The 55,163-nt window shown below is 64.4% G+C and carries 57 protein-coding genes (2 of these 57 cut by a window edge); 35 read left to right on the top strand and 22 right to left on the bottom strand.

Translation table 11 applies throughout. The features are described from left to right. From tkt to NR187_RS12250, 8 genes are all read left to right on the top strand, one after another. On the top strand, window positions 1–1,625 hold the 3' portion of the coding sequence (gene tkt, locus NR187_RS12285) for a transketolase (RefSeq protein WP_211382451.1). The gene continues 394 nt to the left of window position 1, outside the view; 1,625 of the gene's 2,019 nt are visible here — the last part of the coding sequence; its start codon lies off the left edge, out of view; it ends in the stop codon at window positions 1,623–1,625. 12 nt (window positions 1,626–1,637) lie between these two features. Beyond that, a complete protein-coding gene (fba, locus tag NR187_RS12280; RefSeq protein ID WP_211382452.1) occupies window positions 1,638–2,723 on the top strand; it encodes a class II fructose-bisphosphate aldolase in 1,086 nt (361 codons plus the stop codon). Window positions 2,724–2,764: 41 nt separating this feature from the next. Then, complete coding sequence (locus tag NR187_RS12275; protein WP_211382453.1) at window positions 2,765–4,225, top strand: form I ribulose bisphosphate carboxylase large subunit; 1,461 nt, start codon at window positions 2,765–2,767, stop codon at window positions 4,223–4,225. 11 nt (window positions 4,226–4,236) lie between these two features. After that, a complete protein-coding gene (locus NR187_RS12270; protein ID WP_211382454.1) occupies window positions 4,237–4,644 on the top strand; it encodes a ribulose bisphosphate carboxylase small subunit in 408 nt (135 codons plus the stop codon). Window positions 4,645–4,742: 98 nt separating this feature from the next. Further along, entirely contained in the window at window positions 4,743–5,675 is a 933-nt protein-coding gene (gene cbbX, locus NR187_RS12265; RefSeq protein ID WP_211382455.1) for a CbbX protein, read from the top strand. Continuing rightward, complete coding sequence (gene rpe, locus NR187_RS12260) at window positions 5,672–6,409, top strand: ribulose-phosphate 3-epimerase (protein WP_211382456.1); 738 nt, start codon at window positions 5,672–5,674, stop codon at window positions 6,407–6,409. The genes cbbX and rpe overlap by 4 nt, the downstream gene beginning before the upstream one ends. A gap of 264 nt (window positions 6,410–6,673) precedes the next feature. Further along, window positions 6,674–8,530 (top strand): bifunctional diguanylate cyclase/phosphodiesterase, encoded by a 1,857-nt coding sequence (locus tag NR187_RS12255; protein ID WP_211382457.1) that lies wholly within the window; start codon window positions 6,674–6,676, stop codon window positions 8,528–8,530. 188 nt (window positions 8,531–8,718) lie between these two features. Further along, on the top strand, window positions 8,719–8,931 hold the full coding sequence (locus tag NR187_RS12250) for a hypothetical protein (RefSeq protein WP_211382458.1): 213 nt from the start codon (window positions 8,719–8,721) through the stop codon (window positions 8,929–8,931). 19 nt (window positions 8,932–8,950) lie between these two features. On the opposite strand, the gene NR187_RS12245 is transcribed toward NR187_RS12250, so the two are convergent. Then, window positions 8,951–9,787: a universal stress protein gene (locus NR187_RS12245; protein WP_256806550.1), complete on the bottom strand. Its 837-nt coding sequence runs from the start codon at window positions 9,785–9,787 to the stop codon at window positions 8,951–8,953. 209 nt (window positions 9,788–9,996) lie between these two features. Between NR187_RS12245 and NR187_RS12240 the strand changes: the two genes are divergently transcribed. Both NR187_RS12240 and NR187_RS12235 read left to right on the top strand, forming a co-directional pair. Beyond that, window positions 9,997–11,544, top strand: coding sequence for a Do family serine endopeptidase (locus NR187_RS12240; protein WP_256806548.1), 1,548 nt, complete (start codon window positions 9,997–9,999; stop codon window positions 11,542–11,544). A 269-nt stretch (window positions 11,545–11,813) separates the two neighbouring features. Then, window positions 11,814–12,176 (top strand): hypothetical protein, encoded by a 363-nt coding sequence (locus NR187_RS12235; RefSeq protein ID WP_249128923.1) that lies wholly within the window; start codon window positions 11,814–11,816, stop codon window positions 12,174–12,176. A gap of 5 nt (window positions 12,177–12,181) precedes the next feature. Here the strand turns inward: NR187_RS12235 and NR187_RS12230 are convergent, their stop codons facing one another. Together NR187_RS12230 and NR187_RS12225 are read right to left on the bottom strand one after the other, a co-directional pair. Continuing rightward, window positions 12,182–12,481, bottom strand: coding sequence for a DUF6496 domain-containing protein (locus tag NR187_RS12230; RefSeq protein WP_211382462.1), 300 nt, complete (start codon window positions 12,479–12,481; stop codon window positions 12,182–12,184). A gap of 89 nt (window positions 12,482–12,570) precedes the next feature. Continuing rightward, complete coding sequence (locus tag NR187_RS12225; protein ID WP_211382463.1) at window positions 12,571–12,765, bottom strand: DUF3072 domain-containing protein; 195 nt, start codon at window positions 12,763–12,765, stop codon at window positions 12,571–12,573. Window positions 12,766–12,880: 115 nt separating this feature from the next. On the opposite strand from NR187_RS12225, the gene NR187_RS12220 reads away from it, so the two are divergent. Together NR187_RS12220 and NR187_RS12215 are read left to right on the top strand one after the other, a co-directional pair. Next, complete coding sequence (locus NR187_RS12220; RefSeq protein WP_211382464.1) at window positions 12,881–13,102, top strand: hypothetical protein; 222 nt, start codon at window positions 12,881–12,883, stop codon at window positions 13,100–13,102. Between the two features lie 18 nt (window positions 13,103–13,120). Continuing rightward, the gene (locus NR187_RS12215; protein WP_211382465.1) at window positions 13,121–13,303 is read left to right on the top strand and encodes a hypothetical protein; all 183 of its coding nucleotides are present in this window, start codon (window positions 13,121–13,123) and stop codon (window positions 13,301–13,303) included. 134 nt (window positions 13,304–13,437) lie between these two features. Here the strand turns inward: NR187_RS12215 and NR187_RS12210 are convergent, their stop codons facing one another. Both NR187_RS12210 and NR187_RS12205 read right to left on the bottom strand, forming a co-directional pair. Further along, window positions 13,438–13,674 carry a hypothetical protein gene (locus tag NR187_RS12210; RefSeq protein ID WP_211382466.1) on the bottom strand — a complete coding sequence of 79 codons (237 nt, stop codon included), beginning with the start codon at window positions 13,672–13,674 and terminating at the stop codon, window positions 13,438–13,440. Between the two features lie 95 nt (window positions 13,675–13,769). Further along, a complete protein-coding gene (locus NR187_RS12205) occupies window positions 13,770–14,027 on the bottom strand; it encodes a hypothetical protein (protein ID WP_256806544.1) in 258 nt (85 codons plus the stop codon). 141 nt (window positions 14,028–14,168) lie between these two features. Here NR187_RS12205 and NR187_RS12200 point away from each other — a divergent pair, with 141 nt between their 5' ends. Continuing rightward, a complete protein-coding gene (locus NR187_RS12200; protein WP_211382468.1) occupies window positions 14,169–14,390 on the top strand; it encodes a hypothetical protein in 222 nt (73 codons plus the stop codon). Here the strand turns inward: NR187_RS12200 and NR187_RS12195 are convergent. The 3 genes from NR187_RS12195 to NR187_RS12185 form a co-directional block, all read right to left on the bottom strand. Beyond that, a complete protein-coding gene (locus NR187_RS12195; RefSeq protein ID WP_211382469.1) occupies window positions 14,387–15,877 on the bottom strand; it encodes an HWE histidine kinase domain-containing protein in 1,491 nt (496 codons plus the stop codon). The two genes, NR187_RS12200 and NR187_RS12195, sit on opposite strands and share 4 nt — an antisense overlap. Window positions 15,878–15,891: 14 nt before the next feature. Continuing rightward, window positions 15,892–22,185, bottom strand: a complete 6,294-nt coding sequence (locus NR187_RS12190; RefSeq protein WP_256806543.1) for a HAMP domain-containing protein — start codon at window positions 22,183–22,185, stop codon at window positions 15,892–15,894. 404 nt (window positions 22,186–22,589) lie between these two features. Beyond that, window positions 22,590–23,099 (bottom strand): hypothetical protein, encoded by a 510-nt coding sequence (locus NR187_RS12185; RefSeq protein ID WP_211382471.1) that lies wholly within the window; start codon window positions 23,097–23,099, stop codon window positions 22,590–22,592. Between the two features lie 96 nt (window positions 23,100–23,195). Here NR187_RS12185 and NR187_RS12180 point away from each other — a divergent pair, with 96 nt between their 5' ends. Both NR187_RS12180 and NR187_RS12175 read left to right on the top strand, forming a co-directional pair. Further along, complete coding sequence (locus NR187_RS12180) at window positions 23,196–23,390, top strand: hypothetical protein (protein ID WP_249128924.1); 195 nt, start codon at window positions 23,196–23,198, stop codon at window positions 23,388–23,390. A gap of 320 nt (window positions 23,391–23,710) precedes the next feature. Beyond that, window positions 23,711–23,926 carry a hypothetical protein gene (locus NR187_RS12175; RefSeq protein ID WP_211382472.1) on the top strand — a complete coding sequence of 72 codons (216 nt, stop codon included), beginning with the start codon at window positions 23,711–23,713 and terminating at the stop codon, window positions 23,924–23,926. Window positions 23,927–24,093: 167 nt separating this feature from the next. On the opposite strand, the gene NR187_RS12170 is transcribed toward NR187_RS12175, so the two are convergent. Next, on the bottom strand, window positions 24,094–24,342 hold the full coding sequence (locus NR187_RS12170; RefSeq protein ID WP_211382473.1) for a hypothetical protein: 249 nt from the start codon (window positions 24,340–24,342) through the stop codon (window positions 24,094–24,096). Between the two features lie 176 nt (window positions 24,343–24,518). On the opposite strand from NR187_RS12170, the gene NR187_RS12165 reads away from it, so the two are divergent. Both NR187_RS12165 and NR187_RS12160 read left to right on the top strand, forming a co-directional pair. Then, the gene (locus tag NR187_RS12165; RefSeq protein ID WP_211382474.1) at window positions 24,519–24,686 is read left to right on the top strand and encodes a hypothetical protein; all 168 of its coding nucleotides are present in this window, start codon (window positions 24,519–24,521) and stop codon (window positions 24,684–24,686) included. Window positions 24,687–25,034: 348 nt separating this feature from the next. Next, complete coding sequence (locus NR187_RS12160; protein WP_211382475.1) at window positions 25,035–25,409, top strand: PRC-barrel domain-containing protein; 375 nt, start codon at window positions 25,035–25,037, stop codon at window positions 25,407–25,409. Between the two features lie 1,215 nt (window positions 25,410–26,624). Here the strand turns inward: NR187_RS12160 and NR187_RS12155 are convergent. Next, window positions 26,625–27,092: a helix-turn-helix domain-containing protein gene (locus NR187_RS12155; protein ID WP_211382477.1), complete on the bottom strand. Its 468-nt coding sequence runs from the start codon at window positions 27,090–27,092 to the stop codon at window positions 26,625–26,627. Window positions 27,093–27,255: 163 nt separating this feature from the next. On the opposite strand from NR187_RS12155, the gene NR187_RS12150 reads away from it, so the two are divergent. The 4 genes from NR187_RS12150 to NR187_RS12135 all read left to right on the top strand — a co-directional run bounded on the left by NR187_RS12150 (window position 27,256) and on the right by NR187_RS12135 (window position 31,344). Further along, window positions 27,256–27,993 carry an SDR family oxidoreductase gene (locus NR187_RS12150; RefSeq protein WP_211382478.1) on the top strand — a complete coding sequence of 246 codons (738 nt, stop codon included), beginning with the start codon at window positions 27,256–27,258 and terminating at the stop codon, window positions 27,991–27,993. 63 nt (window positions 27,994–28,056) lie between these two features. Next, window positions 28,057–29,058: a nitronate monooxygenase family protein gene (locus NR187_RS12145; RefSeq protein ID WP_211382479.1), complete on the top strand. Its 1,002-nt coding sequence runs from the start codon at window positions 28,057–28,059 to the stop codon at window positions 29,056–29,058. Between the two features lie 106 nt (window positions 29,059–29,164). Next, window positions 29,165–29,584 carry a hypothetical protein gene (locus NR187_RS12140; protein WP_211382480.1) on the top strand — a complete coding sequence of 140 codons (420 nt, stop codon included), beginning with the start codon at window positions 29,165–29,167 and terminating at the stop codon, window positions 29,582–29,584. Window positions 29,585–29,769: 185 nt separating this feature from the next. After that, window positions 29,770–31,344 carry an alkaline phosphatase gene (locus NR187_RS12135; protein WP_211382481.1) on the top strand — a complete coding sequence of 525 codons (1,575 nt, stop codon included), beginning with the start codon at window positions 29,770–29,772 and terminating at the stop codon, window positions 31,342–31,344. Here the strand turns inward: NR187_RS12135 and NR187_RS12130 are convergent. Continuing rightward, the gene (locus NR187_RS12130) at window positions 31,341–31,562 is read right to left on the bottom strand and encodes a hypothetical protein (RefSeq protein WP_211382482.1); all 222 of its coding nucleotides are present in this window, start codon (window positions 31,560–31,562) and stop codon (window positions 31,341–31,343) included. The two genes, NR187_RS12135 and NR187_RS12130, sit on opposite strands and share 4 nt — an antisense overlap. A gap of 245 nt (window positions 31,563–31,807) precedes the next feature. On the opposite strand from NR187_RS12130, the gene NR187_RS12125 reads away from it, so the two are divergent. Further along, window positions 31,808–32,626 (top strand): aldo/keto reductase, encoded by an 819-nt coding sequence (locus tag NR187_RS12125; protein ID WP_256806538.1) that lies wholly within the window; start codon window positions 31,808–31,810, stop codon window positions 32,624–32,626. 70 nt (window positions 32,627–32,696) lie between these two features. On the opposite strand, the gene NR187_RS12120 is transcribed toward NR187_RS12125, so the two are convergent. Both NR187_RS12120 and NR187_RS12115 read right to left on the bottom strand, forming a co-directional pair. Continuing rightward, the gene (locus NR187_RS12120; protein ID WP_211382484.1) at window positions 32,697–32,915 is read right to left on the bottom strand and encodes a hypothetical protein; all 219 of its coding nucleotides are present in this window, start codon (window positions 32,913–32,915) and stop codon (window positions 32,697–32,699) included. Window positions 32,916–33,010: 95 nt separating this feature from the next. Then, on the bottom strand, window positions 33,011–33,463 hold the full coding sequence (locus tag NR187_RS12115; protein WP_211382485.1) for a hypothetical protein: 453 nt from the start codon (window positions 33,461–33,463) through the stop codon (window positions 33,011–33,013). 157 nt (window positions 33,464–33,620) lie between these two features. On the opposite strand from NR187_RS12115, the gene NR187_RS12110 reads away from it, so the two are divergent. Beyond that, window positions 33,621–33,893, top strand: a complete 273-nt coding sequence (locus tag NR187_RS12110; RefSeq protein WP_211382486.1) for a helix-turn-helix domain-containing protein — start codon at window positions 33,621–33,623, stop codon at window positions 33,891–33,893. Window positions 33,894–33,911: 18 nt separating this feature from the next. Further along, window positions 33,912–34,766 (top strand): 3,4-dihydroxyphenylacetate 2,3-dioxygenase, encoded by an 855-nt coding sequence (gene hpaD, locus NR187_RS12105; RefSeq protein ID WP_211382487.1) that lies wholly within the window; start codon window positions 33,912–33,914, stop codon window positions 34,764–34,766. 10 nt (window positions 34,767–34,776) lie between these two features. On the opposite strand, the gene NR187_RS12100 is transcribed toward hpaD, so the two are convergent. Next, window positions 34,777–36,012 (bottom strand): PLP-dependent aminotransferase family protein, encoded by a 1,236-nt coding sequence (locus NR187_RS12100; protein WP_211382488.1) that lies wholly within the window; start codon window positions 36,010–36,012, stop codon window positions 34,777–34,779. Between the two features lie 79 nt (window positions 36,013–36,091). Continuing rightward, window positions 36,092–36,619: a DUF3124 domain-containing protein gene (locus NR187_RS12095; RefSeq protein ID WP_211383508.1), complete on the bottom strand. Its 528-nt coding sequence runs from the start codon at window positions 36,617–36,619 to the stop codon at window positions 36,092–36,094. 67 nt (window positions 36,620–36,686) lie between these two features. On the opposite strand from NR187_RS12095, the gene NR187_RS12090 reads away from it, so the two are divergent. From NR187_RS12090 to NR187_RS12075, 4 genes are all read left to right on the top strand, one after another. Continuing rightward, a complete protein-coding gene (locus NR187_RS12090; RefSeq protein ID WP_211382489.1) occupies window positions 36,687–38,417 on the top strand; it encodes a cation:proton antiporter in 1,731 nt (576 codons plus the stop codon). Window positions 38,418–38,609: 192 nt separating this feature from the next. Beyond that, a complete protein-coding gene (gene ribB / locus NR187_RS12085; protein ID WP_211382490.1) occupies window positions 38,610–39,686 on the top strand; it encodes a 3,4-dihydroxy-2-butanone-4-phosphate synthase in 1,077 nt (358 codons plus the stop codon). Between the two features lie 135 nt (window positions 39,687–39,821). Beyond that, window positions 39,822–41,036 (top strand): acyl-CoA dehydrogenase, encoded by a 1,215-nt coding sequence (locus NR187_RS12080; protein ID WP_135177394.1) that lies wholly within the window; start codon window positions 39,822–39,824, stop codon window positions 41,034–41,036. 165 nt (window positions 41,037–41,201) lie between these two features. Further along, window positions 41,202–42,125 carry an MBL fold metallo-hydrolase gene (locus tag NR187_RS12075; RefSeq protein WP_211382491.1) on the top strand — a complete coding sequence of 308 codons (924 nt, stop codon included), beginning with the start codon at window positions 41,202–41,204 and terminating at the stop codon, window positions 42,123–42,125. Between the two features lie 7 nt (window positions 42,126–42,132). Here the strand turns inward: NR187_RS12075 and NR187_RS12070 are convergent, their stop codons facing one another. Next, window positions 42,133–42,987: a DUF1499 domain-containing protein gene (locus tag NR187_RS12070; RefSeq protein WP_211382492.1), complete on the bottom strand. Its 855-nt coding sequence runs from the start codon at window positions 42,985–42,987 to the stop codon at window positions 42,133–42,135. A 208-nt stretch (window positions 42,988–43,195) separates the two neighbouring features. Further along, the gene (locus NR187_RS12065) at window positions 43,196–44,824 is read right to left on the bottom strand and encodes a fatty-acid--CoA ligase (RefSeq protein WP_211382493.1); all 1,629 of its coding nucleotides are present in this window, start codon (window positions 44,822–44,824) and stop codon (window positions 43,196–43,198) included. Window positions 44,825–44,888: 64 nt separating this feature from the next. On the opposite strand from NR187_RS12065, the gene NR187_RS12060 reads away from it, so the two are divergent. Continuing rightward, on the top strand, window positions 44,889–46,001 hold the full coding sequence (locus tag NR187_RS12060; RefSeq protein ID WP_211382494.1) for an extensin family protein: 1,113 nt from the start codon (window positions 44,889–44,891) through the stop codon (window positions 45,999–46,001). 37 nt (window positions 46,002–46,038) lie between these two features. Here the strand turns inward: NR187_RS12060 and NR187_RS12055 are convergent, their stop codons facing one another. Next, complete coding sequence (locus NR187_RS12055; RefSeq protein WP_211382495.1) at window positions 46,039–46,722, bottom strand: L,D-transpeptidase; 684 nt, start codon at window positions 46,720–46,722, stop codon at window positions 46,039–46,041. A 338-nt stretch (window positions 46,723–47,060) separates the two neighbouring features. On the opposite strand from NR187_RS12055, the gene NR187_RS12050 reads away from it, so the two are divergent. Beyond that, complete coding sequence (locus NR187_RS12050; protein WP_211382496.1) at window positions 47,061–48,038, top strand: magnesium transporter CorA family protein; 978 nt, start codon at window positions 47,061–47,063, stop codon at window positions 48,036–48,038. A 207-nt stretch (window positions 48,039–48,245) separates the two neighbouring features. Then, entirely contained in the window at window positions 48,246–48,464 is a 219-nt protein-coding gene (locus tag NR187_RS12045) for a hypothetical protein (RefSeq protein ID WP_211382497.1), read from the top strand. A 206-nt stretch (window positions 48,465–48,670) separates the two neighbouring features. On the opposite strand, the gene NR187_RS12040 is transcribed toward NR187_RS12045, so the two are convergent. Continuing rightward, a complete protein-coding gene (locus tag NR187_RS12040; RefSeq protein WP_211383509.1) occupies window positions 48,671–49,423 on the bottom strand; it encodes an SDR family NAD(P)-dependent oxidoreductase in 753 nt (250 codons plus the stop codon). 26 nt (window positions 49,424–49,449) lie between these two features. After that, window positions 49,450–50,091, bottom strand: coding sequence for a pyridoxamine 5'-phosphate oxidase (pdxH, locus tag NR187_RS12035; RefSeq protein WP_211382498.1), 642 nt, complete (start codon window positions 50,089–50,091; stop codon window positions 49,450–49,452). 113 nt (window positions 50,092–50,204) lie between these two features. Here pdxH and NR187_RS12030 point away from each other — a divergent pair, with 113 nt between their 5' ends. Together NR187_RS12030 and NR187_RS12025 are read left to right on the top strand one after the other, a co-directional pair. Next, a complete protein-coding gene (locus NR187_RS12030) occupies window positions 50,205–50,612 on the top strand; it encodes an RT0821/Lpp0805 family surface protein (protein ID WP_211382499.1) in 408 nt (135 codons plus the stop codon). Between the two features lie 187 nt (window positions 50,613–50,799). After that, window positions 50,800–51,762 carry a DnaJ C-terminal domain-containing protein gene (locus tag NR187_RS12025; RefSeq protein WP_211382500.1) on the top strand — a complete coding sequence of 321 codons (963 nt, stop codon included), beginning with the start codon at window positions 50,800–50,802 and terminating at the stop codon, window positions 51,760–51,762. Between the two features lie 401 nt (window positions 51,763–52,163). Here the strand turns inward: NR187_RS12025 and NR187_RS12020 are convergent, their stop codons facing one another. Beyond that, a complete protein-coding gene (locus NR187_RS12020; protein WP_211382501.1) occupies window positions 52,164–52,934 on the bottom strand; it encodes an anti-sigma factor in 771 nt (256 codons plus the stop codon). A gap of 109 nt (window positions 52,935–53,043) precedes the next feature. Beyond that, entirely contained in the window at window positions 53,044–53,532 is a 489-nt protein-coding gene (locus tag NR187_RS12015) for a sigma-70 family RNA polymerase sigma factor (RefSeq protein ID WP_211382502.1), read from the bottom strand. Window positions 53,533–53,702: 170 nt separating this feature from the next. Here NR187_RS12015 and fabI point away from each other — a divergent pair, with 170 nt between their 5' ends. Beyond that, the gene (fabI, locus tag NR187_RS12010; RefSeq protein WP_211382503.1) at window positions 53,703–54,512 is read left to right on the top strand and encodes an enoyl-ACP reductase FabI; all 810 of its coding nucleotides are present in this window, start codon (window positions 53,703–53,705) and stop codon (window positions 54,510–54,512) included. A gap of 75 nt (window positions 54,513–54,587) precedes the next feature. Then, window positions 54,588–55,163 carry the 5' portion of a histidine phosphatase family protein gene (locus NR187_RS12005; RefSeq protein ID WP_211382504.1) on the top strand. The gene runs 24 nt beyond the window's last position, so the window shows 576 of its 600 coding nt (coding positions 1–576); it begins with the start codon at window positions 54,588–54,590; its stop codon lies off the right edge, out of view.

Genomic DNA, 55,163 nt, shown 5'->3' with positions numbered 1-55,163 from the left:
TCGCGACGGCGGTCGGCATGGCGATGGCCGAGCGGATGGGCAATGCGCGTCATGGCGACGGTCTCGTCGATCATTTCACCTACGTGATCGCCGGCGACGGCTGCCTGATGGAGGGCATCAGCCAGGAGGCGATCTCGCTTGCCGGTCATCTTCAACTCGGCCGTCTGATCGTGCTGTTCGACGACAATGGCATCTCGATCGACGGGCCGACCTCGCTGGCAACCTCCGACGACCAGCTCGCGCGTTTCGCCGCTTCCGGCTGGTCGGTGCGCAGCATCGACGGACACGATCCCGAAGCCATCGCAAAGGCGATCGCAGAGGAGCGCGAGACCGCAAAGCCGTCGCTGATCGCCTGCCGCACCATCATCGGCTATGGCGCGCCGGACCGGCAAGGCACCGAGAAGGCGCACGGCGCCCCGCTTGGTACCGAGCAGACGGCAGCCGCGCGCCGGACGCTCGGCTGGGACTATCAGCCCTTCGTGGTTCCTGTCCCGATCATGAAGGCGTGGCGGATGATCGGACAACGCGGGCAAGTCGAGCGCCTCGCCTGGCTCGACCGCTACGAATGCGCGACGCCCGAGCAGCGCGACCTGTTCGTCGAAGGCAAGGCCGTTGCCCTGCCGGCTGCCTATGCGCTGGCCGCGGCGAAATTGCGCGAACGCTTTGCGTCCGAGCGTCCGAAGCTCGCGACGCGGCAAGCTTCGCAACAGGTGCTCGACGGCATCGCCGGGACCATTTCTGGCCTCGTTGGCGGGTCGGCCGATCTGACGCATTCGAACCTGACCCATGCCAAGACGCAGACTCCTGTGAGTCGCGACGCGTTCGCCGGCAATTACATCCATTACGGCATCCGCGAGCACGGCATGGCGGCCGCGATGAACGGCCTGGCACTCCATGGCGGCTTCATTCCCTATGGCGGCACGTTCCTCGCGTTCTCCGACTACAGTCGGCCGGCGATCCGTCTCGCGGCCTTGATGAGGCTGCGCGTCATCCATGTGATGACGCACGATTCCATCGGCCTCGGCGAGGATGGTCCGACGCACCAGCCGGTCGAGCATCTGGCGGCGCTGCGGGTGATCCCGAACCTCCTGGTGTTCCGCCCCGCCGACGCGGTGGAGACGCTGGAAGCTTGGGACTGCGCGCTCAATTCCGAAGACCGCCCCTCCGTGCTGTGCTTCTCGCGTCAGGCGTTGCCGACCTTCCGCAGCGATGCGCGCGGCAAAAACCGTGTCTCCCGCGGCGCCTATCTCGTCGTCTCGCCGGACGGCGGCCGCGACGTGACGCTGATCGCAACCGGCTCGGAGGTGTCGATCGCGATGGAAGCCGCCCGCCTGCTCGCGACCGAGCACATCCGCGCTGCCGTGGTGTCCGCGCCTTGCTTCGCCCTGTTCGAGGAACAGCCAGACGAATACCGCGCCACCGTGCTCGGCACCGCGCCGCGCGTCGGTGTCGAGGCGGCCGTACAGGGCGATTGGTCGCGCTGGATCGGCGCTGACGGTGAGTTCGTCGGCATGCGCGGCTTCGGCGCTTCGGCGCCGGCACCCGTGCTGTACCGCGAATTCGGCATCACACCGCAAAGCATCGCAGAAGCCGCCCGCCGGGCAATCGCCCGCAAGCGACAATAAGGAGAACCACTCGTGGCACGTATCACCCTCAGGCAACTGCTCGACCACGCAGCCGGCCATGGCTACGCGGTGCCGGCGTTCAACATCAACAACATGGAGCAGGGCATCGCGATCATGCAGGCGGCGGCCGAGGTCGATGCGCCCGTGATCATCCAGGCCTCGCGCGGCGCGCGCAGCTATGCCGGCGATCTCATGCTCTCGCACATGATCGATGCGCTGGAGCGGACCTATCCGGACATTCCGCTCTGCATGCATCAGGACCACGGCAACGACGAGGCGACCTGCGCCTCCGCCATCGCCCACGGCTTCACGTCCGTCATGATGGACGGCTCGCTCAAGGCCGATGCCAAGACGGCAGCCGATTACGACTACAATGTCGCGATCACCCGCCGCGTCGTCGATCTCGCTCATTGGGTCGGCGCTTCCGTCGAAGGCGAGCTTGGCGTACTCGGCTCGCTCGAACACGGCGGCGGGGAGCAGGAGGACGGACATGGCGTCGAAGGCACGGTCAGCCACGACCAGCTTTTGACTGATCCCGACCAGGCGGTCGACTTCGTCCGTGCCACCAAGGTCGATGCGCTCGCCATCGCCATGGGTACCTCGCACGGCGCCTACAAGTTCAGCCGCAAGCCGGATGGCAACATCCTGGCGATGCGGGTGGTCGAGGAGATCCACCGCCGGCTGCCGAACACGCATCTGGTGATGCACGGCTCCTCGTCGGTGCCGCAGCCTCTCCAGGACATGTTCAACCAGTATGGCGGCGAGATGCCTCAGACCTGGGGCGTGCCGGTCGAAGAGATCGTTCGCGGCATCAAGAGTGGTGTGCGCAAGGTCAATATCGACACCGATTGCCGCCTCGCAATGACGGCGGTATTCCGCAAGGTCGCCGCGCAAAGTCGCAGTGAGTTCGACCCGCGCAAGTTCCTCAAGCCCGCGATGGATGCGATGCGCGAGCTCTGCCGCGAGCGTTTCGAGCAGTTCGGCACCGCCGGCCATGCCAGCGAGATCAAGGTCGTCCCGATGAGCGAGATGGCGCGGCGGTACCGCGCCGGCGAGCTCGATCCGCGCGTCGATGCCCGTGAGCCCGTCGCAGCCTGAGCAGATTCAGAGATTAGAAGAGAGAAACGAGGGAGAAAGCCATGAACGCACATACAGGAACCGTCCGCGGCAAGGAGCGCTATCGCTCGGGCGTCATGGAATACGCCCGCATGGGCTATTGGGAGCCCGACTATGTCCCGAAGGACACCGACGTGATCGCACTGTTCCGCGTCACGCCGCAGGAAGGCGTCGACCCGATCGAGGCGTCGGCCGCGGTCGCCGGCGAATCCTCGACCGCGACCTGGACGGTGGTATGGACCGATCGGTTGACGGCTGCGGAAAAATATCGCGCGAAATGCTACCGCGTCGATCCGGTGCCGGGCACGCCGGGCTCGTACTTTGCCTACATCGCCTATGACCTCGACCTGTTCGAGCCGGGCTCGATCGCCAACCTTTCGGCCTCGATCATCGGCAACGTGTTCGGCTTCAAGCCGCTGAAAGCGCTGCGTCTGGAAGACATGCGCTTTCCGGTTGCCTACGTTAAGACCTTCCAGGGACCCGCGACCGGCATCGTGGTCGAGCGCGAGCGGCTTGACAAGTTCGGCCGGCCGCTGCTGGGCGCGACGGTGAAGCCGAAGCTTGGGCTGTCGGGCCGCAACTACGGCCGCGTGGTCTACGAGGCGCTGAAGGGCGGGCTCGATTTCACCAAGGACGACGAGAACATCAACTCGCAGCCCTTCATGCACTGGCGCGACCGCTTCCTCTACTGCATGGAGGCCGTGAACCGGGCACAGGCCGCCTCGGGTGAGGTGAAGGGTACCTACCTGAACGTCACCGCGGGCACGATGGAGGACATGTACGAGCGAGCGGAGTTCGCCAAGGAACTCGGTTCGGTCATCGTCATGATCGACCTCGTCATCGGCTACACCGCGATCCAGTCGATGGCGAAATGGGCACGGCGCAACGACATGATCCTGCATCTGCATCGCGCCGGCCACTCGACCTATACGCGGCAGAAGAGTCATGGCGTGTCGTTCCGCGTCATCGCCAAATGGATGCGGCTCGCCGGCGTCGACCACATCCATGCCGGAACGGTGGTCGGCAAGCTCGAGGGCGATCCCAACACCACGCGCGGCTATTACGACGTCTGCCGTGAGGACTTCAATCCGACGAGGCTCGAGCACGGCCTGTTCTTCGACCAGCCATGGGCCAGTCTCAACAAGATGATGCCGGTCGCATCGGGCGGCATCCATGCCGGCCAGATGCACCAGCTGCTCGACCTGCTCGGTGAGGATGTCGTGTTGCAGTTCGGCGGCGGCACCATTGGACATCCCATGGGGATTGCGGCCGGCGCGATCGCCAATCGCGTGGCGCTGGAAGCGATGATCCTCGCCCGTAACGAGGGCCGCGACTACGTCCACGAGGGTCCGGAGATCCTGGCCAGAGCGGCCGAGACCTGCACGCCGCTGAAGGCGGCGCTCGAAGTCTGGAAGGACGTCACCTTCAACTATCAATCCACCGACACGCCGGACTTCGTTCCGACCGCGCTGGAAACCGTTTGAGGAGATTTGACATGAAGCTGACCCAAGGCTGCTTTTCGTTCCTGCCCGATCTGACAGACGATCAGATCACCAAGCAGGTGCAATATTGCCTGACCAATGGCTGGGCGGTGAACATCGAGTTCACCGACGATCCGCATCCCCGCAACACCTATTGGGAGATGTGGGGCCTGCCGATGTTCGATCTCCAAGACGCCGCCGGCGTGATGATGGAACTCGCCGAATGCCGCAGGGTGTATGGCGACCGCTACATCCGCATCAGCGGCTTCGATTCGAGCCATGGCTGGGAATCGGTGCGGATCTCGTTCCTCGTCAACCGGCCGCCGCAGGAAGCCGAGTTCGACCTCGTGCGGCAGGAAGTCGGCGGGCGCGCGATTCGCTACTCCACGGTGCGCAAGCCAGCCGCGGCAGCGTCGCCATAAGCCATTGCTCTCCGCGTGGAGCACTCCCTGCTCCAGATCCTTGGCGGACAACTGCTCCGCCGCCGCCCCGCGGCGGGGCTTTTTTGTTCGAGGTGCCCATGCTCGACATTGCCCGTGCCACGCCCGCTGAAGGCGGTGAGACTACGTTCGATCTCCGCAAGGAAGCCGAAGCGGCGGGGATCACCGAGACGTTGCAACAGCTCGAGCGGGAGTTGATCGGCCTTCGGCCGGTCAAAGACCGCGTGCGCCAGATCGCATCGCTCCTGCTGATCGAGCGCATCAGGCAGCGTGCGGGTCTCGCCTCGGCGCCGCCCACACTGCACATGTCGTTCACCGGCAACCCCGGCACCGGCAAGACGACCGTCGCGCTGCGCATGGCGAAGATCCTGCACGGCCTCGGCTTCGTGCGGCGCGGGCAGGTCATCTCGGTGACGCGCGACGATCTCGTCGGGCAATATATCGGCCACACGGCGCCGAAAACGAAAGAGATATTGAAGAAGGCAATGGGCGGCGTGCTGTTCATCGACGAGGCCTACTATCTGCACCGGCCCGACAACGAGCGCGACTACGGCCAGGAGGCGATCGAAATCCTGCTCCAGGTGATGGAGAACCAGCGGGAGGACCTCGTTGTGATCCTCGCCGGCTATGGCGAGCGCATGACCAGCTTCTTCGCCTCCAATCCCGGCTTCCGCTCGCGCATCGCCCACCACATCGACTTTCCGGATTATGCGGAAGCCGAACTTCTCGTCATCGCCGAGCTGATGCTGAAGGAACGGGGCTATCGCTTCTCGGCGGCGGCGCGCGAGGCCTTCGAGAAGTATATCGCGCTACGCCGGACCCAGCCGTTCTTCTCCAACGCGCGCTCGATCCGCAACGCCGTCGACCGCATTCGCCTGCGGCAGGCCGATCGGCTGGTGTCGGATCTCGACCGCATGCTCGATGTCGCCGACCTCGAAACGATCGATCCCATGGACGTCCTGGCGAGCCGCGTCTTCAGCGGCGGAGCCGATGTGAGGAGTGCAAAGCCATGACCGCAGAGATCATCATCGCTCCCTCGATCCTGGCGGCAGACTTCGCGCGCCTTGGTGAGGAGGTCGCGGCGATCGACGCGGCCGGCGCCGACTGGATCCATTGCGACGTGATGGACGGCCATTTCGTGCCGAACATCAGTTATGGTGCCGACGTTATCAAGGCGATCCGACCGCTGACGAAGCGGGTCTTCGACGTGCATCTCATGATCGCGCCGACCGATCCCCATCTGGAGGCGTTCGCAAAGGCGGGCGCCGATGTCATCACCGTCCATGCCGAAGCTGGGCCGCATCTCGACCGCTCGCTCCAGGCGATCCGCGCGCTTGGCAAGAAGGCCGGTGTCAGCCTGTGCCCGGCAACGCCGGAAGCCGCGATCGAATACGTGCTTGATCGTCTCGATCTGGTGCTGGTGATGACGGTCAACCCCGGCTTCGGTGGTCAGTCCTTCCTCGACTCCCAGGTCGAGAAGATCAGGCGCATTCGCAGCATGATCGGCGACAGGCCGATCAGGCTCGAGGTCGATGGCGGCATTACGCGCGACAATGCCGCTGCCGTGGCCGCGGCGGGTGCCGATACGCTCGTGGCGGGTTCGGCCGTCTTTCGCGGCAAGAGCGCTGCCGACTATGCCGCCAATATCGCAGCGATTCGCGTCGCTGCCGAGTCAGGCCGGGTTGTGAAGTTCCAGGATAATTCCGCACGGGCGATGCGGACCGCAGAGAGTGCGCTCATCCGGTAGACTACGGGTGGGACGCGAGCCGCTGCGCTGTGGTGGCGGTTGTCCCACGGCGGGCCAGTTTTCTCCGGGGTTCCATGGAGGATGCCGCACAAAACGATGAGCCGTTTCAGGGCGGGGTAACCACGCGCGTCAGACGAAAGTTCGATTAACGACCGCGCAATGCTATGTGTCTCAATCTGCGATTAAGGAACGCTGAGAGAGCGCGGGAATGCGGATCGAGGACATCTGCAGGCATGAGGCCTGCACACGGCGCGGAGCGACGGCATGAGCATGCATCGCTTGTTCGCCGAACAGATTCGCTGCGCCACCGACGCGGCCGGACAGGTCGATCTCGTCAAGCTGGGCGAGCTCGTCAGTGCGGCCTACGAGGCAGGCGACCGCGACCGCCAGCGTATGACGGATATGCGCGCGCACACGCACGATGAGGTCGAGCAAGACCTGCTGCGAACCCAGGAGTTCCTCGACACCATCGTCGAGAACATACCGATTGCCGTGTTCGCCAAATGCGCGAAGGATTCCCGCTACATTTTGCTCAATCGCGCCGGCGAGGACTATTATGGCCTGCCGCGCGAGCAGATGCTGGGCAGGACGCCCGAGGAGATCTTCCCGGCCGACGTCGCCCGCGTGGTCAACGAGCAGGATCGTCGCGTCGTCGCCAGCGGCATGCCGATGTTTCTCGAGGAGCACCTGCTTGAAGTTGGCGTGAAAGGCCACGACCGGGTCGTCAATTCGCGCAAGATGCTGATCACCGATGATGCCGGCGATCCGCAATATCTGGTCGGTGTGATCGAGGACGTCACCGAGCGCGTCGCGACCCAGGAACGCATCAGACATCTCGCCCATCATGACGTGCTGACCGACTTGCCGAACCGCAGCGCCTTCAACGCAGTGTTGGACGAACGGCTGGAGCGGGCGCTGGAAGCGGCGACCAGTTTTGCAGTGCTCAGCCTCGATCTCGACCGCTTCAAGGAAGTCAACGACGTGTTCGGTCATCCCGTCGGCGACATGCTGATGCGGGCCGCGGCCGATCGCCTTGCCGCGGAGGCTGACGGCGCCTTTATCGCCCGCATCGGCGGCGACGAATTCATGATCCTGATGCCCGACGACGTCCGCCGGGAGAACGTTCTGGCGCTCGCCGAACGCCTGGTCGAAACGATAGGCAAGGAGCTAGAGGTCGACGACTATCTCTCCCATGTGGGCCTTAGCGTCGGCATCGCGTTCTATCCAGATGACGGCGTGGATGCCGCCACATTGCTCGCCAATGCCGATTCCGCGCTTTATCGTGCCAAGCGCGAGGGCAGGGGCACGGTCCGCTTCTTCGAACCCGAGATGGACCAGGAACTGCGCGACCGCAGGCTGCTGCAACACGATCTGAGGCAGGCGCTGGAGCTGAACCAATTCCTGGTCTACTTCCAGCCGCAGGCGCGGATTGATGGCGAAGTCATCGGCTTCGAGGCGCTGCTGCGCTGGAACCATCCGACGCGGGGCTTCGTGCCGCCCGACGAGTTCATTCCGCTCGCTGAGGAGAACGGGCTGATTATCCAGATCGGCGAGTGGGTCCTTGGCGAAGCGTGCCGCGAGGCGGCGTCCTGGCCGCGGCCGTTGCAGGTGGCGGTCAATCTGTCGCCGGTCCAGTTCCTGGCCGGCGACCTCGAACGCGCGATCCACCGGATCCTGCTGGAGACGGGACTTGCGCCGACCCGACTCGAGGTCGAGATCACCGAGGGCGTGCTGATCGGCGACTTCACCCGCGCGCTCAATCTGCTGCGGCGGCTGAAGGCGCTCGGCATCCGCATTGCGATGGACGATTTCGGCACCGGCTATTCCTCGCTGTCCTATCTGCAGTCGTTTCCGTTCGACAAGATCAAGATCGATCGCAGCTTCATCTCCAATCTCGAGACGACGCCGCAATCAGCCGAGATCGTCCGCGCGGTCCTGAGCCTCGCGCACGCCTTGAATATCCCGGTCGTCGCCGAGGGGGTGGAAACCGAGGCGCAGCGCGCCTTCCTGGCGCGCGAGGCCTGCGAGGAGATGCAAGGCTATCTCGTCGGCCGGCCCGACCTGATCGAGCGGTATCTCGATCTGATTGGCGTGGCCGTGGAGCAGCGCCTTTACGCCTAGACCCCAAGTTTTCCAAACCGGCGGGTTCCACGTGCAAACTTGCGCGTTTGGAACTAAAATATGTGCGCGCATTTCTCAAAAGTTAACTGCGATCAGTCGCGCTGTGCACGCAGCAAATGTTTTGCACAACTGCCATCGCCCTGACGCAAATAAGGGCAATAAGCCCTGTGAATGCGAGGGAGGGTCTCATGGAGAACGTACGTCGCTACCGGGCGCTAGCGTCACTCTGCCGCCAGCAGGCGGCCTACCGGCCGCTCCAGACTTGGGAATTGCTGGGCCAAGCCGAGCATTTCGAGCATCTCGCCGAAGTCGAGCTCAAGGCGCATTTCGACGCGTGCAATGCGAAAGGCGAGGATGACGCCGTCGCCGCCGCCGCGTGGGAGGAGCCCGTCGCGGCGTGAGAGCATCCGGGCGGCTTCGCTAATGCGACATCAGCGTCGGCACCGTCATGGCTTCCAGCATGGCGCGGGTGACGCCGCCGAGAAAGCGCTCGTGCAATCGTGAATGGCCGTAGCCGCCCATCACCAGGAGATCGAGGCTCTCGTCGGCCGCCAGCGACAGGATGGTCGGCTGAATCTCGGAGCGGGTCGCCGACAGGCCGACAGTGCGGGTCGACAATCCGCGCCGGCCGAGATGTCTTGTCAGATTGCGCGCCGAGACGTCGTCGGAAACGGCGTCTGCCTCGTTGATCGTGATGATCACGATCTCTTCGGCGCGGGCCAGGAACGGGGCGGCATCGCGCATCGCGCGGGCGGCGAGGCGGCTTCCGTCCCAGCAGATGCCGATCCGGTTCGCCCTGAATGCTCCACGGAAGTTATACGGCAGGAAGAGCACAGGGCCGCCCGCCTGGAACAGGATCTCGCTCGGTATGTCGTTGTCGAACGAGCCTTGCGCTGGATCGGGCTGCAGCACGATGCTGAGATCGTGTAGCCGCGCCATCCCGCCGAGCGAGCCGGCTGCATCCGCCGGGATCGCGCCGAGCGGGTGGCATGTAAAGGAAAGACCGGCGTTCGCCGCTTCGCTTTTGAACACTGTCAGCGCCGCCTCGGCCCGCTCCACCGCGCGTTCACGTTCCATCTCGAACACGGCTGCCACTGCGGCGCCGCCTTCCATCACGTAGGCCGCGCTGGTTGCGACATAGCCGACGGCGACCGCGTCGATGTGGGCGTTGAGGTGCGCGGCCAGCGAAATCGATCCGTCGATCACGGGGCGCATAGGACGTTCGGTCGGGACGTGAACGAGAATGTCTTTGTACATGGCGCGCCTCCTATGGACATCATCCGTTGGCCCCAGTCTTTCACTGCGCAGGGGGGCCGTGTTGAGCTGCATCAAACGTGCAACCGCGATTTGGGCCGCGGCGCTGGCCGCATCAACTTTGCCAAGATTTAATCGCGTGGACGGGACGCTGTAAGGTGGTCACCGCCATGTTGGGTACAAGGCGACTCACCCAACATGGACATTTCGACATGAACGATCGCGTCAATTCCGAAACCCCCACGTTTCGCAAGATCCTGAGGCCGCGCCGGCTTGCGCTGCTCGGCACCGTCGCCGCGCTTGGCGTGGCCGTGCTGGCGACCGCTCCCGGCTCTTCGCCGTTCAGCGTGAGCTCCTTCATCGCACCCGCTCAGGCCGCGGAGGCCGCCGCGACACCTCCGGGCTTCGGCGATCTCGTCAGCAAGGTCAAACCGGCCGTCATCTCGGTGCGGGTCAGAATCGACCAGGACAACGACAAGAGCGCGATGCTGCAACAGAACCGGATGGATTCGGACGAGGACTCGCCGTTCGACCAGTTCTCGCGGCAATTCGGCTTCCGCGGTCCGGGCGGCATGAACGGCATGCCGCGCCAGCGCCACCAGGTGATCACGGGCGAAGGCTCCGGCTTCTTCATCTCGGCCGACGGCTATGCCGTGACCAACAACCACGTCGTCGATCACGCCGAGTCCGTACAGGTGACCATGGACGACGGCACGATCTACACCGCGAAGGTGGTCGGTACCGATCCGAAGACCGATCTCGCTCTGATCAAGGTCGATGGCAATAAGGATTTTCCGTTCGTCAAATTCTCCGACCAGAAGCCGCGCATCGGTGACTGGGTGGTGGCGGTCGGCAATCCCTTCGGCCTCGGCGGCACCGTGACGGCCGGCATCGTTTCGGCCAGCGGCCGCGATATCGGCAACGGGCCTTATGACGATTTCATCCAGATCGATGCGCCGATCAACAAGGGCAATTCCGGCGGCCCGGCCTTTGACATGAACGGTAATGTGATCGGCGTGAACACCGCGATCTTCTCGCCCTCCGGCGGCTCGGTCGGCATCGGCTTCGACATTCCGGCCTCGACCGCAAAGCTCGTGATCGCACAGCTGAAGGACAAGGGCGCGGTTACCCGCGGCTGGCTCGGGGTGCAGGTGCAACCGGTGACGTCGGATATCGCCGACAGCCTCGGCCTCAAGGAGGCGCGCGGCGCGATCGTCGACAACCCGCAGGACGGCAGCCCGGCGGCGAAGGCGGGCATCGAGGCCGGCGATGTCATCACCGCGGTGAACGGCACCGCGATCAAGGACTCCCGCGATCTCGCCCGCACCATCGCCGGCCTGGTGCCGGGCACGTCCGTGAAGCTCGATGTCCTCCACAACGGCGGAAGCAAGACGGTGACGCTCGCGCTCGGCGAGTTGCCGAACGATCGGCAGGCCCAGGGAAGCGGCAAGGCCGATGACGGCAAGACGCAGCCAGGCGCCGGCACGCCGCGCCTCGGGCTCAGTCTGGCTCCGGCCGGCGACGTGCAGGGCGCCGGTCCGAAAGGCGTGGTCGTCACCGAAGTCGATCCGGAAGGGCCGGCCGCGCAGCGCGGCATCCAGACCGGCGACGTCATCCTCAATGTCGGCGGCAAGGCCGTCGCCAATATCGGTGATGTCCGCTCGGAGCTGGCGCAGGCGAAATCATCCGGCAAGCGCAGCGTGCTGCTGCAGGTGAGGAGCGCGGAGGCGACCCGGTTCGTCGCGGTGCCGCTCGCGTAAGTCGAATTTCGATCGGCGCAAATCAAAAAGGCGGCCCTCGGGCCGCCTTTCTCTCGTTCGCCTTCAGGATGACCGGGCGCCCGCAGATAACATTCTCGTTAACGGCAGCGATGATGACCCGGTTCGTCCGAAAAAGCCGTGTTCGCACACCACAGTTTCGAGATGGTGCAAGGACTCGGCGGCAACGAAGCCGCCGAGCGGTTGCAAAGCGTGGAACCTCCCGCCGCCTCGTGGAGCCGGCCGGTGGTTCGCATTTGATCGGTGCCGACATGGATCGATTGAAGGTCTCGCTGAGGAGTGCGCTGCTCGTGGCGCCGTTCGTGCTGTGGGGCGGAAACGCGCTCGGGCGTGACGACGGCCGCTACGCGGACTCACCCCTCAAGCCGTGGTTCGACAGCCTGCGCAGCCATCTCGGTCCGTGCTGCTCGGACGCGGATGGATTTGCCGTCGCCGATCCCGACTGGGAATCGCACAACGGGCACTATCGCGTGCGGCTCGACGGCGAGTGGGTGGAGGTACCGGACGAAGCCGTGATCACTGAGCCGAACCGGGCCGGCCGCACAATGGTGTGGCCGGTGAAAACCGCGTTCGGCATTGCGATCCGCTGCTTCATGCCTGGCAGCATGATCTGACAGAGTCAGCGCGACCGTTTGGAGGATTTGCGCTTCGGCTTCGAAGTATTCTTCGAAGTCTTATTGGATGTCTTCTTGGCAGTTTTCCTGGCAGTCTTCTGCTTCGAGGCCTTCTTCGGGACCTTCTTGCCTTTCTTGCGCGCCTTCGACAGTCCGATCGCGATCGCCTGCTTGCGGTTCTTCACGCGTCCGCCACGACCGCCGGGCCCGCTCTTTGCGGTGCCCTTCTTGTAGCGTCGCATCTCGCTTTCGACATCGCTGCCGGAGCTACGTGAGTAGCGGCGTTTCTTTGCCTTGCGCGCCATGCATTGTTCTCCCTTTGGCCGAGGAGAACCATCCGGGAATGGCATGGTTCCGAAACCGGGCAGGCAGCGTTCCGGATGCGCGATGCAGCCTAGAAGGAATTCGCCAATTCGATCTCGGCTTCCAGCACCTGGATGCGCCGTGCCGCCTCGCCGAAGGACAGACCCCGCGCATATTGCGCGGGTTGATACGCCTCCTCGCTCAGCCGTTTCAGCCTGAGGCCTTGCGCCCTGGTCATCTGCTCGGCGAGGAAAGCCCTGGCGTCGTATTTACCCTGAACCTGCATGTCGCGTCTCCGTCCTGAAATCGTGGCTTGACTATATGTTCTTATTTTGTTCTAACAAGCCATGGACAACAGAATTAATGAAATTCGACGCAAAATCAGCGCCTTGAGGCTAGAGATGGCCGATGTCGAGGCGTCCGTGCGCGAGCTGGTCGACCGCGATCGCGACTGCGCAGAGAAGGCCTCGGCGCAGATGGATCTGCGCCGGAAAATCAACCTGCTGATTGGCGAATGGAAGGCTGCAGGTGGCGGCGATGTCCTGCCGAATGTCCGCGACAGGGTACGCGTTCGTTCCGCGAAGACATCAGGCAACCCCCTGCGCGTAATCGCGCGCCGCTGAGAATTTTGGGAGCGCGCGGTGGAGGAAGACCCGGACGCCTACCGGATTCTGAAATTACGCGCCGAAATTCTCGAACTGGGCTCCGCGATCCGGCAGTTGCGGCGCGAGGCGCTCGACGATGCTGCGGCCCAATTGTTGATCGCGCGCAAGCGGGCCAGGCTCGAACACCTCGTCAAGGCATGTTCTTCGGACGCTCCCTGACATCCGACGCAGCAAAAGCGTGCGCACGCTCGATTCGCGTGGCGATCATCGATGTCGGATGCCGACAGGAACGCCGTGCTTCACGGTGACAAGAAAGCCCCGCCGTGGCGGGGCCTTCTCGGTTGCGAATCCACTTATTTCGAGCTGCTCGGCGTGTTCACACTGCCGGCCTGATTGGTGCCCGGGCCGACATTGCCTTGGCTCGAGGGATTGGCAGCACCGCTGGATTTCGTGTTGGCGCCCGTGGTCTGCGACGACGATGACATCGAGGATCCATGTTTCGCCTTGTGCGATTTGGCCTGCACTGCGAACGGCGCCGCGGCGAGGCCGGTTGCCAACATCATTGCGAGGGCGAGCTTGGTCGACTTCATGCGCGGGAACTCCCTGAGTTAAATTGACGCAGGCAGCCAACCGCCATTCGGCGCGGGAGTTCCGGACAAAGAGAATTTCGCCCCTCACGCGTGCTTCAAGATTGCTTGTTCTCTACGAGGATGAATACGGCGCCGGTGAGCGTCGCGCCGATCGCGAACGTCGTCACCAGGGTGAGGGCGAACACTACGACGGCCTGGGTTCCGCCATGACTCAGCAGGTTGGCGACGGCCGGATTGGAGAGAATGAGCGCGAGGCCGAAAACAAGGCCGAGCGCTGCCCCCATCAGCGCATGTGTCATCAGCTTGATGAGCCCGGTGGGAGAGATCAGGTCCGACGACTTTTTCGCGCGCATGGGAACTGCATCCCGATCTGGCATACGAACGCAGACGATATCCGCTGGTTCCATCCGGATGGAGGAATTGTCATTGCCCGCTTCATCCGACGTTCATGCCGGGCCTGCGAGGATGAACGCCACAACACGGGAACATCCGATATGGGCAAGGTAGTCTTTCTTTACCGCTCGCTGGCCTATCGAAACGCCGCTGCGGACATCCTTCGCAAGGCACGCAAGCTGCCGCGCGGAGCCGAGCGCAGCGCGGCTCGCCGCTATGCACATGCGCTGCGCGATCTCGCCCGGACAGAAGCCTGGCTCGAAGGGCGCGTCGCGCGCGACCGGCGGACGGCGCAGCGCATGACGAGTGCGGCGTCCGGCTAACCGGATGCGCGCTGCAATTCGGCGGAGCCTGCGGCTTCGAATTTGCCGGGTGCGGTTGTCGCGGCAGTCTTGCGTGTCAACGGCACCTCCAGGCGGCACAACAGGCCTTCGGCGCGCCAATCGAATTGCGCCTGCCCGCCGAGCTGGGACTCGACGCTCGCAAGCAGGCTCCGCGTACCGAAGCCGCGGGATTTCGGAATCCCGACCAGCGGGCCGCCGGATTCCTCCCAGGTCAGCGTGAGCAGCTCGTCCTCGACCTGCCAGCCGATCCCGAGGCGTCCCGACCGCGTCGAGAGCGCGCCATACTTCGCCGAATTGGTGAAAAGCTCATGCAGCGCCAGCGCCAGCGTCTGCGCGGTCGCCGGCAGCAACTGAACTTCGGGACCTGCCAATTTGATCTGTCCGCCGAGGGAATAGGGCGCAAGCTCCTCGTCGATCAGCTTCGAGAGTTCGGCGCCCTGCCAGCTCGACAGCGACAGGATCGTATGCACGCGCGCCAGCGCATTGATGCGTCCCTCGACGGCGCTGACATAGGCCTTGACCTCGTCGGCGCGGGTGAGGCGCACGATCGATTGCGCGAGCGCCAGCGCATTCTTGGCCCGATGATCGACTTCGCGTGCCAGCAGGTTCTGCCGCTCCTCGGCGCGCTTGCGTTCGGTGATGTCGACCGTCACGCCGCTGACGCGCACGACCCTACCGCTGTCGTCGACCGTGGCGGCCGCCGTGCCGACACACCAGCGCACGTCGCCATCCGGCCGCACAATGCGGAACTCCGTTTCGTAGGCGCGCGTGCCCTTGTTGAATTCGGCGATCGCCTTGCGCAGCTGATCGACGTCGTCGGGATGCAGCAGTGCCTGAACGTTGGCCGGGTTGACCTCGAAGCTGTCGGGGCCGACACCAAAGATACGATATTGCCCCTCGTCCCACATCCAGTCGCCGGTGATCCAGTCCCAGTCCCAGGACCCCATCTTGCCTGCGGCGATCGCCATGCTGCGCCGCTCTTCGCTCTCGCGCAGCTTCGCGGTGGAATTCTCCAGCTCGGCGGTGCGCGCACGCACGCGGTCCTCGAGATCCTGGTTCAGCCGCTCGAGTTCGCGCGTCTTGCGATAGAGCTCGGCAAACACCTTGACCTTGGCGCGCAGCACCTCCGGCACGACAGGCACCGGCACGTAATCGACCGCGCCCATTTCATAGCCGCGCAACCGGTCGATGTCGCTGACCTGAATCGCCGAGATGAAGATCATCGCCGTCTTCTGGAAGCGCGGATGCTCGCGGATCATCGCGGCGAGCTCGAAGCCGTCGAGCTCGGGCATGCAGACGTCGACAAGAATCACCGCGATCTCGGTCTTGAGCAGTAACTCCAGCGCCTCGCGGCCCGACGAGGCGACCACGAGGTTCTCGCCGAGCTCCTTCAGGATCACCTCGTAGGCGAGCAGCTTGGCCGGCTGGTCGTCGACGAGGAGGATGTTGACCTTTTCGTGGTCCATTCGCAGATCCAAACTCAACGGTGCAGCCACATGCGGATCGCAAGCAGCAATTGATCGGTGTTGACGGGTTTGGCGAGGTAGTCGGACGCGCCGGCCTCCAGGCATTTCTCGCGGTCGCCCTTCATCGCCTTGGCGGTCAGCGCGATGATCGGAAGGCGGGCGAAGGCCGGATTTTCACGGATGACGCCGATGGTCTGGTAGCCATCCATCTGCGGCATCATGATGTCCATCAGCACGATGGCGATTTCCGGATTGGATTCGACCAGGGTCACCGCCTCGCTGCCGGTCGTGGCCGTCAGCACCTTCATGCCACGCCGTTCCAGCACGCTCGACAGCGCGAAGATGTTGCGGGCATCGTCGTCGACGAGCAGCGCGGTCCTGCCGATCAGGTCTTCGTCGGAACTGTTCAGCTTCTCCAGCATGCGCTGCTTCTCGACGGGAAGTTCCGTGATCACGCGGTGCAGGAACAACGCGGTCTCGTCGAGCAGGCGCTCCGGAGATTCCACACCCTTGACCACGATGCTGCGCGCCATGGTGTGGAGTTCCGCATCTTCCTCGGCCGACAGCTCGCGGCCGGTGAAGACCACGACCGGAACGTTCGACAGCGCGTCGTCGTTGCGAATCTGGTCCAGTACATCGAAGCCGCTCATGTCGGGCAGCCGCAGGTCGAGCACGACGCAATCACAAGGCGACTCGCGCAGCATCGAGAGTGCGTCGGCGCCGGTGCCGGTCGTCACGATCTCGATGTCGTCGTGATGCAGCAGTTCGCGGATCGAGAGCTGCTCGGCCTCGTTGTCCTCGACGATAAGCAGCCGCTTGCGCCGCGGTCGCGCATATTCCTTGATCTGCGTCAGCGCGGCCGAGACGCCCTCGGTCGTCGTCGGCTTGTTGACGAAGGAGAAGGCCCCGCGCGCCAGCGCATGCTGGCGGTCCTCGTCGAGCGTGATGATCTGCACGGGGATGTGGCGGGTCAGCGGATTGTGCTTGAGCTGGCTCAGCACGGTCCAGCCGAGCATGTCGGGCAGGAACACGTCGAGCGAGACCGCTCTCGGCTGATACTGCTTCGCAAGCTCCAGCGCCTCCGCGCCGCGGGCGGCGACCAGGACCTTGAAGCCCTTGTCGCGCGCGAGGTCGACCAGAACGCGCGCGTAATGCGGGTCGTCCTCGACGATCAGGAGGATGCTGTCGCCGGGTTCGAGGTTGAGCCGGTCGTCGGAAAGCTGCTCGATGACGCGTTGCTGTTCGGGCATGGTGGGCTGCAGCGCCGGCGGCTGGCTGTATTGAGACGAAGGTGCGGCGCGCGGCGCGAGCGTCGGGCCGGAGTATTTCAGCGGCAGATAGAGCGTGAAGCACGACCCCTTGCCCGGCGAGCTGCGCAGGTGGATTTCGCCGCCGAGCAGGCTTGCGAGCTCGCGGCTGATCGCAAGGCCGAGGCCGGTGCCGCCATATTTGCGGCTGGTGCCGGCATCCGCTTGCTGGAACGCCTCGAAGATCAGCTTCTGCTTCTCAAGGGGAATGCCGATGCCGGTGTCGGACACTTCGAACGCGATCACGGCCGGTGCCGAGTTCAGCACCGGGTGATCCGTCCCCCAGCCGCCGACCGCGCCGGCGACCGTCAGGCGCACTTCGCCTTCGGCGGTGAACTTGAAGGCGTTGGAGAGCAGGTTCTTCAAAACCTGCTGCAGGCGCTTGGAGTCGGTGACGATGCTGCGCGCGAGATTCGGATCGACGTCGATCTTGAACGACAAATTGCGGTTTTCCGCCTCGTGACGGAACGGTCGCCCGACGGTCTCGAGTAGGTTCGCGGTCAGGATTTCCTCGGCGTCGACCGTCACCGTGCCGGACTCGATCTTGGAGAGATCGAGAATGTCGCTGATGAGATTGAGCAGGTCGGTGCCGGCGCCGTGGATGGTGCGGGCGAATTCGACCTGCTTGCTAGTGAGGTTGCCGTCCGGATTGTCGGTGAGCTGCTGTCCCAGGATCAGGATCGAGTTCAGCGGCGTGCGCAGCTCGTGGCTCATATTGGCGAGGAATTCGGACTTGTACTTCGAGGTAAGCGCAAGCTCGGTCGCCTTTTCCTCCAGCGCGCGGCGGGCCTGCTCGATCTCCTGGTTCTTGCGCTCGACCTCGACGTTGCGCTCGGCGAGCTGCTGCGCCTTTTGTTCGAGCTGGTCGTTGGTCTGCTGCAATTCGCGCTGCTGGGTCTGGAGCTCGCCGGCGAGCTGCTGCGACTGCTTGAGCAGGCCTTCGGTCTGCATCGTCGCCTCGATCGAGTTGAGCACGATGCCGATCGAGTCCGTGAGCTGCTCCAGGAATGTCATCTGCGAGGTCGTGAACGAGGTCAGCGAGGCGAGCTCGATCACCGCCTTGACCTGGCCCTCGAACAGCACCGGCAGTACGACCAGGTTCTTCGGTGCGACGCGGAACAGTGCCGAATTGATCGGCACCACGTCGGCCGGAATGTCGGCGATGACGCGCGGCCGTCGGTCGAGGGCGCATTGGCCGATCAAGCCGTCGCCGAGCGGCAGCACGCGCTGATACGGATAGACGCCGTCGCCGGCGTAGGAGGCGAGCAGCAGAAGCTGCGGACTGTCCTCGCTCTCGACCTGGTAGATCACGCCGGTATGCGCGTTCACCAGCGGCGACAGCTCGGTGAGCAGCAGCCGGCCGACGGTGGCGAGGTCGCGCTGGCCCTGGAGCATGTTGGTGAATTTGGCGAGGTTGGTCTTCAGCCAGTCCTGCTCGGTGTTCACGTCCGTCGTCAGACGGAGGTTCGTGATCATCGTGTTGATGTTGTCCTTCAACTCCGCGACTTCGCCGCGGGCATCGACCTGGATCGACCGTGTCAGGTCGCCCTTGGTCACGGCGGTCGCGACTTCCGCGATCGCGCGCACCTGCGAGGTGAGGTTGGCCGCCAGCAGGTTGACGTTGCCGGTGAGGTCCTTCCAGGTGCCGGCTGCGCCGGGCACGTTGGCCTGGCCGCCGAGCCGACCCTCGACGCCGACCTCGCGCGCCACCGACGTCACCTGGTCGGCGAAGATCGCCAGCGTCTCTGTCATGTTGTTGATGGTGTCGGCGAGCGCCGCAACCTCGCCCTTCGATTTCACGGTGAGGTTCTGCTTGAGGTCGCCGTTGGCGACCGCGGTCACGACCTTGACGATGCCGCGGACCTGCTCGGTCAGGTTCGCCGCCATGAAATTCACGGTGTCGGTGAGGTCCTTCCAGGTACCGGCGACGCCCGGCACCGCGGCCTGACCGCCGAGCTTGCCCTCGGTGCCGACCTCGCGCGCGACGCGCGTGACTTCGCCGGCGAAGGCGTTGAGCTGGTCCACCATGGTGTTGATGGTATTCTTCAGCTCGAGGATTTCACCCTTCACGTCGACGGTGATCTTGCGGGACAAGTCACCGCGCGCCACAGCGGTGGTCACTTCGGCGATGTTGCGGACCTGCGTGGTGAGGTTCGCCGCGAGCAGGTTGACGTTGTCGGTGAGGTCCTTCCAGGTGCCGCCGACGCCGGGCACGACCGCCTGACCGCCGAGCCGTCCCTCGGTGCCGACCTCGCGCGCCACGCGCGTCACTTCGGCGGCGAAGGAGCGGAGCTGCTCGACCATCGTGTTAAGCGTGTCCTTCAACAGAAGGATTTCGCCGCGCACGTCCACGGTGATCTTCTTCGACAGGTCGCCGCCGGCGATCGCGGTCGCGACCTCGGCGATGTTGCGGACCTGTGCCGTCAGGTTCGAGGCCATGAAGTTGACGTTGTCGGTCAGGTCCTTCCAGGTGCCGGCAACGCCGGGCACCTCGGCCTGACCGCCGAGCTTGCCCTCGGTGCCGACCTCGCGCGCGACGCGCGTCACTTCGCCGGCAAAGCCGTTGAGCTGGTCCACCATGGTGTTGATGGTGTTCTTCAGCTCGAGGATCTCGCCCTTCACGTCCACGGTGATCTTGCGCGACAAGTCCCCGCGTGCCACGGCGGTGGTCACTTCGGCGATGTTGCGGACCTGGGCGGTCAGGTTGCCCGCCATCGAGTTGACGCTGTCGGTGAGGTCTTTCCAGGTGCCTGCGACGCCGGGCACGTTGGCCTGACCGCCGAGGCGGCCTTCGGTGCCGACCTCGCGCGCGACGCGCGTCACCTCGCCGGCGAAGCGGTTGAGCTGGTCGACCATCGTGTTCAGCGTGTCCTTGAGCTGAAGGATCTCGCCGCGGACGTCCACCGTGATCTTGCGCGACAGGTCGCCGCCGGCGATGGCGGTAGCGACCTCGGCGATGTTGCGGACCTGGGCGGTGAGGTTGCCCGCCATCGAGTTGACGTTGTCGGTGAGGTCTTTCCAGGTGCCGGCGACGCCGGTCACCTGCGCCTGACCGCCAAGCTTGCCCTCGGTGCCGACCTCGCGTGCGACGCGCGTGACTTCGCCGGCGAAGGCGTTGAGCTGGTCCACCATGGTGTTGAGCGTTTCCTTCAACTGAAGGATTTCGCCCGACACGTTCACGGTGATCTTCTTCGACAAATCGCCCTTGGCCACCGCGGTCGCCACTTCGGCGATGTTGCGGACCTGGCCAGTTAGGTTCGAGGCCATCGAGTTGACGCTGTCGGTGAGGTCCTTCCAGGTGCCGGCGACGCCGCGCACCTGGGCCTGGCCGCCGAGCTTGCCTTCGGTGCCGACCTCGCGCGCGACGCGCGTGACTTCGCCCGCGAAGGCGTTGAGCTGGTCCACCATCGTGTTGATGGTGTCCTTCAGCTCCAGGATTTCGCCGCGAACGTCCACGGTGATTTTCTTGGAGAGGTCGCCGCCCGCGACCGCGGTCGTCACCTCGGCGATGTTACGGACCTGTGCCGTCAGGTTCGAGGCCATCGAGTTGACGCTCTCGGTGAGGTCCTTCCAGGTGCCGGCGACGCCGAGCACGTTGGCCTGGCCACCGAGCCGTCCCTCGGTGCCGACCTCGCGTGCGACGCGCGTGACTTCGCCGGCGAAGGCGTTGAGCTGGTCCACCATCGTATTCAGCGTTTCCTTCAGCTGAAGGATTTCGCCGGACACGTTCACCGTGATCTTCTTGGAGAGGTCGCCGCCGGCGATGGCGGTGGCGACATCGGCGATGTTGCGGACCTGTGCCGTCAGATTCGACGCCATGAAGTTGACGTTGTCGGTGAGGTCCTTCCAGGTACCGGCGACGCCCGGCACCTGGGCCTGGCCGCCGAGCTTGCCTTCGGTGCCGACCTCGCGCGCGACGCGCGTCACTTCCGAGGCGAAGGAGTTGAGCTGGTCCACCATCGTGTTGATGGTGTCCTTCAGCTCCAGAATCTCGCCGCGCACGTCCACGGTGATTTTGCGCGAGAGGTCGCCGCGCGCCACGGCGGTGGTGACGTTGGCGATGTTGCGGACCTGCGCGGTGAGGTTGCCGCACATCGCGTTGACGGAGTCGGTCAGGTCCTTCCAGGTGCCGGCGACGCCGGGCACGATCGCCTGGCCGCCGAGCTTTCCGTCGGTGCCGACCTCGCGCGCCACGCGCGTCACTTCCGAGGCGAAGGAGCGGAGCTGGTCCACCATCGTGTTGATGGCTTCCTTGAGCTGAAGGATCTCGCCGCGGACGTCGACCGTGATCTTCTTGGAGAGGTCGCCATTGGCGACCGCGATCGTCACCTCGGCGATGTTGCGAACCTGGTTGGTCAGGTTGTTCGCCATCGAGTTGACGCTCTCGGTCAGATCCTTCCAGACGCCGGTCACTTCCGGCACCTGGGCCTGGCCGCCGAGCTTGCCTTCGGTGCCGACCTCGCGCGCGACGCGCGTCACCTCGGAGGTGAACACGCCGAGCTGCTTGATCATGGTGTTGACGATGTTCGCCGACTGCAAAAACTCGCCGCGTAGCGGGCGGCCGTCGACGTCGAGCTTTACGGTCTCGAGCAGGTCGCCCTGCGCCACGGCTGCGACCGCGCGCGTCACCTCGCGCGTCGGCCACAACAAATCGTCGATCAGCGTGTTGACGGAGCCTTCCATGTCGGCCCAGGAGCCGCTGGCGAGGCCGAACTTCACACGCTGGCGCGTCTTGCCTTCGCGGCCCACCACCTGGCCGACAAGCTCGAGTTGCTGAGCCATGCGCTGGTTGGCGGCGATGATTTCGTTGAAAGTGTCGGCGAGCTTGCCGTCGATGCCGAGATAGTCGCCGCTCATGCGCACGGAAAAATCGCCGCTGCGCATGGCCTGCAGGGCGAGCAGCAATTCCGCCCGGGAATCCGGCTCCGACATGCTGTTGGTTTTTGGCTTTGGGACGCGACGACCGGAGCGTGATCCAGTTCCGGGATCGAGGTCGCTCATACTGATTCCCCCGCAGGCGTCGGCCGAATCCAAGGCAAGACGCGATTATCAAAATAGAGCGTCAGCCAAATTCGAAATCAAGCACCAACGTGGCGGCGCCGGGAATTGGAACCTGCTTTGCTCAGCCCAACGGAGATAATCCCCATGGGACGGAATGGTTCCATCGCGGCCTCCAGGATTTTCGGGCCGGAGGTGCTTGTCCCCTGTGCCTGTTTGGGGCTCGGGGCCATCGGCTTTCCGGAACGGAGAGTCGGCCCTGCCGTTAGGCCGCCAACACAGGGAGAGCGTCCATGAGAGCAGGATTAATTGTCGTCGGGGATGCAGGCCGGGACAGGATGCCGGAAAGCGATCGCACCGTTTGGCCGGAGAGCCAGCAACATCATCCGGGTAACAAATGATAAAGGTTACTTGTCCGCCATGGTGCGTTCGGCGTCCTTGACCTGTGAGCGCAACAGCGGGAGCTGCTCGCGCGCGAACGCTGCAAGGGCGGCGTTGTCGGGGGCCTTGAGGTAACGTTCGAGCAGGTCGATGACCGATTCGTATTCGGGAATCTGCGCGGCATAGAAGCTTCTTACGTAACTTGGTCCGTCCGAGGTTTCGGGCTGGACCAGGGCGCTTGCGCGGGCTGTCTTGGCGACGCGCGGTTCGGTGCCGATCGCTTCCTGAATCTGTTTCAGTACCTTGTCGCGCCAGTCTGCTTCTTCGGCGCGCAGGGCGGCGAGGTTGTTGACCTCCGCATTGCCCTTGAGGTCGGTGCTTTCCAGCAGGCCCTGCTGGAAGCGGCTGAACGCGTAGAGGCCGCTGACGACCTCGGTCGCGGTCGGCGGGGGATCGCCAAGGCGCCGCTCCCCGGTGCTGTCGGCGAGCGCCGCAGTGCTGACGAACGTCAGGACTATCGCGACAAGAATCTTCATGGGCATTCAACGGCGGACGGTGGGGCGAAGTTCCGCCCGTGTTACGATCCCGTAAGGGCGCTTGCGACGCGAAGGTTCCGTCCCCAATTTGAGTTCATGAAACAGTCTGATATCTTCAGGGACAACGCCGACAACTGCCTTCAGCTCGCAGAGCGGGCCGAAGGACAACCGGCGCACAAACGCTTTTCACGGATGGCGGACGCGTGGACGGCACTCGCGCACGAGCAGGAATGGCTCGACGGCGAGGTCCCGCCCGTCGTGGTCCGCATCCCTCGACAGCGGGACGCGTGACGCTCTCGTTTTCGTGAATCTGCGTGTGAGACTGCTCACGGAGTGCAAGCGACCAATTTGGGATCATTCGGGAACAGTCGATCGCGCTGATTTTCGATTCCAGAAGGAGGTTTTTGCAATGGCTCCACGTCTGGCTCTTCTCTCACTCATTCTCGCCTTTGGCGTCTCAGTCGCGTTCGCGACGGTGACGACCGTGCGGCAGGTGCATCATGAAAATGCATCGCCTGCCTTCCACGCGGCGCATATCTAGCGTCTTTCCGGAACATTCGACGCGGCCGGGCGCAAGCGCTTCGATGGATCAAGAGAGGCGAACGAACATCATGGCGAATTCGCATCAAGGCATCGTCAAGGACCAGCGCGGCGAGGAGCAGCCGCGTGACAAGCAGCGGGCACAGACCGTCCACAAGACGGATCCGCAAGCAAGCCGCAAAGGCTCGCCCTCGCGAGAGGCGACGCGCGATCCGAAGCTGAATGACGAGAGCAAGACGCCGGGCTCAGGGGCGATGCCGGACGGTTCAAACGACGCGACGGGCTAGTTCCCACGAGGAACGGATCCGCTCGCAAAAAATCGACGGATTGTTTCCGGTAGTCATGCCCCCGGTGCGCCGGAAGCAATCTCCAAGGACGGCCCTGGAACCCTCGGTGCCGGGGCGGGTCGTTTGCTTGTGCGGGTCGTTTGCTTGTGGATGTCTCGTAAGACAGGTCAATCCTCTGCGTCGCGGTCGCCACCGATCGGCGCGTGCCCGTCCGGGCCGCGCGCGAAGACGCCGTAATTGCTCGACTTGACGCCGCTGCCCGCATCGTCTCCCACAGCGGCTAGGCCGAGCCTGAGCAGCTCGCGAACGGCTGCCGCCCGCGTCGGCATGCGATGCTTGAACCGGAAATCGTCGAGAGCAGACAGTTCTTCCGGCGAGAGCATCACCTGAAGCCGCTCGGCGCGGAGGTCATTCATTGGAAATCACTCCAAATGAGCTGTTTGAGTAGTTTACTCAACAATCCAATTTGGCAAGAGTTCCGCAAGCTGAGCCACAGGCGTCAAATGAGTAAAAAAATAAAATGAAATCAATAAGTTAAGTTGTTTTATCGGGTCCCGGAAAGGCGTATCCTTGGCCAAAAGGGAGAGACGTCATGACGGAAGAAGTCAGATTGCCCCGCAAGCTTTCCGAAGAGACCGAAGCAGCCAAACCGGTGCGCCCGAGCCACCAAAAGGTCATCGACCAGGCGGAGCGCTGGGCCAACAGTCCGGGCCTTCAACCGCCGAAGTCGCAGCCTTCGCCCAGCGCGAAAGCGGTCTAAGGTTTCAAGAAGGGAGAGCCCTTTAACGAGGGCGAACAGGCCGATCGGTGCGCGGTCCGTAGGAGGCGATGCGAAGCCTGCGCCTGAGCAACCAGGCCGATACGGAAATGACGGCCCAAACCGTCGATGCCGCGATGAAGGCGAGTGCGACGCTGGCCCCGACAGCGACATGAAACACACCTCCGAAACCGGCGCGCAGACCGAAGGCGACCACAAGCCAGGCGCCGAAGGCGAGGATCGTGGCGGAGCGCGCCGAGACGAAGCCTCATCAGCACGTGACGCGGAGCACACCGGAACGATCGCTCGTCTATCCGGGTTGCCTCCACACTGGCTGAGTGGAGAATTGAAATGCTGAATCAAGTCGAACTGGACCAAAGCGAGATGGGCAAGTTGATCGGCAGCGACAAGGTCGAGGGAACATCGGTCTATGGCGCCGATCGCAACAAGATCGGCTCGATCGAACGCGTGATGATCGACAAGGTCAGCGGCAGGGTGTCCTACGCCGTGCTCGGCTTCGGCGGCTTTTTGGGCCTCGGCAACGACCACTATCCGCTGCCCTGGCAGTCGCTGAAGTACGATACGGAGCTTGGCGGTTATGTTACCGGCATCACCACCAAGGAACTGGAAGGCGCGCCGAAATACCGCGAACGGAATGATTGGAACTGGAGCGATGACGCCGCGGTCCGCGGCATCAACTCCTACTACGGCGTCCCATTCGCGTAGGTCAGACCGACTGGGGTTCGCACGGACAGACGGACAAGCCCTGGAAGGGATCTCCGGAGAAGGAGCAGGGATCGGACGAGGTGAAGCCCGACCTCGAGAAATGGCACGTGACGAAGACGCACTGACACACCGGTGCGTCTCGTTCCGATACCCCCGCTGGCGCGCAGCCCCTGCAATGTTGAAGCTGTCATTGGACAGTTCCACTCGGCGACGCTTCTGGCAAGGCTCGTAAAGCTCGAACTGGGAGAGCGTAGCCACTAGCGCGAGCGTTCCAGCGCCACGACGATCAGGGCCCGGATGCCGTTCTGATCGGCCGCGCCGTTGATCCAGGTCAACGTGCGCCGACCGAGACAGGCATGTCTGGTCGTGGGGCTAAACCATGGAGAGCACGCATGATCAGGTTGTTTGCCGCCGCTGCGTTTGCCGTAGCCATTGCAACGTCGGCGCAGGCGATGTCGCCCGCGCCGCTTCATCAGCCGGACGGCATGGCCACACGGGTCGCCTTCCTTTGCGGGCCGGGTCGGACGTTGGTCGGCGGCGTCTGCATCTCCAGAGTCGCCAAACGGCAAATCCGCAGATGTGCGGTGTGGGGCGCGGGCCATGTCTGCCGTCAGTGGCACTGATGCCGGACGAAAGTGACGGACAATGAGAGCTCGCCGCTGTTGTCAGTGCAGGGAGCGGCGAGCCTCACGCGGACCTTAATAACAGGGTGGATACGGATAGTAACCACAGGCCCTGCGGTAGCGATAAGCGCCATAGGCCGCGGCGCCTCCCACCGCGGCCGCACCGTAATAGGCGCGCCGGTGCACTCTGCGGTTGACGCCTGCCACGCTCATCGGTGTAAGCGGTCGCCCAACTCTCGCCTCGGCGCGATCAAGCGATACGGATGGCCCGTTCGCCGGCGAGTAATCCGGCGACAGCGGAACTGCGGTCAAGAGCCCAGCCATCACGATCAGTCCAAGAAGCTTGGCGGTTCTTGTCATGTGTTCTCTCCCTGAGATGCGATCATCAGAGGGAACGTGTCATGGCGTTCGGGCTCACCCTTGACCAATATCAATGGAACCCAACTCCAATGCGCCGCAGAAAATCGAGCTGGTCGCGAGCCGTATCGTGCATCTTCGCGCAGTCGTGGGCACGATAGCGTGCACAATGACGTGGCTGTCGAGTTCGCCAGCGCGGGCTGAGCGGCGATCGCCGTAGCGACCTCGCGTCCGTTCACCCCGCCACCGCCTCCTTACGCCCCGGTCCCGGATGCACATGCACCTGCTTCGCATGCAGCACCTCGCCGCATTCCGAGCACACCATCACCGGGTCGAACTGCTTGCCGCAGGTCTTGTGCTCGTGCAGCAGCGGGCGGCCGCGTTCGTCGCCCATGTGGGCGTCGCCCCAATGCACCATCGCCATGATGATCGGGTAGAGGTCGAGGCCCTTCTGGGTGAGGATATATTCATAGCGTTTGGGCGCCTCTGAATAGGGGACGCGGCGCAGGATGCCGAAGCGGACCAGCTTCTTCAGCCGCTCCGAGAGCAGGTGCCGCGTGATCTGAAGCGAGGATTGAAAACCCTCGAAGCGCCGCACCCGCAAAAAGCATTCGCGCAGGATCAGCAGCGTCCAGCGGTCACCGACCACCGCGACGGTGCGGGAGAGCGAGCAGGGCTCTTCGTCCAGCGTGTCCCATTTCATGATGCCGTCTCCCGGCCGAGCCTAGTAAGTCAGAAAAAGGAACTGACTTGAATGATCAGCGCTATTTGCAAAGAAGCCTAACAGTCCGTCGCGAAGTTTGACAGTTCTATTTTAGAACTATAGCCTTCGGCCCAATTACACGCTCTCACCGGAGGAGGCGACTTTGCCCAAGCGAAACGCGACAGCTGCCGTGATCGGGGCCGGCGATTTCATCGGCTCGGAGATTGCCAAGAAGTTTGCCGCCGAAGGTTTCGCGGTCTTCGCCGGCCGCCGCAACGGCGACAAGCTCGCGCCGCTGGTGCGGGACATCGAGGCCGCGGGCGGCGAGATCCATGCGCGTTCGCTCGATGCGCGGAAAGAGGAGGAGGTCATCTCCTTCCTCAACGACGCCGACAAGCACGCGCCGCTGGACGTCTGCATCTTCAACGTCGGCGCCAACGTCAATTTTCCGATCCTCGACACCAGCGAGCGCGTGTTCCGCAAGGTCTGGGAGATGGCCTGCTATTCCGGCTTCCTCGCGGGGCGCGAAGCGGCGCGGCTGATGCTGGCGCGCGGCGGCGGCAAGATCTTCTTCACCGGTGCGACCGCGTCCCTGCGCGGCGGCAGCGGCTTTGCCGCCTTCGCCAGTGCCAAGTTCGGCCTGCGCGCGGTGGCGCAGGCGATGGCGCGCGAGCTTGGGCCGAAGAACATCCACGTCGCCCATCTCATCATCGATTCCGGCGTCGACACCGAATGGGTGCGGCAGCGCCGGCTCGAAGCCCTCGGGCCCAATGCGCTCGACAATCCCGACCTCCTGATGCCGCCATCGGCTGTGGCCGATTCCTATTGGCAGCTCTATCAGCAGCCCAAGAGTGCCTGGACCTTCGAGATGGAGATCAGGCCGTTCGGAGAGAAATGGTGACCGCCGCGCAAAAGTCCGGCTAGACTGATCCAAACACAAATCGAAACTTCGGGAGGCCCAAACGTGAAGACCGCGATCACCGAACTGTTCGGCATCGAGCACCCCATCATCCAGGGCGGCATGCATTTCGTCGGTTTTGCCGAACTGGCTGCCGCCGTCTCCAATGCCGGCGGGCTCGGCATCATCACCGGTCTCACGCAGAAGACGCCGGAATTGCTCGCCAAGGAGATCGCGCGCTGCCGCGGCATGACCGACAAGCCGTTCGGCGTGAACCTCACCTTCCTGCCGACCTTCGCGGCGCCGCCCTATCCGGAATACATCGCGGCCATCGTCGAGGGCGGCATCAAGGCGGTGGAGACCGCGGGTCGCAGCCCGGAAGCCTACATGCCGGCGCTGAAGGCCGCTGGCATCAAGGTCATCCACAAATGCACGTCGGTCCGGCATTCACTGAAAGCCGAACGCATCGGCTGCGACGCCGTCAGCGTCGATGGCTTCGAGTGCGGCGGTCATCCCGGTGAGGACGACATCCCCAACATGATCCTGCTGCCCCGTGCGGCGGAGGAGCTGAAGATTCCGTTCGTCGCCTCCGGCGGCATGGCGGACGGCCGCAGCCTCGTTGCGGCGCTCTCGCTGGGCGCGGCCGGCATGAACATGGGCACGCGCTTCATCGCCACCAAGGAAGCGCCGGTGCATCAGAACGTGAAGAACGCGCTGGTCGCGGCCACCGAGCTCGACACCCGCCTGATCATGCGGAGCTTGCGCAACACCGAGCGCGTGCTCAAGAACGCCAACGTCGATCGCCTGCTCGAGATCGAGCGCGAGAAGGGCGACAAGCTCAAGATCGACGACATCCACGACCAGGTCGCGGGCGTCTATCCCAGGATCATGCTGGAGGGCCAGATGGATGCGGGCGCCTGGAGCTGCGGAATGGTGGCCGGCCTCATCCACGACATCCCCTCATGCAAGGAACTGGTGGATCGCATCATGGGCGAAGCGGAAACCATCATCCGGAGCCGCCTGATGGGGTTCCTGGACGGGACGGGTGCAGCGCGAAAGGTCGCCTGACACCGCAAACTTCTTAACCACGGCGGCATTTGGCCGCTGGAATTGCGCGCGACGCCTCCTAGATAGAAGTAAATTACCCCTTAACAATCAATTTCAGGAGGCGTCCGTGGTCCTGAAGAGCGTATCTTTTGTCGTTGCCCTCGGCGTCGTGCTCGCATGGGGCGGCCTCGCGCGCGCTGATGATTACAAGCCCGGTGAATATCTCGGCCTTGACCTGTCCAAGGCAGTCCTGTCGCCGAAGCGGCTCGGGCCCGAGACGCAATTCGCTCCTGTTGCGCTGGAGGCGCGCGGCGGCAACGAAGCGCAGGCGCGGGCCGAACCGGTAGATGTGCCGAAGAAGGTCGCGGCTGAACGTGTGCATGTGTCCGAGCCGAAGGTCGCGCACGCCAGGCCCGCGCAGCCGCGCGGCGCCGCTCGCACCAGACTCGCGCATCGTCACGGCAATCCTCTGGATGCGCAGGCGATGGACACCCGAATCCAGACCTGGCCGTGCCGCAGCGGCGGCATCTGCAACTGGAAGCATTAGCTGGCGAGACAGCCGGACCCAACGCTCTCCCCGTAAGAACGGGGCGAACGAGTGCACCGTCGCGCAGGTGTAGCCCGATCCGTCATCTGTCCGTCGCAAAACGGTAGGCATGGAGTCAAGAAACCGTAAGCCGGGAGTCAAACGGCGCAGGCACCTTCCGTCGCGATTCGACGAAGGTTCCCTGAATGGCAACGCTCCGCGCCGCGCGCGCCTGGACCCGGCGGCAGTTCCTGGTCCGCTCCACCTCAAGCCTCGCCGTCGCCTCGCTCGGCACACTCGCCAAGCCGCACCTCGGCCGCGCCGCGGATCGTCCGCAGATCGCAGGCGGCATCCAGTCCGGCGATATCTCGGACGGCTCGGCTGTGATCTGGGCGCGCGCTGACCGGCCTGCGCGCATGCAGGTGGAGTGCTCGACCGTCGAGAGCTTCAAGACCGTCATCGCGTCAGCTTCGCGCGATGCGTTGCCGGACGCCGACTTCACGTCAAAAGTCCTTCTGAACGATCTGCCACCGGGGCAAGACATCTTCTATCGAGTCCGCTTCGACGACATCGCGACCGGCGTTGCCGGCGAAACCCGCGTCGGCCATTTCCGCACCGCGCCGTCTGCCGGCCGGTCGATCTCGTTCCTGTGGTCGGGTGATGTCGCGGGGCAGGGCTGGGGCATCGACATCTCGCGCGGCGGCTATCGCAGCTATCGCACGATGCTCGACAACCGCCCGGACTTCTTCATCCACTCCGGCGACCACATCTACGCCGACTGCACGATTCCCTCCCAGCAGAAGCTGCCGAACGGAGAGACCTGGCGCAATCTGGTGACCGAGGAGAAATCCGAGGTCGCGCACACGCTGGCGCAGTTCCGCGGCAACTACAAATACAACCACCTCGACGAGCATTTCCGCGCTTTCCACGCCGAGGTGCCGATGTTCGCGCAGTGGGACGACCACGAGGTCACCAACGACTGGTCGCCGACCGGCAGCTATGACGACGCCGGCCACGAGGACGACGGCACGCCGCGTTTGGTCGCGCGCGCCCGCCGCGCCTTCTTCGACTTCATGCCGATCCGCGACATCGGCGCGCGGAAGGGGCGGGTCTATCGCAAGATCGCCTATGGTCCGCGGCTCGATGTCTTCATGATCGACATGCGCAGCTATCGCGACGACAGCTGGAACAAGGGCGATGACCATCGCGGCTGGATCCTGGGCGCCGAGCAGCTCGCCTGGCTGAAGCGCGAGCTCGCCGCCTCGCGCGCTACCTGGAAGGTGATCGCCGCCGACCTGCCGATCGGCCTCGTCAGCCCGGATGCGGTTGCGCTCGGCGACGGGCCGCCCGACCGGCGCGAGCACGAAATCGCCGATCTGCTGGCCTCGATCAAGCGCACCGGTGTTCGCAACATCGTCTGGCTCACCGCCGACATGCACTACACCGCTGCGCATTATTACGATCCAAACAAGGCGCAGTTCAGGGATTTCGAGCCGTTCTGGGAATTCGTCTCCGGTCCCCTGCATGCCGGCACCTGGGGGCCGGGCGAACTGGACGACACGTTTGGTCCGGTCGCGATGTACCAGAACGGATGCAGCGAAGCGCAGGGCGAGAATCTGGCGCCCTGCTTCGGCTTGCAGTTCTTCGGCCGCGTCGATATCGACGGCCGCAACGGCGTGATGACCGTGACGCTGAAAGACGTCGACGACCGCGACCTCTGGTCGGTCGACATCGAGCCGCAGCCGCAGGCACGCCCGGCCGTGGTGGCGCAGCATTCCTAAGGCATGCGCAGGCCGATGCCGCCGCGCACGGGCCGGGTCACGGGCTGCGGGGCTTCTGCGCGCGCATTCATCCAGGCCGGCAGCTGCGGGGCCGTGGATTGCCGGACGAAAAACTCGCCCTGCTTGGGTGAGCCCATATAGGCGAAGCCGTCGGCATAGGTCGGCGTGGCACCGGCAAGGGCGGCCGCCAGGATGGCCATCGTCAGAATCGTCTGCATGATCGTCTCCGTGTCGCGTGCGGCCGGAATGACCGCCATGGTCTGATGCTGACAGGAGAGGGGCATAAGCTGAAATGCCGTTTGGCTGTCGCGGCGATGCCCGCCGGCTATTTTGCTAACCCGATCTTGATTGGTCCAGGGGTGCCATCCGCGCTAAAGTGCCCGCTCCCGCCGCCTCTTTTCCATCACCGAAGAGTCCGTTCCCGCGGACCCACCGCGCGCTGAAATACGTCAGGAGTTAACTCATGGGCAATCTGAAGACACAGGGCATCAGCATGCCCAAGCTCGGCCTCGGCACATTCCGCATGCAGGGCGATGCCTGCCGCGACGCGGTCGAGAGCGCGCTGTCGATCGGGTATCGCCACATCGACACGGCCGAGATGTACGGCAACGAGGAACCGATCGGCGCGGCTCTCGCCGCGGCGCGGCTGCCGCGCAGCGAGCTGCATGTCACGACGAAGGTCTGGCACGAGAATCTGGCGCCGGACGCGATCCGACGGGCCTTCGACGCCAGCCTGAACAAGCTGCGACTCGACCATGTCGATCTCTATCTCGTGCATTGGCCGTCGAAAGCCGCGAACTGGGGCGCGGTTTTCGACACCTTGATGAAGCTGAAGGAGGAGGGGCGCACGCGGGCGATCGGCGTTGCCAATTTCACCACGGCGCTGCTCAAGATCGCGGTCGAGGACATCAAGGCGCCGATCGCCTGCAACCAGATCGAATATCACGCCATGCTCGATCAATCGAAGGTGCTGGCCTATCTCCATGCCAGGTCGATTCCGCTGGTCGCCTATTGCCCGCTGGCACAGGGACGCATCGCCTCGGATCCGGTGCTGGCGGAGATCGGCACCAGGCACAATGCGACGGCTGCGCAGGTTGCGCTGAAATGGCTGCTCGATCAGGACGGCGTCGCGGCGATCCCGAAGGCCGCGCGCCGCGAGAGCCAGCAGGCCAATCTCGACGCAATGAAGATCACGCTCGACGATGCCGACCGCAAGAAGATCGCTGCGTTGCCCAAGGACAGTCGCTGCGTCAATCCCGGCTTTGCGCCGGCGTGGGATTAGCTTTGCCAGCACAGTTTTGAGACGCAAAGAAATGGCCCCGCGAGGGGCCATTTCCATGATGCGTTAGGCATTAATCCCAGTGGTGACGGTGACCACGCTTGACCACCACGACCCGGTCGCGATGGTGCCAGCCGCGATGCCAGCCATGGTCGCGATGCTCGCGCATTTCGGCGCGGGCGCCGTAGCCGTGATGGCCGCTCTTGATCACCACCGTTTCGGCATTCGCCATCGTCGGTGCAACGATCGCGAGCGCGCCGAGAGCCGCAACCACAAAACCAAGCTTCTTCATGATGTCCTCCTCCAATTCAATGCCAATGAGAACTGCGCATGCGCGCGAACGTTCCGGAGGAACGGGAAGAGAATTCTGAACACTTGTTCAGGTAGTTAATCGCAGCGTTGCTGCGCGGGTGTCGGCGCGCCGGTGGCGACGTATTTGCCGTCCCTGATCGTGTACTGGCCGCGCTCGCTGCGATTGTAGATCGCACGCAGCCTTCCTTGCTTTGACACCAGCAGGCCGAACTCTCGCGTCTGCTGGAGCGAGGGGAAGTACACCATCAGATTGAGCAGGCCCTCGGCGTTGACCGTTGCGGACACCACTTCGTTCTCGTCCCTGGCCTCGCCGAAATCACGCCGGTACATCACCCGGCCGTCCTTCCGGATCTCGTAGGTCAAGAGGGCGCCCTTGTCGCGGTCGGGCCGAGCTGCGCAGTCGACCGCCCATGAGCCGAGCAGGCCCCATTGCTCGACCGTTGCCGCAAGCGACCCGGCGCCGGCTGCGGCGGTGAACGCGACCCACAGCACCGCTGCCGCGATCAAGCGGCTCAAACCACGCGTCATGTCCTGAAGATCCCCGCCTCGAAGAATTCCAAAGTGTAGCAGCCTGCTCGCAGCCGTCCATGGCAGCAGCCGATCGCGCGCGAATTTGATCCGCGTCAATGAGGCGGCCTGATTGCCCTGTAGGATGGTGCTTCCGGTAGGCGAATTGGATAGATCGATGCTGAATCAAGTCGTGGATTTTGCGGGCGAAGTGCTGCCGGGGAGCCGTGCCGCGCCGCCTTACTCCGAGACCGCGTTTCTGGCCGAGCTGGGCGACCGCCTGAGGTCCTCGCGCATGCGCTGCGACCTGTCGCGCCGCGAACTCGCCCGCCGCTCCGGGATTTCCGAGCGCTACATCGCCCAGATCGAGGCCGGTAAGGGCAACGTCTCGATCGTGCTGCTGCTGCGGCTGGCCTCCGCGATCCACGGCAGCCAGCCCCAGGCGGCCTGACGCTTTGAGGTGACCGCGATGGGGCAGCTCGTACTGGCAGCGAAGGTCACCCATGTTCCATCCTTGATGTTGTCGGAGCAGCCAGGAAGCTCCTTGCGCGCCGCGCGCGAAGCGGCCGTCCAATCCCTGCGCGAGCTTGGACGGCGGGCGAAACAGCGTGGCGTCACCAGCTTCGTGGTGTTTGACACCCATTGGCTCTCCAATTTCGGCTATCACATCAACGCCAATGCCCGGCATCGCGGCTCGTTCACCAGCCACGAGGCGCCGCAGATGATTCAGGATCTGCGCTACGACCTGCCGGGCGACACGCGGCTCGCCGAGGCAATCGCCAGCGGGGCCGGCGATGCAGGCCTCAATGTCATCGCGCACCAGGTGGCGAGCCTCGGGCTCGAGTACGGCACCATCGTGCCGATGCACTACATGAACCCGGATGGCTTCGCGAAGGTGATCTCGGTCGCCTCGCCGCTGTTCACGTCCTTCGAGGAAAGCCGTACCCTCGGCGAAGCGACGCGCCGTGCGATCGAGAAATCCGGCGAGCAGGTCGCGATCGTTGCCAGCGGCTCGCTCTCGCATCGGCTCTGGCCCAACAAGAAGCTGGGCCCTGAGGCGTGGACGAGTGTTGCCAGCGAGTTCAACCGCCAGGTCGATCTCCGCGTGCTCGAGCTTTGGCAAAGCCGCCGCTACCGCGAATTCCTCGACATGCTCCCGGACTATGCCACCAAGTGCAATGGCGAAGGCGGCATGGCTGACACCATCATGCTATTCGCCGCGCTTGGCTGGTACGAGTACCATGGCAGAGCCGAGCAGCTCTGCGAGTACTTTCCGTCATCCGGCAGCGGCCAGGTGAACGTGGAGTTTCACGTCGAGGCGTGAGGCATAGCCTTCACGCTCGCGCCTTCTCGACATTGGCGCTGCGGGCTGGCACGCCGAACTCCCGGCGGCAGACCTCGGCCAGCACGGCGACGCCGTCGCGGATCTGCTGATGCGAGGGGCTTGCAAAGCACAGCCTGAGGCGCGAGCTGGAATGGCTCTTGTCGGTCGACCATTCCGGCCCCGGGTTGATCGAGACGCCGGCCGCGAGTGCAGCCTGGTACAGCTTCAGCGTGTCGACCTGATCGGGCAGCTTCACCCACAGGAAGATGCCGCCCTTGGGCTCCTCGAACTCGGCCGCGGTGCCGAATTGCTCGTTGAGGGCTTCCATCAGCGTATCGAGCTTGGTGCGCAGCGCCTTGGTCAGCGCCGGCACGTGGCTTGCGAAGTGCGGCTTGCAATAGGCGGCGAGCACCATCTGCTCCAGCGCGCCGGAGCCGGCGTCCGTCTTCAGTGCCAGCATCCGCGACATCACATCCCAGGGCGCGACGATGAAGCCGACACGCAGCGCCGGCGCGATCGATTTCGAGAACGAGCCGATATGGATCACGCCGCCGTTCGGGCTCATCGCGTAAATTGCCGGCGGCCGCTGGCCGGACCAGACGAGGTCGGCATAGCAATCGTCCTCGAAAACAGGCACGCCATATTCGGCGGCCAGCCGCACCAGTTCGGCGCGGCGGCTCTCCGGCATGATGCTGCCGGTCGGGTTCTGCACGGTCGGAATGGTGTAGATGTATTTCGGCCGGATGCCGCGGCTCTTCAGGTCGGCCAGCGTCGAGGCCAGCGCGTCCATGCGCATGCCGTCCTCGTCGAGCGGGATGCCCACCACGTTGACCCCGAGCCGTGCCAGGCGGGTCAAGGAGCCCTGATAGCTCTCCTGCTCGAAGATCACGGTGTCGCCGCGGCTCAGCAGCGTCGAGTTGACGAGGTCAAGCGCCTGCAGCGAGCCGGAGACGATCAGCAGATCGTCCACGGTGCAGTTGATGCCGGCATCGCGCTTGAGTTTTGTCACCAGGAATTCGCGCAATGGCAGGTAACCTTGCGGACCATGTGCCAACCCGTAAGTGGCAAGCGATCGGCCCTCACGTTGCAAGGCCGTGCTGGCGGCCTCGATCAGCTCATCCAGTGGCAGCTGCCCGGAATCGTTGTTGCCGCCGACAAAACTGTATTTGGCAAGGCCCGTCCAGCGCGCGGAAGGGGCCGGTAGCCCTGCGGGAAACAGGGGCGCGAAATCGAAGCTGGACGTCATGGGGGCGTTCCTCTTTTCTGTTTCTTGTTGAGCGGCCGGCGTTGCGCCGGTCAGCCTTGCTTCTGTCGTGCCGGCCGCCTCACTTCTTGCCGGCCGTCCGGGTCGGACGGCCTTGGCTGATGAAAGCGTAATGTGCATTGGCGACGCCGCCAACCATCAAGGCCTCGACAACAGGCTCGGCGATCTCGCCCGCGGCGGCCCAGTCGACGAGGAAATTGGCTCCGGTCCCGCCGCGAACGTCGTCGGTCGGAATGAAGATCGAGACGGTGGCCAGAGGCTTCAGCGCCACCTGACCCTTCAGGTAGGTCTCCACCTGCTTGCCTGCCGTGTCGAAATAGGCGATGCGTTTGACCACCAGCGGCTGGGTCTCGGAGGCGTTGTGCACGCTCAAGGTCACCGAGAAGTCGACACGCAGCTTGCCCTGGCTCATCGCGACGCTGGAATAGGCCGGCACGTAGAACCCGCCGGAGACCGTGAGTTCCTCCTTCGGCAGTGCGGTGAGCGAATCGGCAAAGTTTTGTTCGATATTGACCTTGGACTGCGCGGCCGCAGGCAAGACGGATGCGAGCGTGCCTATCAACACGGCGGCAGCGAACGCCAAACGCATGTGACGAATTGCTCGCTTGCCGCGCCGCACTCGATCACTAGGGTGCGGCAAAACGGACCGATCTGGCATGCACGAGCTCATTCGCGACATCACTCTCTGTATTCTGTTTGCCTGGATGCTGGGCTTGCTCGCCCATTTCTCCCGGCAGCCGCTGATCCTGGCCTATCTTATCGCCGGCTTCTGCATTGGTCCATTCGGCGCCGGCTGGGTCAAGTCGCAGGAATCGATCAGCGTCATCTCCGAGCTCGGCCTGATCTTCATGCTGTTCATGATCGGCCTGGAGATCGACCTGAAGAAGATCGTGCGGGCCGGAAAGGTGATCCTGTTCGCGGCGGGCGGCCAGCTCCTCGGCGGCTGCCTGCTCGGGGTGCTGTTCTTCGCCGGCATCGGTCTGTCGCTCGGCGGGGGGCAGTTCGACGCGGTCTATCTCTGCGTCGCCTGCGCGCTGTCGAGCACGGTCATCATCGTCAAGGTGCTGTACGAGAAGCGCGAGCTCGATACGCTGCCCGGCCGTATCACGCTCGGCGTACTGGTGCTCCAGGACATCTTCGCCATTCTCTTCCTGGCGGTGCAGCCGAGCCTTGCCAATCTCGAGATCAGCGTCATCCTGCTCTCGATCGCCCGGGTCGCGGTGCTGGTGGCCGCCGCGCTGTTGGTCAGCCGCTACGTGCTGCCGCGCCTGTTTCACCAGATCGCCCGCCGCCCCGAACTGATCCTGCTCGGCGCGCTCGCCTGGTGCTTCCTGGTCGCCGAGACGGCCGAGCGGCTGTCGCTGTCGCGCGAGATGGGCGCCCTGATCGCCGGCGTCTCGCTCTCGACCTTTCCCTATGCGCTCGACGTCACCGCCAAGGTCACGACGCTGCGCGACTTCTTCATCACGCTGTTCTTCGTCGCGCTCGGCATGACCATTCCCGTGCCAGGCCTCTCCGTGATCGGACTTGCCTTGATGATCGCGGCGTTCACGGTGCTGAGCCGCCTCGTCACCACCTTCGCCCCGCTCTATCTGATGAAGCAGGGCCTGCGCGCCAGCCTGTTGCCGGCCCTGAACCTCGCGCAGATATCCGAGTTCTCGCTGGTGGTGATCCAGACCGGCGTTGCCGACAACCACATCGCAGCCGAGACGGCGAATGCGGCCTCCTTCGCCTTCGTGGTGCTGGCCGTGCTCTCGACCTTCGTGATGACCCGCAGTGACGAGATCACCCGCTGGGCGATCGGCCCCTTGAAGCGCATCGGTCTGAAGGACCTCGACGACGGCCACGCGCACGGTGAGGACGGCCACGAGGGCGGCCACGGCGAGGCCCGCCGGATCGTCATCCTCGGCTTTTTCCGTGCGGCGAGCGCGCTGCTGGCCGAGATCGAACGGCAAGCACCGGTGCTGCTCGAGCAGATCACCGTGATCGACTTCAATCCCAATGTGTTCCAGACGCTGCTTTCGCGCGGCCTGCACGTGATCTATGGCGACATCAGCAGCGCCGACACGCTGCTCCATGCCGGCGTCGGCAAGTCCGAGATGATCATCCTCAGCGTGCCGGATGCGCTTCTGAAGGGCGCCAGCAACGAGAAGCTGGTCCGCCACGTCCGCACCCTCAACCCGACCGCCATGATCGTTGCCACCGCCGATCTCTTGTCGGATGTGGACGAACTCTACGCGGCCGGCGCCAGCTATGTCACCGTGACCCGGCTCAGCGACGCCCATGAGTTGTTCACGGTGATCGAGGCGGCCCAGGCCGGCCTGCTGGCCGACAAGCGCGCCGAGCTCGATCAGCGGCTCGGCGAGCGGCGCGAAGTGCTGCCCTGACGGTGTCCGGCGGCCTTCCTCCCGGGCTATTTGCTCCCAAATCCCTGGTATCTTCGGTGCAAGCCTTCAGCGGTGCACGCCTGAAACCTTCTGACCGGGCCGCCATCGGGCATATGCGGTTGCGTCCAGGACACTAGCGCCCCGGCCCAAGTCCGGCTAAGCCTCCGGGCCATAACCGATAGAGATTGGGAAATGCCCGATAGCGTTCAGGAAGTCTTGCAGGCCTTTGCCCGGGGTGAGCTCGTGGTCGTCACTGACGACGAGGACCGCGAGGGCGAGGGCGATCTGATCGTCGCCGCGTCGCTCTGCACCGCCGAGAAGATGGCGTTCATCATCCGCCACACCTCCGGCATCGTCTGCGCCCCTGTGACCACCGAGGACGCGCGCCGGCTGCGGCTCGATCCGATGGTCGCCCACAACGATTCCGCGCACACCACCGCGTTCACGGTCTCGATCGACTACAAGCCCGACGGCGGCACCGGTATCTCCGCCGAGGAGCGCGCCTCGTGCTGCCGCGCGCTGTCCAATCCCAATGCCGGCGCCAACGACTTCGCCCGTCCCGGCCACATCTTCCCGTTGATCGCCAAGGACGGTGGCGTGCTCCTGCGCTCCGGCCATACCGAGGCCGCGGTCGACCTGTGCAAGCTCTCCGGCCTGCCGCCGGTCGGCGTCATCAGCGAACTGATGAACGACGACGGCAGCGTGATGAAGGGCGAGCAGGTCGCCCGCTTCGCCGCCCAGCACAAGCTCAAGCACGTCACCATCGCCGACATGATCGCCTACCGCCAGGCGCGCGAGAAGCTGATCGAGCGGGTGGCGACCTTCGTCACCGAGAGCCCGATCGGCCCGCTGCAGGGCTATGCCTACCGTTCGCCGTTCGATTCCATCGCCCACGTCGCCTTCGTCTATAACGGCGTCGGAGACGGCAAGAACGTGCTGACGCGCTTCCACAAGCCCAACATCGTCAAGGACACGTTTACCGGCCACAAGCGCATGGCGGCGGTGCTCGAGCAATTCAAGAAATCCGGCCGTGGCGTGCTGGTTTACCTGCGCGACGGCGCAGCCGGCGTCCCCGTGGCGCCGCTGCCCGATGAGAGCGCGACCGAGGCCGACCGCAACCGCCAGTGGCGCGAGGTCGGTGTGGGCGCGCAGATCCTGCGCGATCTCGGCGTCACCTCGATCCGGCATCTCACCTCATCGGTGCACGACTACAAGGGCCTGTCGGGCTTCGGCATCGAGATCGTCGCCAACGAGCAGCTCGAAAGCTAGCGCTGTCATGCTCCGGCGCGACCTGCGTCCCCGGGATTCACGCAGACCCATCCATCTGCAACGCAATTGCACTTGTTGCCGCGGCGCTTTACTTTGTCGGGCAAATTTCGACGGAACCAGACGAAAGGACGTTTCATGAGCGTGCGCCCTCAGGCCAAGGACAAGCCGGCTGCGGCTTCTTTTCAATGGGACGATCCGTTCCTGCTCGACGAGCAGCTCACCGAAGACGAGCGCATGGTGCGCGACACCGCTCGCGCCTATGCCCAGGACAAGCTGATGCCGCGCGTCGCCAAGGCCTATCTCGAAGAGACGACCGATCGCGAGATCTTCAACGAGATGGGTGAGCTCGGCCTGATCGGCATCACCCTGCCTGAGGAGTATGGCTGCGCCAATGCGAGCTACGTCGCCTATGGCCTCGTCGCGCGCGAGATCGAGCGGGTCGATTCCGGCTATCGTTCGATGAACTCGGTGCAGTCCTCGCTGGTGATGTACCCGATCTACGCCTATGGCGACGAGAACCAGCGCAAGAAGTACCTGCCCAAGCTCGCCAGCGGCGAATGGGTCGGCTGCTTCGGCCTGACCGAGCCTGACGCCGGCTCCGATCCGGCCGGCATGAAAACCCGCGCCGAGAAGGTTTCCGACGGCTATCGCCTGACCGGCAGCAAGATGTGGATCTCGAATGCGCCGATCGCCGACGTGTTCGTGGTCTGGGCCAAGTCGGCCGCCCACGACAACCAGATCCGCGGCTTCGTGCTGGAGAAGGGCATGAAGGGCCTGTCCGCGCCGAAGATCGGCGGCAAGCTCAGCTTGCGCGCCTCCATCACCGGCGAAGTCGTGATGGACGGCGTCGTGGTCCCCGAGGACGCGCTGCTGCCCAACGTCTCCGGCCTCAAGGGTCCGTTCGGCTGCCTCAACCGCGCCCGCTACGGCATCTCCTGGGGCGCGCTCGGCGCGGCCGAGGACTGCATGCACCGCGCCCGCCAGTACACGCTCGATCGCAAGCAGTTCGGCAAGCCGCTCGCCGCGACCCAGCTCGTGCAGAAGAAGCTCGCCGACATGGAGACCGAGATCGCGCTGGGGCTCCAGGGCTCGCTTCGCGTCGGCCGCCTGATGGACGAGGGCAAGTTCGCCCCCGAGATGATCTCGATCATGAAGCGCAACAATTGCGGCAAGGCGCTCGACATCGCCCGCGTCGCGCGCGACATGCACGGCGGCAACGGCATCTCGATCGAATACCACGTGATGCGCCACGTCCATAACCTCGAGACGGTCAACACCTATGAGGGCACCCACGACGTCCACGCCCTGATCCTGGGCCGCGCGATAACGGGTATTCAGGCGTTTTTCTGATTGCTCAGCTGTCATCGCCCGCCTTGTGCGCAGTTGCGCACCGGAGCGGGCGATCCAGCATCCCAGAGACCTCGCCTTCGCCACCGGCGCCGCGGCGTAATGGATACCCCGCCTTCGCGGGGGGTATGACGGCGAGGGGTGGGACCGTAGTGCACAGGAAGTCCCATGTCCGACAACGACGACGTCCCGTTCAACCGCAACTTTCCACTCAAAGCCGGAAGCGTCGAGGAAGTCCGACCCGGCGTGCGGCGCGTGCTCTGTAACAATCCGAGCCCGTTCACCTTCACCGGCACGGTCAGCTACATCGTAGGCCAGGGCAACGTCGCGATCATCGATCCCGGTCCGAACGACGAGGCGCATGCCGCGGCGCTGCTCGATGCCGTGCGCGGCGAGACGGTGAGCCATATCTTCGTCACCCACACCCACCGCGACCATTCGCCGAACACCGCGCGGATCAAGCAGGCGACCGGCGCGCCGGTTTATGCCGAAGGCCCGCACCGCGCCTCGCGCCCGCGCTTCGAGAGCGAGAAGCACAATCCGGAATCCGGCGTCGACCGCGACTTCGCGCCCGATATCAGGATCGCCGATGGCGACGTCGTTGAAGGCGACGGCTGGCGTCTGGAGGCCGTGGCAACGCCCGGCCACACCGCCAACCATCTTGCATTCGCCTGGCCCGAGCGAAAGTTCAACTTCGTCGGCGATCACGTGATGGGCTGGTCGACTTCGATCGTGGCGCCTCCCGACGGCTCGATGATCGACTACATGGCCTCGCTCGACCGCCTGGCCGCACGCGAGGAGGATCTGTATTTCTCCGGCCACGGCCCCGAGATCCCGGACGGGCCGCGTTTCGTGCGCTTCCTGATCCGTCACCGCAAGGCGCGCGAATCCTCGATCCTGCATCGCCTTGCCAAGGGTGAGACCGACATCCCGACCATGGTCCGCGCGATCTATATCGGCATCGATCCCAGGCTGACGACCGCCGCCGGCTATTCCGTGCTGGCGCATCTGGAGGATCTCGTCGCCCGCGGCGTGGTGGCGACGGATGGCGATCCCGTGATTGGCGGGACGTACCGGATGGCGAACGCCTAGCTCACGGTCACTTCTTGACCGTCTTCGCCGGCGCCTTCGGCGGGATCACCGGCGTCTTCTTCACCGGCTTGAGCGCGTCGGCATCGGCTGCGGTGTTGAGATCGTCGATGAATTTTTTCACGCGCGCGGCGTTGCTGCCGAGGTCGCTCTCGAAATAGCGCGAGGCGGAGCGGATATCGACGCGGGAATCGTCGCCGTCGGGCACGACGCGGATCGCGATGTCCTCGCGGAATCCCATGATCGGCGAGCGCGCCACCGCCTCGATGCGGCCGATGCGGCGCGGCGGCTGCGGCGCGCGCTCGTCGATGACAAGCCATTTGCGCTTGTTGACGAGCTGAAGTGCGATCGCATAGGCGCGGTCGACGGAAATCTCGAGCTCAATCGGCTCGATATCAGGATAGAACTGGCGCTGCTGCTCGGCCGAATAGAGGCCGGCATAGACGGCCGTGTTGGTGCCGTCGCCGGTACGCAGACGCGCCAGCGCATCGAACCGCGGCGGGTCGATCGGGTCCGTGGTGATGTCGTGGATCGCCGGCAGCTTGCGGTATTGCAGGCCGAGATAAGCGGGATAGCCGAGGATCGCTGCGTCGATAAGGAAGGCAAGCAGGATGCGCGCCATGCCGCGCGAGCCGTTCTGCCAGATTGCGGCAAAACCGGCGAGCCCGAACAGGATCGAGAGCGCGGCGATCCCAAGCCCGCCGAAGAAGGTCGCGAGCGCCGGCTTCATCTCCAGGAAGCCGAAGCGGAGGATGAGGATAGAGACCACCACCGCCACGACTGCGAACACGGCCAGATTGCGCGCCCAACTTGCGAGGCTGGACACGGGCTCCGACTGATAGGGAGCGGAAAACCTGCGGGCCATCGGGTGAGCTCTGCCGAAGTCTTGGGGCGCGGTGCCGGCCGATCTGGCGCGACGATGGGCCGTTGAGACCACGCCCCGGCCGTAAATTCAAGCGTTCCGCAGGCGTCCGGACCGTCATGGCCGGGCTTGGCCCGGCCTTCCACGCCTTTCTGCAGCCGAGACGCGGATGCCCGGGACGAGCCCGGGCATGGCGCCTGTGACGGCCTACCTATGCCGCCGCGTTGGGAAAGCGATAATCCTTGAACTGGTCGCGCAGCGCCGTCTTCAGGATCTTGCCGGTGGCGGTGTGCGGGATGCCGTCGACGAAGGCGACGTCGTCCGGCATCCACCATTTGGCGATCTTGCCGTCCATGAACTTCAGGATGTCCTCGCGGCTGGCCTGCTGGCCCTGCTTGAGCTGCACGATCAGGAGCGGCCGCTCGTCCCATTTGGGATGGAACACGCCGATCACGGCGGCCTCCGCCACGGCGGGGTGGCCGACTGCGAGGTTTTCGAGGTCGATCGAGGAAATCCACTCGCCGCCGGACTTGATGACGTCCTTGGAGCGGTCGGTGATCCGCATGTAGCCGGCCTCGTCGATGGTCGAGACGTCGCCGGTGTCGAAGAAGCCGTCCTCGTCGAGAATGTTGGTGTCAACGCGGTAATAGGCCTTGGCGACGGCCGGGCCGGAGACCTTGAGACGGCCAAAGGTCTTGCCGTCCCACGGCAGCTCCTTGCCGGCATCGTCGGTGATTTTCATCTCCACCGCGAACGGCGCGTAGCCCTGCATCTGCAGCACGTCCAGCCGCGCCTCGCCGGTGGCATTCTGGAACGGCGGCTTCAGCGCCGCCACGCTGCCGATTGGGCTCATCTCGGTCATGCCCCAGGCGTGGCGCACGTTCGCGCCCATGTCGAGGAAGGCCTTGATCATCGAGCGCGGCATCGCCGAGCCGCCGCAGATCACCATCTTCAGGTCCGGCAGCTTCAGATTGTTGGCGGTCATGTGCTGGAGCAGCATCAGCCACACCGTCGGAACGCCGGCGGTGTGCGTCACCTTCTCGGTCGAGAGCAGCTCATAGACCGAGGCGCCGTCGAGCTTGGCGCCGGGCATCACCAGCTTGGTGCCCTGCGACGGCGCGGAGAAGGCGATGCCCCAGCTGTTGGCGTGGAACAGCGGCACCACCGGCAGCATGGTCTCGGAGGCGCTGGTGCCGAGCGCGTCGACATTGTTCGCCATCAGCGCGTGCAGCACGTTGGAGCGATGCGAATACAGCACGCCCTTCGGATCGCCCGTGGTGCCGGACGTGTAGCACATCGCGGCTGCCGTGTTCTCGTCAAAATCCTTCCATTTGAATTGGCCGTCGGCCTCCGCAATCCAGTCCTCGTAGGCGACCACATTCTTCAGCGTCGTCTGCGGCATGTGCGCCTTGTCGGTGAGCACGACGTAGCGTTCCACGCTTCCCAGCTTGTCGGCGATCTTCTCAAGGACCGGAACGAAGGTGATGTCGGTCATCACGATGCGGTCCTGCGCATGGTTGATGATCCAGGCGATCTGCTCGGGGAAAAGGCGGGGATTGACGGTATGGCAGATGGCGCCGATCCCCATGATGCCGTACCACGCCTCGAGATGGCGCCAGGTGTTCCAGGCGATCGTTGCGACACGGTCGCCGAGCTTGATGCCGTCGCGCTCCAGCATCTGCGAGACCTTGAGCGCGCGCTTGTGGATGTCGCCATAGGTGGTGCGATGGATCGGCCCCTCGACCGATCGCGTGACGACCTCCTGCTTGCCATGAATCCTGGCGGCGTGTTCGATGATACGGTGGCAGAGCAGGGGCCAATCTTGCATCAAACCAAGCATTCCGTCGTTCCTCCGAGAATTCGCTGGGCGGTTGTCGCTCTCAGCGCTGGGCCAAAGAATTGTCATGAGTTTTAGCCTGCCGGACTTTCGCCGCAAATGGTCTTGTCGCGGCTATATGTCCGCCGGCGCGGCAATGGTTACCGTCGCGCTGGGGCTGTCGCTCGTGCTCGCCGAGAGGGCGGAGGCGCGAAAATATGCTGGTCCGCTGGATATCTTCGGTCTTGGTACACCACGGCCGCGCGCGACGCATCATTCCGCCAAGATCCCGCTACCGAAACCGCGCCCTGAGGAAGCCCCCAAAGCATCGGACGAGGCCGCGCCGGAGGCCGAAGGCAAGCCTTCCCCGGACAGGCCTTCCCCGGACAAGCCTTCTCCCGACAGGCCCAACGCCAGCAAGCCCGCCGAGGCCGCGGCGCCGCCCGAGAAGCAGGTCTCGGCCTGCCGCCTTGCGCTGACCGAGGACATCGCAGTCGCGCCCTCGATCCCGGATATCCGCGGTCCAGGCGCCTGCGGCGGCGAGGATCTGGTGCGGCTGGAGGCCATCGTGCTGCCGGACAAGCGCAAGGTGGCGGTCAAGCCGGCGGCGATTCTCCGCTGCACCATGGCGTCAGCGATCGCCGATTGGGTGCGCAAGGACATGGTGCCGCTGGCCGCGAGCCTCGGCTCGACCATCAGCGATCTCGACAATTTCGACAGCTTCGAGTGCCGCGGCCGCAACCGCGTCGCCGGTGCGATACTGTCCGAGCACGGCAAGGCCAACGCCATCGACGTCCGCGCCATCAAGCTCGTCAACGGGCAGTCGATCGGTCTGACCGACCGCACCTTGTCGCGCGACGTGCGCGAGCGCGTGCTGCATTCGGTCTGCTCGCGTTTTACGACCGTGCTCGGCCCCGGCTCGGACTGGTACCACGAGGATCACATCCATCTCGATCTGGCCCAGCGGCGCAACGACTACCGGATCTGCCAGTGGAACGTCTGGGACCCCCTGCCGCAGGTCGCCCCGCTGCTGCCGGCGGAACGGCCGGAAGAGGCCCCGCCGCGCGAGGTCGCGGCCAAGGCGGACGGTAAATCCGAGGCTGCCAAAGACCAGGCGGATGAGGCCGAAGAGCCCGAGAAGCCCGCGCCTCCCGCACCGAACCCGGCATCCAAGAAGCCCGCAACAAAAAAGCGCCGGTAGAACCGGCGCTTTTTCAATTCAGGAGATCGGGAGACGATCAGTATTGGCTCGTTTGGCTGGCGCCGCCCTGCAGCGCTAGCCGCGAGTTGTACGGGGAGTCACCGTGCTTCGGCTCGAGCACGACCACGATCGTGCCGACCTTGACGCGGCTATAGAGGTCGATTGCGTCCTCGTTGGTCAGGCGGATGCAGCCCGACGAGATCGAGGCGCCGATATATTCCGGCTGGTTGGTGCCGTGAATGCGGAACAGCGTGTCCTTGCCGCCCGAGTAGAGATACATGGCGCGCGAGCCCATCGGATTGTCCGGACCGGGCGCGACGAAGGTGGGCACGCCGAGGCGCGAAATCTCGCCGGGGGTCGGGTGCCAGGCCGGCCACTCGGTCATGCTGCCGACCTTGGCAATGCCGGACCAGGCCATTGCCTCTTCGCCGACGGTAATGCCGTAACGGATCGCCTTGCCGCCATCCATCACGTAGTAGAGATAGTGATTGTCGGAATCGACCACGATCGAGCCCGGCGCTTCCTTGCGATGGTAATCGACGATAGCGCGGCGGAACGGCTCAGCGACCGGGGTGTTCTCGTACCGAACCTTGGCAAGGAGTTCCTTGTCCTTCGGCTTGAAGGCCTTGGTGTCGGTCGCCTCAAAATGCGTGGCCTGCATGCAGCCCGACAGCATCAGGCCAGCGGCCAAAATACCCAGCATAACTTTCAGCGACGACATGATTTGATTCCAATCGAAAACAACAAGCTTTCGCGGGGCTTGAGCCAAGCCCAAATTCCACGATTCCGTTGACCCCCATTATCGTTGAAATCTGCCACAATTCCAGCGTTTCGGACCTTCTCCCGCACTGCGAGCCCCTAGCTGTGGCTTTTTTGCCGCAAGTTTTGCACCCCAGAGCTCGCTTTTGGACAAAGGATGCCGAACTGTCGATTCCATGCCACGGTCGGGCCACGGCGCCGCCACAAATGCAAACGCTCCGTTAATGTGCTTGTCATCATGAACTTGTCAGAATCGCGCTAAGGGCTGTCATTCTGTCGCAGGCCCTGCTGGAGTTGTGCATGTTTTCTGTGTTTCTTCCCTCCGAGGGCTCCCTCAAGAAGGCGGTCGTCGACGATCTCGCGGCACTACCGGAGGCGGCGGTCTGGATCGACCTGGTCAATCCGACCGCGGCCGAGGACAAGGCCGTTGAGCGGCTCGCGGGTATCGCGATCCCGACCCGGGAAGACATGCAGGAGATCGAGATCTCCAGCCGCCTCTATATCGAGAACAGCGCGCGCTACATGACTGCGACGCTGATGTGCCACTCCGATACCGACATGCCCCGGACCACGCCGGTAACCTTCATTCTGGGCGACCATCGGCTGGTGACGGTGCGCTACGATCTGCCGAAGCCCTTCGCCCTGGTCGAGGCCAAGCTTGCCCGTTCGTGCGTGCCCACGATCACCGGCGAGATGGTGCTGGTGGAACTGCTGGACGCCGTGATCGACCGCTGCGCCGACATTCTGGAGAAATGCGGCGCCGACATCGACCAGGTCAGCCACGACATCTTCGAGCCCGAGAGCGAGCGCCACGGCCACGCCAAGCAATATTCCCAGATCCTGATCTCGATCGGCCGCAAGGGCGATCTCACCTCGAAGGTCCGCGAGAGCCTGGTGTCGATCGGCCGCGTCGTCACGTTCCTGTCCGCGGTGGTGGAGGGCGTGAAATGGTCGAAGGACATGCGCGAGCAGCTCAAGACCATGCAGCGCGACGTCGCCTCGCTGACCGACCACGCCTCCTATCTCTCCAGCAAGATCACCTTTGTGCTCGACGCCATGCTCGGCGTCGTCAATCTCGAGCAGAACAACATCATCAAGCTGTTTTCGGTCATGGCCGTCGTCCTGATGCCGCCGACGCTGATTGCCTCGATCTACGGCATGAACTTCAAGGCGATGCCGGAACTCGAGTGGGCGCACGGCTATCCGTTTGCGCTGGTGCTGATGCTGATCGCGGCGATCGTCCCGTACTGGATCTTCAAGTGGAAGAAGTGGCTCTGATCTCGTAGCCCTCTCGGGAGATAGCTACCGAGACCTTACGCCGGTCGTAGAGACACGGTGCTTGGTGTCGCAGAATAGAGCGGGATTGAGGCCGTGCGGTGATGTGTGCGCAGTGCCCCAATTCCTCCGGTAAAATTTGAGCGGTGGGCTGAACGTTTGCGCGAAACTTGTCTGCGATAAGCAGTGGGTTAGCCGCGAGGAACAGCCATGGTTGAAAAACACATAACGTCGCTCCGCAACGTCATTGATCTGGCGAACTATCGTCAGGTCCTGGCGAGCGGCAAGGCGGCGTCGATGTCGGCACGCATGTGCCGGCACTGTGGTGCTCCGCTGCTCGACGGTGAGAATGACGACGACTGCTCGACTGCATTTAATGCCGCAGCTCCCCGGCTGCGCGATCGGTCGCGTCGGATTCGAATCGACTGAGCAACGGAAAGAAGGGCGGGCGATCCAGGTCTTGCGGCGGCGTTGTCTGGATCGCCTTGCTTCCCTGAGCACTTCCAATTCTCTCATTGCGAGGAGCGACTTGTCTGCCGTAACTCGAGGAGCGAAGGCGGCAGCGACGAAGCGATCCAGACCGTCTCCGTGGAGGCAGTCTGGATTGCTTCGCTTTCGCTCGCAATGACGCGCACCTACACGTGCTGGCCGCCGTTGATGTGGATCTCGGCGCCGTTGACGTACGAACTGGTGTCCGTGCACAGCACGTAGATGATCTTGGCGACCTCGTCGGGCGTACCGAGGCGGTGCATCGGGATCTGCTGCTCGACGATCTTCTCAGTGCCCGGCGACAGGATCGAGGTGTCGATCTCGCCCGGCGCGATCGCGTTGACGCGCACGCCGACCCGGCCGAAATCCGAGGCCATCTCGCGCGTCAGGGATGCCAGCGCGGCTTTGGAGGTCGCATAGGCCGCGCCTGCGAAGGGATGCACCCGCGAGCCCGCGATCGAGGTGACGTTCACGACCGAGCCCTTGGCCGCCTTCAATTCCTCGATCAGTCCCCGCGCCATCATGATCGGCGCGAAGAAGTTGACGTTGAACACGTGCGTCCAGGTATCGAGATCGGTGTCGACCGAGCCGAGCCTTGAGCCTCCAGGGCCCTTTGGCGAGATCGCGGCGTTGTTGACGAGCGCATGGAGCATGCCGCCTTCGAGGCGGTCGCGGATGTCGGAGATCGCACGCGTGGTATCGGCGGGGGTGGCAAGGTCGACCTGGATGTGATCTTCGGGGCCTGCGTCCCACGGGCAATCCTCCGGGAACGGATGCCGCGAGCAGGTGATGACGCGCCAGCCCGCCGACGAGAAGCGGATCACGGTGGCGTGGCCGATGCCGCGGCTCGCTCCGGTCAGGAGCAGCGTGCGGCGCGGCGCATTGGACGAATGCGGCATGGACATCTTTCAGATCGGCCAAAGCTCTAGGGATACATCCGCGTCTTGGACCACGGCTCGCCGGCCGCGTCACGGCGAAATTCGATGCGGTCGTGCAGGCGAAATGGGCGGTCGTGCCAGAACTCGATGCGCGCCGGCGTGATGCGCCAGCCGCTCCAGCCCGGCGGACGCGGCACCTCGCCGATGACGTGCTTGGCCGCGACCTTGGCGATGGCCTGCTCGAAGGCGAAGCGGCTTTCCAGCTCCTGCGACTGCTTGCTCGCCCAGGCGCCGATCTGCGCCTGCTTGGGGCGGGTCGCAAAATAGGCGTCGGCCTCGGCGTCGGTCACCGGCGTCACGTTGCCGCGGATGCGGACCTGACGGCGCAGCGACTTCCAGTGAAAAAGTAACGCCGCCTTAGGATTTGCGGCGAGTTCGCGGCCCTTCTGGCTCGCGATGTGGCTGTAGAAGACGAAACCATCGGTATCGAAGCCCTTCATCAGCACCATTCGCACGTCCGGAAGCCCTTCCGGGTCGACGGTTGCGAGCGCCATCGCGTTCGGATCGTTCGGCTCGCTCTTGATGGCCTCCTTCAGCCAGGCCTCGAACAGCGCAAACGGCTCGTCGGCGGCGGTGAAATCACCGGATGTTAAGGGTGTCTGGTGTTTCATCGAAGTCGTGTCGGTCATGTCTGGAGTCCGAGTTGCGTCCTGCGGCCCAAAACGCGTTGTTGTCCGCTTCCGCCCTATATAGGGCATGGGGACGCGTTGGCCTATCGTCGATCCGGCCGTCCGGCTTCGTCATGACCGTCGTTCTGATCGGGCTCGGCACCAGCGGCTGCAGCTTTTCGCGCAATGACACGAGTGCCTACGCCAAGGCCGACGACAGCGACCTCACCGGCTCGATCGCGATGCCGGCGAAGGAGGCGGCCCCCACCGAGACCGATCTCGCCTTCGCCCGAAACGCCGCCTCCGACGTCCTCAGCAAGGGCGACAAGGATTCCAGCCAGCATTGGGAGAATCCGGAGACCGGGGCGCGCGGTTCGGTTACGCCGATCGCGCAATCCTATGCCGCCGAGGACGGCCGCAAGTGCCGCGATTTCCTGGCGAGCTACGTCAACGGCCGCACCGAAAGCTGGCTCCAGGGCGCCGGCTGCCAAAGCACCCGTGGCCGTTGGGAGATTCATACGCTAAAGCCATGGCGGAGCTGAGCATGATCCGGACCCGAAGGGCCGCGTTCGCGAAAAGCGGGAACCGGTTTTTCGATAAGATCGTGCTCCAGAGGTAGAGAATCAGCCCCGAAGACTAGTTGCAAAAATGCCACTCGCCCCCACATGAGGCTCAGATGGGGCGGGGAGCCCTTTGAACATATCGATTTCCCGAGAGGAGACGTGACGGATGCGCGACCCCTATGAGATCTTGGGGGTGCCGCGGAGCGCCAACGCTGCCGCGATCAAGAGCGCCTATCGCAAGCTTGCCAAGAAGCATCATCCCGACAGCAACAAGGATGACCCGAAGGCCGCAGAGCGCTTCTCCGAGATCAATTCGGCAAACGAGATCATCGGCGACGAGGACAAGCGCAAGCAGTTCGACCGCGGCGAGATCGACGCCGACGGCAAGCCGCGCTTTCAGGGCTTTCCGGGCGGCGGCGGGCCACGCGGTCGCGCGGGTCCCGGCGGGTTCGAAAGCTACACGTTCCGCGGTGGCGGCGCGGGCCCCGGTCAGGGCGCCGGCGCGTTCGAGGATATCCTCAACAGCATGTTCGGCGGTGCGCGCGGCGCGCGGCCCGGGGCCGGTGGTGCCGGGCAGTTCGAATTCGACACTGGCGGGATCGGGGTTGATCTCGACCTGAATGTCGCCATGACCGTCTCGCTGGAAGAGTCGGTGCAGGGCGGAGAGAAGCGCGTCCGGCTGCCGACGGGCAAGGAGCTCAACGTCAAGATTCCGGCCGGTGTTACCGAGGGCCAGCAGATTCGGCTCCGGGGGCAGGGCGAAAGCGCTCAGGGCCATCCGCCGGGCGATCTTCTGATCACCATCAGCATTGCGCCGCACCCCTTCTTCAAGGTCGAAGGCGCCGACCTCAGGATCGACCTGCCGGTCACGCTCTATGAGGCGGTGCTCGGCGGCAAGGTCCGCGTGCCCACTCTCGGCAATGCCGTGGAATTATCGGTCCCGAAGAACACCTCCAGCGGCCGGACCTTCCGCCTCAAGGGCAAGGGATTGCCAAAAGCCGGCGGAACCGGGGATCTCTTCGTCACCATCAGGATTATGCTACCGGACGGGAACGACGCCGAGCTTGAAGCATTGATGGAGAAGTGGCGGGACCAACACCCCTACAATCCACGTAGCGGGCTTGGCTGATGCATGATCCGCAAAAGCGCGTAGCGGTTTTGTGAAAAGATCATGCGCAAACAAAGAGCTAAGGCGCGGGCTATCGCGCTTTAGGGCGAGATCTGAACTGAAGGGGTTCTCCTAAGGTCTAGAGCATCCTCCCTGCAGATGATGCTCATCATACAGGTGAAGCGTGGTAGCGCTTCGACGCTCGACGTGTCGGTTGTCCGGCGGGGCAGCCGATAAAAAGGTGCGGCCTCGAGAGGGGGACCAGCGCGGTACCAAAAACCCCAATCGAGGCCGCCCGCGTCGATCGGCGGATCGAACGCTGCTCATTTTCGCGTGATCATCCGGTGCGATAATGAGACGCGCCGATGTCTTGATTCCAAATTTTCAATGTCGGAATCGAGGCACCGCGTTTGTGTGGTTGTCTAGGTACCGTTTTTCTCGGCCTGGTCGTACACGGCCTGCGCCACCTTGGTCAGCCGGTCGCGATCGCCGCCGCCGCTGACGACGTAGCCGACGCCGCGCTCGGCCCAGAACAGCGCGCCGTCCTTGTCCGTCCTGGCGTACCGCATCTGCGTCGCGCCGTTCTCGGTTTTGGCGGTGTAGATCGTGTATCGCTCGCCCGAGGCGCCCTCATACATCAGGAACGACGCCGGACCGTTCGGCCCCGGCAGGAGCCGGCCGCCGACCAGCTTCAGCCCGCTCGCCTCCAGGTTCGGCGCGAACACGGTCCAGCCGCAGCGCCTGGTGAGCCACGCCTGGAGGTGGTCGCGCTCGTTGCCGCCGACTTCGACGGGGTGGCGAACCTCGACGACATAGAGGCGGTGGGCGTCGAGCGCGTCCGTCGTGAAGCTCTGGAAGGTCGATGGTGCGTTGGCGGCGCCATGCGCCAGCCAGCCGGCAGTGCCGCCGGTGACGAAGGCAACCAGCACGGCCGCGGCGGCGCCATAGAGCCAGTGCCGCGGGCGGCGTTCCAGCCGCTCGAGCTCAAGCCGCGCCGGCACCGGCTCCTGGGCGACGGAATCATAGCGGGCGTGCAGCATCTCGGCCATGGCGCGCCACGACTGCACGCGTTCGGCATCGTCAGGCTGGGCGGCAAGCCAGGCCTCGACGTCGGCGCGGCGCTCGGCCGGCAACTCGCCGTCGACATAGGCGTGCAGCTCGTCTTCGGTCACTGGGATCTTGCGGTCGTTCATATCGGTCGTCTCTGGCTCTGCGGCCCAAAATGTCTTTCGTGATTCAACTGCGCCGCGTCCCACTCCATGCGTGGGAAGCGCCATGCGCAATGCATCAACCCTGCCATCATCATTTCACCCGCCTGAGCGCCGGGCGCTCGCCCTCCAGCGAGGCTTTAACGTGGGCACGGGCGCGGGCCAGGCGCGACATCACGGTGCCGATCGGCACGCCCTGGATGTCGGCGACCTCGCGGTAGCTCATGCCCTCCAGCATCACCAGGAGCAGCACCGAGCGCTGCTCCTCGACCAGCGTCGCCAGCGCCTTCTCGATGTCACGTCCTTCGGCTTCGGTCCCGCTGGCATCCGGGTTGTTCTCCGTCAGCTGCATGAATTGCGGACGCCTTGCCAGCGAGCGCCGCCGGTTCTTGTTGAGGTTGGTCAGGATCGTGTACAGCCAGCTCCTGACGTCACCCCCGAGGAACAGGCGCTCCGAACGCAGCGCCCGCACCAACGTATCCTGCACCAGATCGTCGGCCGCATCCGCCTCGCGCGTGAGCGCGCGGGCGTAGCGGCGCAACGCCGGGATCATGGCTTCCACACTTTGGCGAAACGCACTCATGCCGTCTTGACGTCCTGATGTTCGGCGCGAGCGCCACAACGATCATAACACCCGAGCGGAACAGCTATTCCGGCGCTCGAAACAGCGTTAACGCCGCGTATTAGGACTATACCGCAAGGGAGGGCTGGTGTACCTCCAGACCTTGACCCAGCTCGACGGGACGTTAGGAAATGGCGCAGAATTCGGGACTGATGCAAGGCAAGCGGGGGGTGATCCTCGGCGTTGCCAACAACCGCTCGATCGCCTGGGGCATCGCCAAGGCATGCCACGCGGCCGGCGCCGAGCTCGCCTTCACCTATCAGGGCGACGCGCTGAAGAAGCGCGTCGAGCCGCTCGCCGCCGAGATCGGCGGCCTCGTGCTCGGCCATTGCGATGTGACCGATGCTGCCAGCATCGATGCCGCCTTCGCGGTGCTGCAGGAGAAGTGGGGCAAGATCGATTTCCTGGTGCACGCGATCGCCTATGGCGAGCAGCTCGACGGCCGCTACGTCGACACCACGCAGGAGAATTTTTCCAAATCGATGCTGATCTCCTGCTACTCGTTCACGGCGGTGGCGCAGCGCGCCGAGAAGCTGATGACCGACGGTGGCTCACTGATCACGCTCAGCTATTACGGCGCCGAGAAGTGGATGCCGCATTACAACGTGATGGGCGTCGCCAAGGCGGCGCTGGAGGCCAGCGTGCGCTATCTCGCCGCCGATCTCGGCGAGAAGGACATTCGCGTCAACGCCATCTCGGCCGGGCCGATCAAGACGCTCGCGGCGTCCGGCATTGGCGATTTCCGCTATATCCTGAAGTGGAACGAGGCCAACGCGCCGCTGCGGCGCAACGTGTCGACGGAGGACGTCGGCGGCAGTGCGCTGTACCTCCTCTCCGATCTATCGCGCGGCGTCACCGGCGAGGTGCATCACGTCGATTCCGGCTACCACGTGCTGGGCATGAAGCGCCCGGACGCGCCGGATATCCCGCTTGGTGGATAGAGCATGATCCGGAAAAGTGGGAACCGGATTTCCGATCAGATCATGCTCAAACAACAGAGCTAGCCTTTATCTGGAATGGCCGTGCCCACGATCTATTATCTTCGCCACGGCGAGACCGAGTGGAATGCGCTCGGGAGGCTTCAGGGCACCAAGGACATTCCGCTGAACGCGCGCGGCCGCGGCCAGGCCGTGCAGGCTGGCGGCATTCTCGCCGATCTGTTCAAGCGCAACGGCCGCGACAAGGCGGGGCTTCCCTACGTGTCGAGCCCACTCGGCCGTGCGCGCATGACCATGGAGCTCGCCCGCGGCAAGCTCGAGCTGCCGGTGGCCGGCTACGCGCTCGATGATCGCCTGCGCGAGATCGGCTACGGCACCTGGGAAGGGCTCACTCTGGCCGAGAGCGAGGCCTCCGATCCCGATGTCTACGCCCGGCGCCTCGCCGACAAATGGACAGTGGGTCCCGCGGGCGGGGAGACCTACGCTGATGTGCAGGTCCGCGTCCGCGCCTGGTACGACCAGCTCCGGACCGACACCGTCGCCGTCGCCCATGGCGGCACCTGCCGGGCCCTGATGGTCTCGCTCGGCCTGGAGACGCCGGCGAGCGCCGCCGAGCTCTATATCGAGCAGGGCGCCGTCTACGTGTTTCGCGAC

Origin of the sequence: Bradyrhizobium sp. Bra64, assembly GCF_024519875.1 — a bacterium.
Taxonomy (GTDB): Bacteria; Pseudomonadota; Alphaproteobacteria; order Rhizobiales; family Xanthobacteraceae; genus Bradyrhizobium; species Bradyrhizobium japonicum_G.
The sequence above is the reverse complement of the archived record's forward strand: the minus strand, read 5'-3'. Positions and strand labels throughout refer to the sequence as shown.

Bases quoted from the DNA above. Each gene is read 5' to 3' on its own strand.
- NR187_RS12040 (WP_211383509.1), bottom strand. From the start codon at position 49,423: ATGCCGCATTCGTCCAATGCGCCGCGCCGCACGCTGCTCCTGACCGGA.
- NR187_RS12155 (WP_211382477.1), bottom strand. From the start codon at position 27,092: ATGAAATGGGACACGCTGGACGAAGAGCCCTGCTCGCTCTCCCGCACC.
- NR187_RS12075 (WP_211382491.1), top strand. From the start codon at position 41,202: ATGTCCGACAACGACGACGTCCCGTTCAACCGCAACTTTCCACTCAAA.
- NR187_RS12030 (WP_211382499.1), top strand. From the start codon at position 50,205: ATGACCGTCGTTCTGATCGGGCTCGGCACCAGCGGCTGCAGCTTTTCG.
- NR187_RS12270 (WP_211382454.1), top strand. From the start codon at position 4,237: ATGAAGCTGACCCAAGGCTGCTTTTCGTTCCTGCCCGATCTGACAGAC.
- NR187_RS12235 (WP_249128923.1), top strand. From the start codon at position 11,814: ATGGATCGATTGAAGGTCTCGCTGAGGAGTGCGCTGCTCGTGGCGCCG.
- ribB (WP_211382490.1), top strand. From the start codon at position 38,610: ATGCCCGATAGCGTTCAGGAAGTCTTGCAGGCCTTTGCCCGGGGTGAG.
- NR187_RS12135 (WP_211382481.1), top strand. From the start codon at position 29,770: ATGGCAACGCTCCGCGCCGCGCGCGCCTGGACCCGGCGGCAGTTCCTG.
- NR187_RS12060 (WP_211382494.1), top strand. From the start codon at position 44,889: ATGAGTTTTAGCCTGCCGGACTTTCGCCGCAAATGGTCTTGTCGCGGC.
- NR187_RS12065 (WP_211382493.1), bottom strand. From the start codon at position 44,824: ATGCTTGGTTTGATGCAAGATTGGCCCCTGCTCTGCCACCGTATCATC.
- NR187_RS12045 (WP_211382497.1), top strand. From the start codon at position 48,246: ATGGTTGAAAAACACATAACGTCGCTCCGCAACGTCATTGATCTGGCG.
- NR187_RS12245 (WP_256806550.1), bottom strand. From the start codon at position 9,787: ATGTACAAAGACATTCTCGTTCACGTCCCGACCGAACGTCCTATGCGC.
- NR187_RS12185 (WP_211382471.1), bottom strand. From the start codon at position 23,099: ATGAAGATTCTTGTCGCGATAGTCCTGACGTTCGTCAGCACTGCGGCG.
- NR187_RS12025 (WP_211382500.1), top strand. From the start codon at position 50,800: ATGCGCGACCCCTATGAGATCTTGGGGGTGCCGCGGAGCGCCAACGCT.
- NR187_RS12125 (WP_256806538.1), top strand. From the start codon at position 31,808: ATGGGCAATCTGAAGACACAGGGCATCAGCATGCCCAAGCTCGGCCTC.
- NR187_RS12160 (WP_211382475.1), top strand. From the start codon at position 25,035: ATGCTGAATCAAGTCGAACTGGACCAAAGCGAGATGGGCAAGTTGATC.
- NR187_RS12275 (WP_211382453.1), top strand. From the start codon at position 2,765: ATGAACGCACATACAGGAACCGTCCGCGGCAAGGAGCGCTATCGCTCG.
- NR187_RS12050 (WP_211382496.1), top strand. From the start codon at position 47,061: ATGTTTTCTGTGTTTCTTCCCTCCGAGGGCTCCCTCAAGAAGGCGGTC.
- NR187_RS12205 (WP_256806544.1), bottom strand. From the start codon at position 14,027: ATGCGCGCGAAAAAGTCGTCGGACCTGATCTCTCCCACCGGGCTCATC.
- NR187_RS12095 (WP_211383508.1), bottom strand. From the start codon at position 36,619: ATGCGTTTGGCGTTCGCTGCCGCCGTGTTGATAGGCACGCTCGCATCC.
- NR187_RS12130 (WP_211382482.1), bottom strand. From the start codon at position 31,562: ATGCAGACGATTCTGACGATGGCCATCCTGGCGGCCGCCCTTGCCGGT.
- NR187_RS12230 (WP_211382462.1), bottom strand. From the start codon at position 12,481: ATGGCGCGCAAGGCAAAGAAACGCCGCTACTCACGTAGCTCCGGCAGC.
- NR187_RS12165 (WP_211382474.1), top strand. From the start codon at position 24,519: ATGACGGAAGAAGTCAGATTGCCCCGCAAGCTTTCCGAAGAGACCGAA.
- hpaD (WP_211382487.1), top strand. From the start codon at position 33,912: ATGGGGCAGCTCGTACTGGCAGCGAAGGTCACCCATGTTCCATCCTTG.
- NR187_RS12180 (WP_249128924.1), top strand. From the start codon at position 23,196: ATGAAACAGTCTGATATCTTCAGGGACAACGCCGACAACTGCCTTCAG.
- NR187_RS12100 (WP_211382488.1), bottom strand. From the start codon at position 36,012: ATGACGTCCAGCTTCGATTTCGCGCCCCTGTTTCCCGCAGGGCTACCG.
- NR187_RS12195 (WP_211382469.1), bottom strand. From the start codon at position 15,877: ATGGACCACGAAAAGGTCAACATCCTCCTCGTCGACGACCAGCCGGCC.
- NR187_RS12200 (WP_211382468.1), top strand. From the start codon at position 14,169: ATGGGCAAGGTAGTCTTTCTTTACCGCTCGCTGGCCTATCGAAACGCC.
- NR187_RS12055 (WP_211382495.1), bottom strand. From the start codon at position 46,722: ATGTCGTCGCTGAAAGTTATGCTGGGTATTTTGGCCGCTGGCCTGATG.
- NR187_RS12115 (WP_211382485.1), bottom strand. From the start codon at position 33,463: ATGACGCGTGGTTTGAGCCGCTTGATCGCGGCAGCGGTGCTGTGGGTC.
- NR187_RS12240 (WP_256806548.1), top strand. From the start codon at position 9,997: ATGAACGATCGCGTCAATTCCGAAACCCCCACGTTTCGCAAGATCCTG.
- fabI (WP_211382503.1), top strand. From the start codon at position 53,703: ATGGCGCAGAATTCGGGACTGATGCAAGGCAAGCGGGGGGTGATCCTC.
- NR187_RS12250 (WP_211382458.1), top strand. From the start codon at position 8,719: ATGGAGAACGTACGTCGCTACCGGGCGCTAGCGTCACTCTGCCGCCAG.
- NR187_RS12175 (WP_211382472.1), top strand. From the start codon at position 23,711: ATGGCGAATTCGCATCAAGGCATCGTCAAGGACCAGCGCGGCGAGGAG.
- NR187_RS12120 (WP_211382484.1), bottom strand. From the start codon at position 32,915: ATGAAGAAGCTTGGTTTTGTGGTTGCGGCTCTCGGCGCGCTCGCGATC.
- NR187_RS12070 (WP_211382492.1), bottom strand. From the start codon at position 42,987: ATGGCCCGCAGGTTTTCCGCTCCCTATCAGTCGGAGCCCGTGTCCAGC.
- NR187_RS12225 (WP_211382463.1), bottom strand. From the start codon at position 12,765: ATGCAGGTTCAGGGTAAATACGACGCCAGGGCTTTCCTCGCCGAGCAG.
- NR187_RS12080 (WP_135177394.1), top strand. From the start codon at position 39,822: ATGAGCGTGCGCCCTCAGGCCAAGGACAAGCCGGCTGCGGCTTCTTTT.
- pdxH (WP_211382498.1), bottom strand. From the start codon at position 50,091: ATGACCGACACGACTTCGATGAAACACCAGACACCCTTAACATCCGGT.
- NR187_RS12020 (WP_211382501.1), bottom strand. From the start codon at position 52,934: ATGAACGACCGCAAGATCCCAGTGACCGAAGACGAGCTGCACGCCTAT.
- NR187_RS12255 (WP_211382457.1), top strand. From the start codon at position 6,674: ATGAGCATGCATCGCTTGTTCGCCGAACAGATTCGCTGCGCCACCGAC.
- cbbX (WP_211382455.1), top strand. From the start codon at position 4,743: ATGCTCGACATTGCCCGTGCCACGCCCGCTGAAGGCGGTGAGACTACG.
- NR187_RS12170 (WP_211382473.1), bottom strand. From the start codon at position 24,342: ATGAATGACCTCCGCGCCGAGCGGCTTCAGGTGATGCTCTCGCCGGAA.
- NR187_RS12190 (WP_256806543.1), bottom strand. From the start codon at position 22,185: ATGAGCGACCTCGATCCCGGAACTGGATCACGCTCCGGTCGTCGCGTC.
- NR187_RS12110 (WP_211382486.1), top strand. From the start codon at position 33,621: ATGCTGAATCAAGTCGTGGATTTTGCGGGCGAAGTGCTGCCGGGGAGC.
- rpe (WP_211382456.1), top strand. From the start codon at position 5,672: ATGACCGCAGAGATCATCATCGCTCCCTCGATCCTGGCGGCAGACTTC.
- NR187_RS12210 (WP_211382466.1), bottom strand. From the start codon at position 13,674: ATGAAGTCGACCAAGCTCGCCCTCGCAATGATGTTGGCAACCGGCCTC.
- NR187_RS12015 (WP_211382502.1), bottom strand. From the start codon at position 53,532: ATGAGTGCGTTTCGCCAAAGTGTGGAAGCCATGATCCCGGCGTTGCGC.
- NR187_RS12090 (WP_211382489.1), top strand. From the start codon at position 36,687: ATGCACGAGCTCATTCGCGACATCACTCTCTGTATTCTGTTTGCCTGG.
- NR187_RS12220 (WP_211382464.1), top strand. From the start codon at position 12,881: ATGGCCGATGTCGAGGCGTCCGTGCGCGAGCTGGTCGACCGCGATCGC.